The following is a 57,671-nucleotide window of genomic DNA, read 5'->3' as shown; positions in this document are numbered from 1 at the left end:
AGCAAGGCTCAGGCCTGTCGCATTAGGCGGCACTGTCAGTGCAGCGATGATCTATGACGAAAAGCCGATCATCGACCATTTTCGCCGTATCGATGACCGCCGCTGTCTCGGACTGATGGAGCATCGTGATTTCGACAGGCCATTCTTCTTTCTGCTGACCCGCGAGTGACGCACATGCGTTTGCCCGCATAAGCGCCCAGTCGGCGTTGACAGATGTCAACCTGTCAACTTTTGGCCAACCGCACTCATGCCATGATCAGTTGTCATTATTTCCCGTACCGCCGATGGTGCTGGTCGTCGCCATCGAGACAGGGTCACTGGCAGGGAAGGTATCTTCCAGGGCATCGTTGAGATCACGGTCCCCCTCATCCCGCCGGGCTTGGTCGGCGTGGCGTGTACCTCCCTCAACAACCTCTTTCGTGCTGATTTCCTTCAGCAAAGATCTTGCTGCCTCAGGCGCATTTTCGCGTGTCAGAGACCGTCCTTCGCTTTGTTTCAGTTGTACGGAGACCACATCGCCACTATCGGAAACGAACTCGACATTATATCCGGACCGTCCGCCCTTTTCAGGATGCACCAAGGTGCCAATCAATTCCATTGTCTTCTCCTTTGTCCCACTGTCTTCTCTTCGTGTGTGACGCTCAGGTCGAAAACAGATGGGCAAGGGTTATTGTTCCTGAAAAAGCGATAGATCCTTGTCTGCAGAGGATGTTGATCGACGGTATCTTTATCCCCTTCTGCCTATTCCCAAGTCAGCGATGAAAATTTCACTAAATCACTGCTGCTTGGGGAACAGAAACAGCCGATTTCACGTTAGAGGGGTGGTCAATGGGAGATAGACGATGAAGCCGTCCGACAAAGAGTGGATCGAAAAGCGAGCCTATAGCCTTTGGGAAGAAGAGGGCAAGCCACACGGGAAAGACGATGCCCATTGGCAACAGGCCCATCGCGAATTTTACGAACTGTCGCAATCTGCGCAAAAGGCCAAGGCAGGCGCGCTCAACCGTGCGAGCCAAGCCGCCAAAACGCAAACTGCTAAGGCTCCAACGACCAAGACTCAGGCCGCCAAGACCAGACAAAGCCCAGAAGCTGAGATGGCCGATGTGCCACAAGATCCAAAGCCTGCCGCAGCCACGAAACGCAAGCGAAAGATAATCTGATGGCACCTGTTTTTTCAGACCGGCAGGACATGGCGACCGCTGCGGCTGGAATCCGCTGCCTTCCGCAACGCATGCAGAAAGGCAATGTCATCGATCAGAGTCTGCGCTCGCTCTCCGTCACCTCGGAGATTTTTCCACTCGTCAAAACGGGCGGTCTCGGCGACGTGACGGGCGCCCTGCCAAAGGCGCTCGCCAGCTTTGGTGTGGCCACCCGCACATTGATTCCAGGTTATAGCAATGTCCGTAGATTGATCAGAGACCAGCCGCCGCTGTTGGTTTTTGAAGACCTTCTTGGTGAATCCGCCGCGCTCTATGCCGCCAGCATCCACGGCCTCGACCTTTTCGTACTTGATGCGCCACAATTGTTCGACCGGCCGGGTGGCCCTTATGTCGACGAGAACGGCCTTGACCATCCTGACAATTGGAAACGATTTGCGGTCCTGTCTCTGGCAGCAGCCGAAATTGCCGCAGGTAGCTTGCCGGGCTGGGTTCCCGATGTCGTTCACACTCATGACTGGCAAACCGCTCTGACCTCGGTCTATTTGCGTCACATGGATTGCCCGACACCTGTTGTCTTGACCATTCACAATCTGGCATTCCAGGGCCAGTTCAACGCTGCCCTGCTGCCCTCCATCGGACTGCCGCCAAGCGTGATGTCGACGGACTGCATGGAGTATTATGGCGATATCAGCTACCTAAAGGGTGGACTGATGACGTCGAGCATGATCACCGCCGTCAGCCCGACCTATGCCCGAGAAATCCTTTCGCCCCGCTTTGGCATGGGCCTCGAAGGCGTTCTCAAGCAGCGTAAGGACAAGCTGCGCGGTATCGTCAATGGGATCGATCCGGAAATCTGGAACCCATCCACCGATCCGCATCTGTTCTCCCGCTTTGACCAGAAAACCATCGGCCTCAAGCGCTTGAACAAGGTGGACTTGCAAAACCAGTTCGGCCTGGACAATGATGATGGTCCGCTCTTTGCCGCCATTACCCGTATTACCTGGCAAAAAGGCATGGATATGCTGGCAGAAGCCGCCAGTGAAATCATCGACGGCGGCGGTAAGCTGATCGTGCTCGGGCAGGGGGATCGTGCGCTGGAACAGGCGCTGATCGATACCGCACAGCGTTTTCCCGGCCGCATGGCCGTCAAGATCGGCTATGACGAGGAAACCGCCCATCGCATTCACGGTGGCGCCGACTCCATCATTCAGCCGTCGCGTTTCGAACCCTGCGGCCTGACCCAGCTTTATGCCCTGCGCTATGGCTGCGTGCCGGTGGTGTCACGCACTGGCGGGCTGGCGGAAACCATTATCGATGCCAATGACGCGGCAATGTCTGCCAAGGCGGCAACCGGTTTCCAGTTTGACCAGATCACCACCGAGGGCCTGCGCCATGCGCTTCGCCGGGCATTGGACGCCTATGCCGTACCCCGCCATTGGCGCCGGTTACAGCTTCAGGCCATGCGGGCGCAATACAGCTGGGAGCGCAGCGCCGAACAATATGCCGCCCTTTATAATGCCGTCACCCATCGCCGTGCCCCAGGCCGCATCAAGCCGACTCGGAGCCTGCATTCATGACGGACGCAACGCCGGAAACCATGCGGGGGCGTATCAACGCCCACCGCGAATTGCTGATTTCCCTCCTGACGGCAAGCCTGCAAGGACCCGAGGCCCTCAAGGTTTTGATCCATAATCTGGAACAGGAAAGCCAGATCAGCGACGGCCAGGAAGACCCCGGCGCGGTTCCAAATCGGGCGCTTTCAGAAGCGGTTGCCAAGGCGCGAGAAACTCGCGACATTCTTCAGGCAGCCAAGGCCCGTGCGGCAGACACACGCACAGAACCGCTCTCCTGAAGCAGAAGAGCAGGGCTTCCGAATGACTAACTTTCCATCAAAAAATCGAATTGCCTTGTAAAACAGCGGATAAAAGCTTGCCGCTGAGCGCCAAGCTTTTATGGTTGGCGGGTGTTTATTGTCAAAGGTACCCCCATGACCGTTTCCCCCAATTCATCCGCCGCACTTTGGTCGATCATCGATACCAAGACGCCCGACTTTATCGCCTTGAGCGACCGGATCTGGGGCATGCCGGAAACCTGCTACATGGAAGAATCGTCCGTTGCCGAGCATGTCGCCATGCTGAAGGCCGAAGGATTTCGCGTCAGCGAAAAATTGGCCGGAATCCCAACAGCCGTGATGGGCGAAGCAGGGGAGGGCGGCCCCATCATTGCGTTTCTAGGCGAATATGACGCCCTGTCCGGGCTCAGCCAGGAAGCAGGCGTGGCTGAACATAAGCCGATTGCCGCAGGCGGTAACGGCCATGGCTGCGGCCACAACCTGCTCGGCTCCGCCGCTCTCCTGGCCGCCGCTGCCCTGAAAGACTGGTTGAAGGAAAAAGGCTTGCCCGGACGGGTGCGCTATTATGGTTGTCCGGCCGAAGAGGGCGGAGCCGCCAAGGCCTTTATGGTCAGGGCAGGGGCCTTCGAAGGTGTCGATATCGCCATCAGTTGGCATCCAAACTCCTTCGCTGGCGTGCAGCGCACCACCTCGCTTGCCAATTCCCGTGTCGATTTCACTTTCCGGGGCAGGGCAGCCCATGCCGGATCAAACCCCGATCTGGGGCGCAGCGCTCTCGATGCGGTGGAGCTGATGAGCGTCGGCGTCAATTATATGCGCGAACACATGCCATCCGATTGCCGCGTGCATGCCGCCATTCTGGATGCAGGCGGTATTTCACCCAATGTCGTCCAGGCCTATGCCAAGGTTCGCTATCTGATCCGCGCCCCGGAACTGCAAGGCATGAAGACCCTCGTGGAACGGGTCAAGAAAATTGGCGAGGGCGCGGCATTGATGACCGAGACCCGTCTGGAAACACAGGTGATCAGCGCCGTTTCCAACGTGCTGACCAATGGTCCACTGATGGCCGCCATGCAGGAAGCCTGGGAAGAACTCGGCCCACCACCTTTCGATGCGGCAGACCGGGCTTTTGCCGAAACGATCCGCGCCGTCTTGACGCCGGAGGAAAAGTCGGCGCCCTGGCGTTTTGAAGGCCTGCCGGAACGCGATATCCCGCTTGCCGATTTCATCTTACCCGCCCATGACCGCACGCCGCTGCTGACCGGGTCAACCGATGTCGGCGATGTCAGCTGGGTGGTGCCAACCGTGCAGGCCGATGGGCCGACCTGCGCCATCGGCACACCGTTCCACACCTGGCAATTGGTGACGCAGGGGAAAAGTCCGCTGGCGCACAAGGGCATGATCGCCGCGGCAAAGGTCATGGCTGCCACAGGCCGCGCCGCCTTCGAAAGCGAACAGTTACGCGAAGCGGCCCTTGCCGACCTCGTCGCCCGTCGCAAGGGCCAGCCCTATCAAAGCCCCTTGCCCGCCGATGCAGAACCGCCAATCGTGGAAATGGGTGGTCGTAAGTAAGAAGCCGTACCTATGGGTCTGCCTCCGTGACTCGTAAAGCTTGCTCGGATTTGTTCGGCTTGGCACCAAGCCAGCCGAACAAATTGATATTGTGTTGCTTGACCCAATTCACGTAACGTTATAACAAAACTACTCATCAATATAGTTTGAAAACGGACTTGTGCGGAACTGCAACCCATGTCAGTGATAGATTCAAATGGTGCTGTGGCCTTGCAAAGAAGGCTGCGGCTGAAAAGGGAATACGGTGAGGCTTACCCAAAAGGGACCGAAACCGTGGCTGCCCCCGCAACTGTGAGCGGCGAGTGGGCCTGCACGATGCCACTGGCGACAAGCCGGGAAGGCGCAGGCCAACAGCGACCCGCAAGCCAGGAGACCTGCCATTTAGATGTTCAACCGCAACGGACGGGGTGTTCCGATGGCAGCGATAAGACTACAGGTCCGCCGAGAGGCGTGGCCATCCGTTCCTTGTTCAGACGATCCAGCGCGAAGCGGGACACGTCTGCTTTCCAGTCTACTGATGCAGGCTCCTGCATGAGCTGTGATGGTCATGGCGCCTCTCTTGAGGTGAGGGGGCTCAGCTATGCGCCAACGGGCGCACGATCCCTGATAAGAAACGTGGATTTTACGCTCGACGCCGGTGAGCGTCTGGCGATTATCGGCCCGAATGGCGCTGGTAAGACATCTCTGCTGCGCTGCCTTTATCGAGCCGTGCGCCCCAGTGAGGGCAGGGTGCTGCTGGACGGGCAGGATGTATGGGCGATCGATCCGCGGACGGTTGCCCGCCGGATCGCCGTCGTGGTCCAGGAAATGCCGGCAGATTTCCCTTTTACCGTCGAAGATATCGTCATGATGGGCCGAATTCCCTGGCAAAAAAGCGCGTGGAAAAGGTCGCAGGGCACCGGAGACGACAAAGCCAGAGCGCTGCATGCCATGGATCATCTCCATGTTACCGATCTGGCGCGACGTGATTTTGCAACCTTGTCGGGCGGCGAAAAGCAACGCGTTCTCGTCGCCCGGGCGCTGGCGCAGGACCCGCAATTGCTCATTCTGGATGAGCCATCGAACCATCTCGATATTCGCAACCAGTTGGAAATTCTCGATCTGTTGCGTGGTCTCGGCATTACCATCGTCACCACGCTGCATGACATCAATCTTGCCGCAGGCTTTGCCACAAGAGCAATCATCCTGAAGGACGGACATATGATTGCCGAGGGCTGTCCGCGCGATGTGCTGACCGCAGACCATCTGTCCGCAGCCTTCACCGTTCAAACTCATGTCCACAGCCTGGATGGCGGCGCCACCCGCAATTTTTCCTTCGCGCTCAGTGCCTGATCCTAACCCATTGGACCATAAATGAAAAACGCTCTTCTCACTTTCGCGCTCTCAACCTTTCTTGCAGCAGTCAGCCTCACCGCAGCCGCAGCGGCGCCCGTTACCGTCAAGAGCTGTAACCGTGAGGTTACCTTTGATACAGCCCCGCAACGCGCCGTCTCCAATGACGTCAACCTGACCGAAATGATGCTGGCGCTGAAATTACAGGACCATATGGTCGGCTATACCGGTGTCTCCGGCTGGAAGACATTGGACGAGAAATTGCGCGAAGGTGTCAGCCAACTGCCGGAACTGTCACCGAAATATCCGAGCAAGGAAGTCCTGCTGAATGCTAATGCGGATTTCTATTTCGCCGGCTGGAACTATGGCATGAAGGTTGGCGGCGAGGTGACACCGGACACCCTCGGCCCATTGGGCATCAAAGTCTATGAACTGACCGAAAGCTGCATTCACATCATGGCCAAGGCCAAGCCAACCATGGACGATATGTTCATCGACCTCATCAACCTGGGCAGGATATTCCGGGTCGAAGACAGAGCAGAGGCATTGGTTGCGGGCTATCGCCAACAATTGGCGAAGATACAGGCCAAAATCAGCCTGACAGACAAGCCGGCAACCGTTTTTGTTTATGATTCCGGTGAACAAAAGCCATTCACATCGGGACGCTTCGGCATTCCGACCGCAATGATCGAGGCCGCTGGCGGCGTCAATATCATGGATGACGTGCAGAAAAGCTGGACGGAAGTGTCATGGGAACCGGTGATCGAGCGGAATCCGCAGGTGATCATCATCGTCAACTATGGCGAAGTAACCGCTCAACAGAAGATCGATTACATGAAGCATAACCCCGCCTTCCAGAATATCGACGCTGTGAAAAATGACCGCTTCGTTGTGCTTGACTATGTCGAGGCAACCCCGGGACCGCGCAATATCGATGCAATCGCCCGGCTGGCCCAAGCCTTTCATCCGCAAAGCCTGTAAGCCTTGACTTTCATTAGACATTTATATGTGCCGATCCTGCTGGTACTGACGATCATCATCGTCGTCAGTGCCGGTATTTCACTGGGTGCGGCTCCCATTCCTGTTGCCACCGTCTGGAAGATCCTTGCCAATCACTTGGTCCCGGGCAGTTTTCCGGTGGATTGGCCAGCGGGGCGGGTGAGCATCGTCTGGGACGTTCGATTTCCCCGCGTGCTACTCGGTGGACTTGTCGGGGCTGGGCTGGCGCTAACCGGGGCGGTGCTACAACCAGCGACCCGCAATCCACTCGCCGATCCGCATCTGCTCGGCGTCTCCTCCGGTGCAGCGTTTGGTGCAATCCTTGCTTTGCTGCATACCGGCATGGTCTTCGGACTGCTGACCGTGCCGCTTTTCGCATTTGGCGGGGCGCTACTCGCCACCGCCACGGTGGGACTGGTGGCGGGATTGACCCGCAGTCTTCAAGCCGACCGGCTGGTGCTATCGGGTGTGATTGTCGGATTTTTCTTTACCGGGCTCGGCAATCTCCTGGTCTTTCTCGGAGATCCCCGCGCCACCCAAACCGTGACCTTCTGGATGCTGGGTGGGCTTGGCCTTGCCCAATGGCAGCATCTGATTTATCCCGCCGCCGTGCTCGCCGGTGGACTTTGCTATCTCCTGCCCAATGCGCGTTTGCTGAATGCCTTGGCCATGGGCGATGAGACGGCGGCAACCCTGGGCGTGCCTGTCGCCAGGTTTCGCATGATTTTATTTGTGATCTCCGCACTCATCACCGGGACAATGGTCGCCTTTTCAGGTGCCATCGGCTTTGTCGGCCTGATGGTTCCCCATATGGTGCGAGCATTGGCGGGATCAGACAATGTCCGCGTCCTGCCGCTCTCGGCGCTGACGGGCGCATTGGTGCTGATCCTCGCCGATCTCGTGGCAAGACTTGCCGTTGCACCAGAGGACATGCCGATTGGCATCGTCACAGGTCTCGCCGGATGCCTTGCCTTTCTCTGGATCATGCGCAAGGCCAAACCCGCCGCATAGACGGTTAGACTACGCAGACAGAGCCTTGGACAATTGGTGTATATGCGCCGCGCCAATGCCGCAGCAACCGCCAATCATCGTTGCACCCGCGTCAGCCCAATCGCAGGCAAAGCGGCAATAGGCATCGTCGGTCAGGTCGGCACGGGTCTCATGCAAGCCTTCATTCGCTGCGGCCTCACCCTGCTCACCTTCAAAAGCATTGGCATAGACACCGATGTCCAAGGAAACACCTTTTTGCCTGAATGTCGCTGCCGCCACATCCACCGCCGCCTTCATCACTTCCGGCTTGCTGCAATTGAACAGCAGCGCCGATGCGCCAGAGCCAGCTGCCCAAAGAGCCGCATCCTGAACCAATTCGCCGGAGCGAAGCTTCGGCTGGCCTCCAGCGTCCTGTCTCGCTTCATCGGCCAGTGTAAACGAAATCCAGAAGGGCTTGCCTGTTGCGGCAACCGCTTTTTGAACAGCTTCGCCTTCGGCAATCAGGCTGAGAGTTTCTCCAAGCCACACATCGACGAAGGGCGCAAGGTTGGCAACCAGCACATCCAGATATCCATCAACTCTTGATGGATCGAAATTCTGCGGCTCATAGGAACCGAAGATCGGTGGCAAAGACCCGGCCACGAGCACCTTTCGACCTGCAGCATCCGCCGCCTGCCGCGCCAACTCACCCGACAGAGCAATCAGAGACGGGCCTTCGCTCTGGAACCGTTCTTCGCCAATGTGAAACGGTACCAATGCATAAGAGTTGGTCGTCACCACATCTGCGCCCGCCGCAATGAATTCCGCATGCACCTGGCGAACGATGTCAGGGGCATCGATCAGGGCGAGCGCCGACCATTCCGGCTGCTTCAACTCCGCACCGAGCCGAAGAAGTTCACGGCTCATGCCGCCGTCGAGAATACGAACCTTAGTCATGCATATAGTCCTGTTGGTTATCGCCGGATTGGAACCTGCGCCTCGACCACCCGAAAGCAACGGGCAATGATCGCGGTGAGAGCGAGATAGAAGAGGGTGACGACGATCAGCGGCTCATAGACAAGCAGCGTATCCTGGCGCACCTTGTAGGCGACTGCATAGAGATCCATGACCGTCACGGTAAAGGCGAGGGGAGTGGCCTTCAACTGCATGACCACTTCCCCGGCAATGGTGGGGAGAGCGATACGGATAGCACGCGGCAGCCAGACCCGCCGAATGAGCGTGAAGCGTCCCATGCCGAAAGCACGGCCAGCTTCAAGTTCGCCCTTAGGTACGGCCAGCAAGGCTCCGCGCAAAACTTCGGCCTCATAAGCCGCGTAATTGAGCGTGAAACTGACCACCGCAAAGAAAAATCCCTCCCGCAGCAGCGGCCAGATCAGACTTTGACGAATACCCGGGACCATCGGCAGCAATGATCCGACGCCGTAATAAAGCAGCCAGAGCTGAATCAATAGCGGCGTGCCGCGAAAAAACGTCGAATAGCCGCGCGCAAGGACCCGCGCCACCGGTCCGCCGCTGACCTGCGCAAAGGCGAGGCCAATGGCCATTACAAATCCGAGGACGACCGAAATCACCAGCAATGCAAGGGTTTGCCATGCTCCGGCGAGCAGCAACGGCCAGTAATTGCCTATCCAGGAGAAATCCATCACATCTCCTAGGACAACATTGGCTGACCGCGCCGCACTTGGCGCTCGATCAGCTTGAAGAACAGGTTGGAAACGAGAGTGATGGCGAGATAGAGCAGGGCGGCAGCCAGGAAAAACAGGAAGTAATGCTTGGTGCTCGCCCCTGCCAGCCGGGTCGCAAGTGCCAGTTCCTGATAGCCGACAACGGCAACCAGCGCGCTATCCTTGGTGACAGCCATCCACAAATTGGCAAGGCCGGGCAGGGCGTTGGGCAGCAGCGCCGGCAAAGTAACCCTACGAAACCGCAGGAGCGGCGACATGCCGAAGGCTTTTGCCGCCTCACTTTGACCAATCGGGATCGCCAGAATAGCCCCCCTGAGCACTTCGGTCATATAAGCACCCTGGACGACGCCCAGAACCGCAATCGCGGCAATCAACCCATTGACCTCGACCACTGGCATGCCAAATGCTTGCAACAGCCGGTTAAGTCCATCGGTGCCTGCATAATAAAGACCGACAATCAGGATCAGTTCCGGCACGGCGCGCACCGCTGTCGTGTAGACGTCGAGCAATCCGAGCAGCAGGCGGTTACCGGACAGCTTGCCCAAAGCGCCGCCAATCCCAATCGCCAACCCGATCAGAAAAGCGCCCGCCGAAATGATAAGCGTTGCCCCGGCACCCCATAGCAGCGTTCCGCCCCATCCAGGTGGATAGGGGGAAAGCAGATCGAATATGCCGGGGGAAACATTCATTTACGTAAGCTACCGTTTACTTACCATAGATGTTGAAATCGAAATATTTCTTGGTGATCTCATCATATTTGCCGCTGGCCCGGACAGCGGCCAGCGCCGCATTCAACTTTGCCTTCAAAGCGGTATCGTCCTTGCGCAAACCGCCACCCACGCCTGAACCAAGCACGGCGGCATCATCGGCGACATCGCCCATATTGGCGCAGCAATCCTTGCCTGCATCACTCTTGACGAAAGTGTCGAGCACGATGGAATCACCGAAGACGTAATCGATCCGTCCTGCGGCTAGGTCCTGAAAGGCTTCATCCAGCGTCTGGTAGGTCTTTTCCGAGGCCACCTTGGCAAAATACTTTTTGTAATATTCAGACTGAATGGTCGACACCTGAATACCGATGGTCTTGCCCTTGACGTCATCGGCGCTGGCGCCCGGCTTCATATCCTTCATACCAATCAGTCGGCTGGGGGTATTGTAATATTTATCTGTGAAATCTATCACCTTTTTGCGCTCATCGGTAATCGACATGGAAGACCAGATCACGTCGAACTTCTTGGCGCCCAAAGCCGGGATCAGTCCATCCCAGGACAGTTCGACGATAGAGCATTTCTCTTTCATCTCAGCGCAAACAGCATCCATCAGGTCGATTTCCCACCCCTGCCATTTGCCGCTCGCATCCTTGGCGAAGAAGGGCGGATAGGATTCGTTCATAACACCAAACCGCACATCGGCCTCGGCGGAAAAAGCGGAAAAGGCAAAGGCAGCGCCTGCCAAAAGCAGCGGGAAGAATTTCATAAAAGGCTTTCTCCTGGTTGAATTTTAAATTCTCAAAGATCCGGTCAGACGCCGATCCCCCCGGTAAATTCTCGACACCGGTCGCTGAACGGATTGCCGAAGACTTGTTCAGGCGGCCCCTGTTCCTCAACCTGTCCTTGATGCAGAAACATGACATGGCTGGAAACATCGCGGGCAAAGCGCATTTCATGCGTGACGAGCAGCATGGTGCGGCCTTCCTCGGCCAGATCCCGAATGACCTTCAATACTTCACCGACCAATTCCGGATCGAGCGCCGATGTTGGCTCATCGAACAACATGACGGCAGGTTCCACGCAGAGTGCCCGTGCAATAGCGGCACGTTGTTGCTGCCCACCGGACAGGAAAGCCGGATAAGCATCGCGCTTGTCATAAAGGCCGACCTTATGCAGCAACGCTTCGGCCCGTTCGATAGCCTCCGCGCGCTTGACGCCCATCACATGCACCGGCGCTTCGATCACGTTTTCCAACACAGTCCGATGCGCCCAGAGATTGAAGTTTTGAAACACCATCCCAAGTCCGGTCCGCAGCCGCTCGACCTGACGCCAGCTGACGGGCTTTGGCTCACCACGCCGCCCCAGCTTGATGGCAACCTCTTCACCATTGACGACGATACGCCCTCGATCCGGCATTTCTAGGAAGTTGATGCAGCGCAGAAACGTACTTTTTCCAGACCCCTAAGACCCGATGATCGAAATGACGTCACCTTTCGCCGCGCACAGCGATACACCCTTCAGAACCGCGTGTGCGCCGAAGCTCTTGTGGATGTCTTCCACCTCAAGGGCGAAACCGCCACTATCTGTCATACAGGATCCAGTCTTCAAATTATCTGTCACAATAATGGCTTATCCGCGCAGTTTATGCGCGCAATTTCGGACCAGATTGCATAATTACCGCAGAAAATCCTTGCACAAAGCGGATAGTCCCTGGAAAAAGAGTGTGAAACGCACCTTTGGAGGATCAGCTATATGGACCATTTGGATCGGTTCGATCGCCAGATCATCGATATCATTCAGAGAAATTGTCAGCTGAAGGCCGAGATCATTGCCGAACAGATCGGGCTTTCTCTATCGGCGGTACAAAGACGTCTGAAACGGCTGCGGGAAGAGGGGATCGTCAAAAGTGAAGTCGCTGTGGTCGACCGCAAGATGACCGGCCATCCCATGGTATTTATCGTCGGCATGGAGATTGAGCGCGACAATTACGATGCGCTCGCCCGCTTTCGCACATGGTCGGAACGGCAGGATCATATTCAGCAGGTTTATTATGTCACTGGCCAGGTCGATTTGATCGCAATCGTCACCGCCCGTGACGTTGAGCATTACGACGATATCGCTGCCCTTATCATGGCCGAAAACCCGCAAATACGCCGAATGCATAACAATGTCGTGCTGCGGGATATCAAGCTCGGGCTCTTCGTACCAATGGCGAAATAGAGACGATCTACTTCTCCACCAGCAGAACCGCTAAAACGCCCAGGTCAGCAGGTTTCCAGCGGCGGTGACGAGATAATAGGTCACGACACCGGCACCAGCGGCAAAGAAGAGTGAAAAAATCACCACAAGGCCATCGCGTTCCGCAAGAGCGATAGCGATCAGGATAATTGCAAGCGCCGGAGCGGTATTGCCAAAGGGAATTGGCAGGGAGATCAACACCGCCAACACGAGAATTGGCAGTGCCAGGATCATTCGCGCCGTCTTGCCCGTGAGAAACGGGAGGCGCCCGGCGATCAGCCAGCTCTCGAGTTTTAGCACCCAGGGCCGTCCAAGCCGCACCATTGTCTCCACGACCTTGAGCGACACGGTTCGCCGCGCAATAAAACCCGGAAGCCAGATCCGGTCCGCACCATACAACATTTGCACAGCAACGAATGCCAGGCAGGTGCCGAAAACCATGCCAAAAGGACCGGGCAGGGGAACCAAGGTCGGCAGGCAAAGCACCAGCAAGGTGAAGGCTATCCCAATGCGCCCCCGCCGACCGATCAGTTCACCGATGGAAATACCACCACGCAAACGAGCAGTTTCCAGCACCTCCAACAGGAAGCCGGAGCCCCGCACAATGTCGTCACTTGCGGCAGGACTCTGCTGTCGAGATATCATCATCATCTTAATCCGTACAACCGCTATCCCGCAGCGCTTGCTGATGCGACGAGCGCAGCACAAGGTGAATATCGGCTGTGCTGATTGCCACGTCAGCCGTTGCGAAATCTGCTTGAATTTTTTCAACAAGATCGATATCACCAGGCAATCGATGATCCTCCACATGCAGGGCCTGTGCGTAAAGCACCAAATCCTGGCCGCGCAGTCCCAAACGTTCGCCGGCCCAGAATCCAGTCAGAACGTTCCGACGGGCACGGATTGTAAAGGTGGTATCGTCCTTTGGGCACCAGTCCGGCCCTGAAACGCTCTGAACCATCGTATGTCCTCTGTCGTGAAGTTTTGTCATAACCTGTCCCTGTTCAAATCGTCTATACATCCCCGCCGGTCTCAGATCCAAGTAGTGAGAGGGCGGTCCGACACTCGGGAGAAATTTCCGAGACAACCGCAACCGGCGTAGTCCAGCCAAAAGAAATCCGTAAGCCAGAGGCAACAGCCCAGCTTGGATCATCAAGTGCCTGTTGTAATAATTTCGGAGCTGACTCTCGCACGCATGTTTGCGTCTGTTCTATTGTATTTGCCGATGCACTCATCGACGCCAGGCGACTGCGAAGATCTGCCTCTATCGGATCGATCAGAAAAAAGCTGATCAGGGTCGCAAAGATTTCCGTAAACACAGCCCTGCTCCTAGCGCACGATATTCAAAAGCTTAGGGGCGGGGATACGGTAACGGCAGTCACGGCCGGAGCGGTACGACATGTTCATCGCCATCGATGACAAGCAATTGGACTGGAAAAAAGGGCGCGAACCACCTGGCAGAACCAAGACCATGGCTACAATCCTATGCCGGCGCATGTGTCGAAAACGGTCCGACATCGCAGAAGCGCCGGCGGCTGCTGCCAGAGGGGCCCGGACCACGGGTTGGCTTGAAGATGGCGCTGTAAATAGACTGTTTCAAGGCATGCGTTCGACAATTTCATGGAATTTTTAATTCGGAAAATGGACAGTTATCCAAGCCCAATATCGTGCAAAGCGTATTTTCAGAAGAAAAAGACAGCACCTCGCGATTCCTGTTATTGCGGTTATGCGATACAAGACGAAATAAACCATCCGGAGAAAAGCCGAGGGCCAATCGCATGACTGAGAACAGCTACTTCACCAATTACGGGGGCCTGCCGCCCCAGACGCAGTTGCTTTCGGGCAAGGCTGTTTTCAAAACCGCCTATGCCGTCATTCCCAAAGGCGTGATGAGCGACATCGTCACCAGTCTACTGCCCCATTGGGAAAAAACCCGCGCCTGGATCATCGCCAGACCGATGACAGGATTTTCGGAAACTTTTTCGCAATATGTAATGGAAGTCCAACCCGGAGGAGGCAGCACGCGACCGGAACCAGATGGCAATGCGCAAACTGCCATCTTTGTTGTAGAAGGTGCGTTCACGCTTACACTTGATTCAACTGAGCATTATCTTCGTGCTGGGTCTTTCGCTTTTCTGCCGGCCGGTTCGACATGGACAGTTCTCAACACCAGCGATGCGCCGACAAAATTCCACTGGGTTCGCAAGACATTCCAGCCGGTAGACGGATTGGAGCCGCCACCGGCAATCTTCACCCACGAAGACGAGCATGAGATTGCCATGATGCCAAACACCGGTGGCGCCTGGGGGACCACCCGGTTCATCGATCCAAATGATATCCGCTATGACTTCCACCTGAATATCGTCAGCTTTCAACCCGGTGGCATCATTCCATTCATGGAAACTCATGTGATGGAACACGGCCTCTATGTGCTGGAAGGCAAAGCCGTTTATCGACTGAACGACGACTGGGTCGAGGTGGAGGCCGGTGACTTCATGTGGTTGCGCGCCTTCTGCCCACAAGCCTGCTACGCCGGCGGTCCCGGCAGGTTCCGCTATCTGCTTTACAAGGATGTCAACAGACACGCTCGTTTGTGGCCTTGAGCCAGCTCAGTTCATCGGCGGGAAAATCGAAATGCGAGGGGTGGATATCCCTTCGCATTTCACAGATGAACCCACCCCCATTGCTGGTTCCAGCCAGAATGCAACGCTTGCCGAAAATCTACATCTTCATATGCTCATAGCCAACACGTGCTGACGGAACACTTCCTTCGGCGTCCAGAAGTTCAGGCACTTTCTCGGCGTGTCGTTGAGACGTTCGCACAGGGCGCGGATATCCTGGTCGGTGACATTCAGCACAATGGTTTCCGAGGGCAGATAGCGTCGGACACGTTTATTGGTGTTCTCGACAGTGCCTTTTTGCCAGGGTGCCTGGGGGTCGCAGAACCATGCCGCTGTTCCCATGCCAGTCTGGAGTTCGCGCCATGACGTGAACTCCAGTCCTCTGTCGAATGTCAGGCTTTGCCGAGCGTTGACGGGCAGGGGAGCCAGATGATGGATCAGTTGTTTCATGATTGGCTTCGAACGCCGGTCATTGTTGCGAAACAGCACTGTATAACGGCTCTTTCGTTCAACAACGGTCGCTATGTTGGCGGAGCCGTGCTCCTTTCTGAAGATCATCAAATCCGCTTCCTGATAGATCGTCTCATGGCTAAGCCTTGTCTACGCACCACTCGACAGCCTGATCCGTCCTGAAATCTGCTCCGGCGACCAACCTTCTTGCAAACGCTCAATAACCGCAGCACACAAATGAGGATCGCGCAACAGCTTGCGATACTGACGTCTGCGAGTTGCGGCCAAGCGGTGCGCCGTCACATGCCAGTAGCCTTCAGCAATCGGGACCTCTTGGTCATGCCAGAAATTGCGCCGCAACTCCCGGCAGATCGTGGAGCGATCACGTCCAAGCCTGCGCGCAATCTCGGCCTGGTTGATCTTACTCTCATTCATCTGCGCAATGATGCGCCGTTCATCCAAAATCAACTGAACAAAGGAACGGGCCATTCCATCCTTCTAAAGTTATGGCCATTATTGTCTTCGTTGCATTTGAAAATGGAATCTACCCCCATTATAATCATTAAAATTGATAATCAACATTATGGAACTAATTGAATGTCATGATGCGAACTGCAATCAAATTTGCATTGTAACAAGAAGCGGCAGATGATCGGACGCCCTCCGAGCCAAAGGTGTGTCGATAACCCGTGCGTCAAGGATGTTCAATCCACCAGATGTCAGAACATGGTCCAGCCGCAGGAATGGAAACCGAGATGGAAATGTCGGCTTCGACCGACTGAGGTTCTCGGACTCGAGACTGGCTTTCGTGGCATCGGCCAATCTTGCCGTCAGGAGTTTGAAAGCTTTTGAGTTCGGGACTGCATTCAAGTCGGCTGCGACCACAATGGGAGCACCTGCTTCCAGCAAGGGTCCAAGCCATTCCACACCTAAAAGCGCCCTTGCCTGCTCTGCTCGCTCACCCGCCCTTAAGCCGAAATGTGTCACGCAGACGTTAACCGAAATATCTCCGATCAATACCTCCACCAACAGGGCGCCTCTTTGCTCACCGCGTGATGGCAACATGCCCTGCTGGACGATCCGGGTCGGGAACCTGGTCAAAAGTGCATCGCCATATCGTTCCTCGGCAACATTCAATGCGGAATGAAAATGTGATTGCATGGTGAGATAGCCTGCGATCACGTCCGCTTGATCAATTCCTGAGGTTCGGTTTCGCCCAACGTCCACTTCTTGAAGGCAGACAATATCTGCTTTGGTGGCTGCAATCACTTCGGCAATCCTGGCTGGATCGAGCCTTCTATCTGTGCCGATACAGCTATGAATATTGTAGGTAAGGAGACGAAATATGGAGCTCATTTTCAGGGAACACCTTAGGCAGGAAATCGTTCCCTGTATGAAGAGCAACCTCGGAACCGATTTGATGCAAAAGAAGATTTTGTTGAATGGTATTTTTCTAGCCGCAACTGCAATAGCCCTTTGGCTGAGTTATCGGGCTCTGAGCAAATTCTCCCTCAACGATATCGAAATGTCATTATCTGCCATCCCATGGACAGGTTTTGCTCTGTCATTATTCTTCTGCGCCGTCTCCTATCTTTGTTTGACTGGCTTCGACTATCTTGGCATCCTCTATGCCGGTTCTCGTTTGTCCTGGCGAAAAGCCGCGGTCGCGTCTTTTGTCAGCCTCTCCATTGGACATAATGTCGGCTTGGCGGCGCTGTCCAGCGGTGCGGTCCGCTATCGGTATTACCGGCGCTGGGGCCTGAAAAACGAGGAAGTCGCCAAAATCATTCTCTTTTGCGGCGCAACCGTCGGAATCGGCCTGATAGGATTGGCTGGCATTTGCCTTGCCTTGTTTCCGCAAAGCGCGGCCAAGCTCGGTGGCATGGGGAGCTTCGCCGCCCGGCTGATTGGTTTTGCTTGTCTGGCTGCAATTGTTATCTATCTCGTCGCCTCAGCCTGGCTGCGCGGTGAAATACGAATATACAAATGGCGCTTCTCACTGCCAACCTTGCCTATCGCCCTTGCCCAGGTCGCTGTCGGCATCGCCAATTTCACTGCCGTTGCCGCTTGTCTGTTTTGGTTGGCAAGATCGTCCGCAGGTTTTTTCGAAACGACAACCGCCTATGTCATGGCCAACCTCTCGGCGCTGGTTGCCCATGTTCCTGGTGGACTCGGCGTAATGGAAGCGACGATCTCGTTCATCATGGGCAAAGACGCATCGATCGGCGCGCTCATTGCGTTTCGCGTTGTGTATTTTTTCATCCCGCTAGCAATCGGCATCCCGGTCTTTGCTATCAGTGAATGGTATTATTCGCGCCACCAAGCCCGGGATAATTCCTCGTCAAATGAGACGGTAAAAGCAGCAACTCTTTGACGATGTCATAGGCAGCATTCAAAACAATAAGACCCCAGCATAGAAAAAGCCCTTGTGACTTTATCAATCACAAGGGCTTTCTGTCAGCTCCAGAATATAGTTCAACTGTTGTTGGCAGACATCCGTCGCTGCGGCCCATCGGACCGGCTCAGCCCCGCCTTCGACATTGCCATGCGCCTGATTTTTTTTATCATTGAAAATGGAATAGATACCAACTGCAAAGGCCACCAGGGTGCTTTGGGGTCAACAAGTCCTGTTGCAAAATGCAAGCTTGTCTTGCCATGCTCGTCACCCACCGGAAAAGATCGCAGCCCACGCGCTCCAACGTTCACCCTATCCAAGGCCCTCACCAATGATCCGGCCTCGTCCTGGGCCTTTGCCAAATCAGTGCTTGGCAGACCAAGATGCTCACCAAGCAGGCCGTTTCGCATGTCGGTCAAGATCTGTCGTTCTTTGTCGTTATGCATTTCGATGGCGACATCAAGTTCCGTATCAAGGCCAACCGACCTCTGGTTCAGATTCGACGACCCAACGCGAATGAAAACATCATCGACGATAATCAACTTGGCATGGACCAGAACTTCCTCGCAATTATCATCGCGGCTCTCATCTGGGACAACGGGATAGAAAGCACGAAAGCGACCAAACCGATCAGCTTGTCTAAGCTTGCGGATCATTCGGTCTCGATTTTCCCCGAGTACTTTTCTCTCGAGAAATCCATGCGAATTCAGCGTCGAAATCAATACGACCTCAGGGCCATCCGGCTCACTCAATCGAGACGCCAAAAGATCGGCGACATCTTTCGATGCAAAATATTGGCTTTCTATATATATGAGCCTCTCTGCCCGCGACAGGCAGTCAAGGGTCAGTTGTAACGTCTCCCGAACGGATGTGCTTCTGCGAATTGCCGGTTCAGTCCGCGCAAAAGCAACGTCACAATTGCTAAACACGTAGCGTGCAACTGGCGGAAAAGAATGAAAATAGCAGCGTGGGCGCACCAGATCCTCACCAGTCGCCTGCCACCACCGACGCCTGGCGATTTCAGCCGCGACTTCTGCCGCTTCACCATCAACCGCCATTTGCACATCGTGAACCGGCTCATACCGTTCGCCTTTCGGCGTGCGTCGTAAAGGTTCATCTGCCCGGTGTTCGGACGTATCCCACCGCTTGGCCGTAAGATCGATGCCGCCAACAAACGCCAGCGCATCATCGATCACCACCATTTTCTGATGATGAGACCCTCGAACGGCATGCCGCGTATCAAGCCGCAAGTCGATCCTCGGATGCGAATTCAGCTCGGTTTTCCCAAGCATGCGCAGGGATTTTCCAGAATAGATAGGACCCATCGCCCAGACAAGAATGTGAATAGAGAGACGGCTATTGTTTTCGACAAGCGAGATAAGGAACTCACCTAATGTGGGAGAACTCTGATCTTCTGGTATAAGCTGGATATCAGGGTTAAAGTCCCAACCGATGATGAATATCTGCTCCTGAGCACGAGATAGAGAATCCGCAAGTGCGCGAAAATATTGCGCACCATCGATCAGAAATCCCGCTTTAGATGCAACACCCGTCTTCCAGGCATTATGACCTACTCTGATCACCTGATCCGATCCAATGCGGTGATGGCTGCTGGCCTTCTCTAAACCCTGCATATTTCTGTATCCCAGCCGGATGACCGCGTACCCGAATTACGCTCCAATTGCCTGCTGCATAGTTACGGCCGTTGTCACGGTCGGAGTTGTCTACTTACGCTTCAGGACCATAAGGTTTTGCGCCATAGACTAACGCATTGCGGTGATATTTGTTCCGCCTCGATGGCCGAAATTCCAGGGTCAGTGGAGAAGCCGAAGAAACCCGATCTTCAAAGGATGCGACGTAAACAAAGTTCCTGTCGCATCAGACAACTCAGATTTCTTCGACGCCATCAAGCTTTACGATTTGCCCTGCGGCAGGTTTTTCTCAAGCGCTTGAAGCATGGGATAAACGCTAAACTGCCCTTGCTCAGCCTTATCGGTCAACGTCCGGAGATAACCACCTGCGGAACGAATTGCTTCGGCTCGCTCAAGCATAACTGCGACGGTAATTGCAGCGGCCTGTTCACCCATGGTTTGTTTAGCCTTCAACCATGCATCAGGGGAGATGCCCAGCATCGTCCGCACAGTGTCAGCTGCCCTGATCAAATCGTTCCATTCGGAAATCCCATCTTTGACGTAGTCGTTGATTTGCGGGCAAAGCGTTTTCAACCTTTTCAGGCTTACAGCCAATCTGCGCTGATCGAGGGGAGGTGATGCCGACTCCGCTGTATTATGTTCATAGCCGTTTTTATCAAATTGTAGTTTTGATTTTGAATTCTGTTGATGGCGCTCATATTGACGTTCATTGCCGCTCATTTCTTCTTCAGAAAGGCTTGAAAGATAATCGTTTTCCACCTGTGACAGCAGTTCACGCAGCTCTTGCGCCAATGTTTGCATATCGCTGCTGAATTTCATTCTTATGCGTGTTTTGCAAAAAGTCTGGTAGCGAAGCAAATAACTTTCCCATTTCCCTGCTCGCCCCTCTTCAAGCGCGAGAGTAATTATTTTGGAAATGTCACGGGATAGAACGGTAACTTCCCCTCGCAAGGCCCGGAAACGCTTGGCTTCAGCACGCGCGCTTTCGGCTGCGCTGTAGATTTCGTCTGCTTTCAGCACAAACGGTGCTAGATCGAAGCCGAATGCATCTTCGACTTCTCCAGTTTCGTCTCTGCGGCAATAACGCTTGCCATTGGCGCTATCGCGCCGAAATATCATGCCTGCGTCGACAAGGCAGGCCAGGTGCCTGCGTATGGTCGCTGGCGCCATTCCTCTTGCGCGAAAAGCCAGCTCCCGGTTGGATGGAAAGACGATAACCGGTTCCCGGCCATCCAGTTCGCGCTCGGTGGTGAAACTGACAAGCGCTTCAAGCAGGCAAATCGTCCGGTCACCCAGACCATAGACAGCACGCGCCTCCGTTAAGGCGCGAAGCAACTGCCATTTGTCAGCGCGACCAGAAGAGTTTGTGCCTTCGCTTTGCCGCAGTTCCGCTTGGCGTTCGCCAATGCGTGCTTGTCGCGCTAGGACGCGACCAGACATCCGTCCGCCGCCAAAGGGCGTTGTTGCAGCTCGTTCCATAATGTCGCGTCCCCTCTACAAGGAGACAAGCAGGCCCAAATGACAAACACTGAAACTCAATCAACCCGCCAGGACGGTGAACGATCCCAGGAATAGAATGGCTTTAAGTCCATTCCTTTTTCCGGCAATCCATCAATCGACCGCGCAATTCCTAACTTGGAACACAAGTCCGGAAACGATTTCGCAGCAGGTTAACGTGATACGGCATCTGATTGATAAAACACAGGAATGCCGTTGGCGCATGAACTCATCGCTTGGTATCTGAATGATCCAAGACAAGTGAACTCACCAAAGTATCGACAACGAACGGGCGTATAAGCAAAATTGACCGTTTCCTGCGCTAGGCGCCACGTAAGGCCAATCTTATCTCTTATAGAAACCCACACGTCTCCAATCTGAAATCCGAGGAATTCAGCATATTACGCAACGGTCGATCTATTGCATAACTCCCTAAATCGGACCCGACCTAAAGAGAAATTGTGCAGCAGATCTAAAGATAACAACGTCTTATGCGCATTTGATAAAACGCACGACGCCGTAAGCACCGCCGCATTGTGGTCGATACCATTCCATCATTTTGTCTAAGCACCATTATGACCTGGCGCTGCGGCCAGCGCCGTAAAATCAAGACGCAAAAGATACATCATGACCCACGAATATGCGGTCATGTCTTGACTTTTATGGCCAGAAGTGATTCTCTTGCATTGCTACATAGAAGAGGGCTTCCGAAATGGTGACGTTTTGGGGCCTTTTTTCTTGTCTCGTATTGCTTCCTTCTCGTTGCACTTTACGGCGTCTTGCGTTCGATAAAACACAACGCGCCATAACTCGTTGTAATCTCTGCGTAGTGTCCTCTTAAAATCCCTTGGGATTAAGCGGCATGCAATAGTCCTGCAAAATGCAGGTCTACAGCATCCAGCAAGAGCCGGATGCAAACCCATTTCAGTCGTGTTCGCCGTCCAAATAAGCCGCATAAGCAGCCGCCAGACGCGTTTCGAACTGATCGACAAACCCCGGATTGGCTTCCGCAAGAAATTCAATCTTCAGCCGCCGCCCCTGTCGTCCGATACGGGCGAAGACACGGCCGTCTGGACCCCTGACATCCTCCGGTTCCGGACGCTCCACAGGAGCCTTGCCGGACAGCGTATCGAATAGTTTTTGAAACCGTTCATCTGTGGCGGCGATCCGAAATCCGTCTGTCGACACCAATCCAGCCGCTTTCCCCTGTCCCTGCTCGCTCGAAAGCAATTGGCCAAGTGCCATCCACCTCTCGCGCCCCGCCTTCGGCGCTGGGCCGACTGCACGGGCAAAGCGCTCAGGCACGCTTTCTGCGACCTGAATAAGCCGCGACAACTCACTTTTTTGCACCGAAAGCGCCTCGCCGATGACTTTTCGATCAAACCCACGATCGGCCAATGCCTTGGCAAACAAGGCACGCTCGATGAAAGTGAGATTGCGTCGCTCGGCATTTTCCTTGCCTTGCGCCAGCACAAGCTCGTCGTCGCTCAAAGGCCGGATAAGCGCCTTGACGGCAATGCCAAGACGCTTGGCCGCACTTAAACGTCGGTGACCATAGGCAACCTGATAGCGGTCGGCGTCAACAGGATGCCGACGCACGAGGATCGGAACCTGCTGGCCACTCTCGCGTATGCTGGCAACCAGCGCAACGAAATCTGGATCGTCTCGTTCCTCATCACTCAAACGATCTGAAACGAAGGACGCATCGATCTTATCCGTCGCAAGGGAAATGACCCTTTCGCCCTCGTCAATCGCCTGTCGCAAAGCACGTGCTTCTTCCGCCTCTCTGGTGATAGAGGACAAGGTCAATCCCATTGCCTTTATCGCCCCGGAGGCTGCACGCGCCACGGGCGCTGCGGGGGGCTGTTCTTCAACAGTGTCTGCGCTACGCGGTTCGCCGGGCACCGTTGGTTGCGGAACAGAGGGTTCCGCAGTATCTGGACGTGCCCCCGATCCTGGATCGGAAAACAGCGCGCGCAACTCGCTTTTTCGGTTTTTTCCAATCATTCTTTGCGTCCCCACGCCGTGTGGATCAACTGTTCGATTTCGGCATTTACCGATTCCAGCGCTTCAATCGCCCGGTCGTAAGTGCCTCGGCTGAAATTTTCGCGGCCGACTTCGTAAAGCGTCTGTTTGGTCAATCCGGCATCGGAAATCGCCGTGGATTTGACCATCGGGGAGGTCAGCACTCGTTCCCCGAACAACGACCGCAGAAAACCGACAATTTGCGCCTGAGGACCATCATTCGGCTCAAACCGGGTGACGAGATAGCGCAGAAAGTCGAAATTCAGTGTGCCGCCTGCTTCGCGCACGACACCGAGAAGATCGGATGTCATGAACAGGAACTGGCTCATGGATGCCACGTCCAGCATCTGTGGATGCACGGTGACAATCACCGATGTCGATGCGCAAAGCGCCGACAAGGTCAGATATCCAAGCTGCGGCGGGCAGTCGATGACCACGACATCATAGTCATCCGCCACACTGTGCAAGGCATTCTGCACTCGGGCAAAAAACAGGCTCTTGGCATCGCCCGTCTTTCGTTCCGCCAAGGCACGCGGCGTCACATGCTCAAATTCCTGCAACTCCAGATTTCCGGGCAGCAAATCGAGATTGTGAAAATAGGTCTTGCGGATGATCTCCCGCAACGGCCTGACTTCATCATCATAGCGGATGGCGCCATAAATCGTGTCATTGCCGACCAGATCGAGTTCCGGCTGATAACCGAACAATGCGGACAGCGATGCCTGCGGATCGAGATCGACCGCCAGAACCCGGTGTCCGGTCATGGCCAGATATTGCGCAAGATGAACGGCCGAGGTGGTTTTACCGGAGCCACCCTTGAAATTTGTCACCGAAATGATCTGCAAATGCTCGCCACGTTCGGCATCACGCCATTTCACATAGGAACGGGCCTTGGAAACATTGCCTTTTATCATCGCCTGCTCGGCCAGGTAATGGCGCAGCGCGTCAATATCAGAGAGCGAATAGTAGCGGCGCCCCCCTGCCCCAACGACCGGAGCAGGACCTTCACCGGCAAGCGACAATTGCCGCAAATAGCCGTCCGAGACCCCTACGAGACGTGCCGCCTCTCCAGATGTGAACGTCCGCAGGGTTTTGCGCGACGCTGGCGCAAACAACCGCTCCCGCATGGCCTTCAGCTGGGCTGAAAGGGCGCGCGCGTCTTCGGCAATGGTCTCATCGGCGGGGCGCAAATTCGTCTCCTGTTGTTCAGTCGCCGTGCTGGACGCAACCGCCATGATCATTCTCCCGATAAAGCGCCTGCCTTAGCTTCGAACGCTTCGACCATTCCACGCTTGCATACGCCTAAACTTTCGTTACCGCGCAAACTGACTGATTCTCTTCTGGAATGATATACGCACCAGCGGAAAACTAACAGCATACACAGCTTGTTACGGCAACAGCAGACATATCGAACGTTTCATCGTAAATGTGCCGCATGCAGCGAGTCGCGTCAAGTCAGCGCCGGAAGCTGATAAAAAGCTTCAGCCGATCAAATCGTCCAGAGATTAAAGTTATGTGATAACAGTTACTTAGGTCAACGATTTCACGTTGTGCGGGAGTGAGAGTCCATCTACCGCATTTTCCTTCAGGTCGACACCTGAGAGTTTCAACCTTAAGGCCTCCTTCACCAGCCAGGAAATCTTTTCCGCCGCCGATTCGTAAGACAATCCGTCGTCATGAATATTGGAAATGCAGTTGCGCTCACTATCCCGACGTCCTTTACGCGGCGCGAACGTAATATAGGCGCCAAGACTATCGGGAACGCTAAGCCCGGGCCGCTCTCCAATCAGGACAATAGCCACTTGCGCGCCGAAAGCCGCCGCGGCTTCATCACCAAAAGCGACACGAGCTTGTTTTCCAAGCACGACCGGCGCAACTGAGAAACCGCCGAGCCGGCGCACCGCCGCCTGATAAACGGGAACGGCATGGCGCTCAACCGCCGCTGCTGAAAGGCCATCGGCGATGATGAAGGCGATTTCGTAGGTCTTGCCCGGTGCCGGAAGGTCATGGCGATCCGGCATCCGTCCAAGGTCGGGGCGGGTGAGGTAGGTCGCTCGATCTTTTGCCAGTGAGTGGACCAGCACAGTTTCAATCGGAGCAAGCGCGGCGGCGAGTTTTTCGAAATCCACCTCCCCATGCACGGCATCCCGCGCCTTGGCATGGGCCAATTGAAACTCGAGCACGGCCTGCGTTGGCATCGCATCGCCTGCCCGGCCAAGTCCGATGCGCGCCCGAGTGGCGCTGCGAAACCTTGCAAAGGGGTCAAAATCGACGGGATTGCTCATGCCGATGCCTTGTAAGACAGAAGGTTGCGGGAAAAGGCGTTGGACTGGGGCAATGGTGCCAATCGGCCGGACCGATCGATCATCCCCATCCGCTTCAGCCACGCTTCGAACTCCGGCGCGGGCGGACGGTTAAACTGGTGACGAAGACCGACAATATCGTGATAGGATAGGCTTTGATAATTGAGCATGACATCGTCTGCACCCGGCACGGCAATCAGGAAATTCACACCAGCAACCGTCAAGAGCACCATCAGGTTGTCCATGTCATCCTGATCAGCTTCGGCATGGTTGGTATAACAGACATCGACGCCCATCGGCACACCCAGCAATTTACCGCAGAAATGATCTTCCAGACCGGCGCGGATAATCTGCTTGGCATCGTAAAGATATTCCGGCCCAATGAAGCCAACGACCGTATTGACCAGCAGCGGCTTGACTTCCCGCGCCACGGCATAGGCACGCACTTCAAGCGTCTGTTCATCGACGCCGTGATGGGCATCAGCCGACAACGCGCTGCCCTGGCCGGTCTCCAGATACATGACATTGTCGCCAACGGTGCCCCGTTTCAACGACAATGCTGCCTCGCGTCCCTCACGTAAAACCGCGAGATCGACACCAAACCCCTGATTGGCGGCCTGTGTCCCTGCCACGGACTGAAAGACGAGATCGAGCGGGGCACCTGCCTCGATCGCCTGGATCGAGGTTGTTACATGCGTCAGGACACAGGACTGTGTCGGTATTTCGAAGCGCTCCCTGAGTTTGTCGAACAGATGCATCAACCTTGTACAGGCTTCGAGATTATCACTGGCCGGATTGATGCCGATCACCGCATCACCAACGCCATAGAGCAAGCCGTCCAAGGTCGAGCCAGCTACCCCTTCAGGATCGTCGGTCGGATGGTTGGGCTGCAAGCGGCTGGAAAGTCGGCCAGAAAGCCCGATTGTCGAGCGAAACGCGGTGATAACGCTGCATTTCGCCGCAACCGTAATCAGATCATGATTGCGCATCAGCTTGGAAACAGCCGCGACCATTTCCGGTGTCAGACCGGGGGCAAGCGCCGCCAGAACCTCGCTCGTTGCCTCATAAGACAGCAGCCAGTCGCGAAATTGACCAACAGTCATATGGGAGACAGGCGCAAACGCCGCAACGTCATGGCTATCGACGATCAGCCGGGTAACCTCATCGATCTCATAGGGAATGAGCATATCCTGAAGAAAAGTCTTCAACGGAAGATCGGCAAGCACATAGCGGGCCGCGACCCGGCGCTCATTGCTGCTTGCGGCAATCCCGGCCAATTGATCCCCGGACTTCGGTGGGGAAGCACAGGCCATCAGGCTTTTCAGATCGTCAAATACATGGCGTTGCCGCCCAAGGATGATCGAATAAGATGCCATCACCGTTCTCCTTGCCGGACGAAGCGTGCAAATGCTCGATACGCCTGCCCATGCCAATCCGACCCCATGATTATCATGCGCCGACCGTACGACCTACTGTAAATACCAGAAAGCAAAGCGCATGCCATATGACCAGAAGACCGTTTGGGTTCAATATCCGGTCATTTCAAGATAACCGGCACCAGCGTGGCTGCCCGAAAAGCGGATCGGGCCTTCCCAATAGGGGAACGCCAGGGGCATCCAGCTTTGCGCGTTTACGGGCGTGGTCCGGATCGACATGGCTTTTTCGGGCAGTTCCAGTTGCCACTCCACTGGCATGGTGCGACCCGCGACCTGCGTTTGTTTTAATACCGTCAGCTTGAGCGCGCCGGGCCGCATTGGCTCCGGCACACCCTGCGGCGTGATCCAGGTGGAGACCGTATAATCGTCACCCTTGCCGCGCAGATGATAGCCCATCAGTTTTGCACCGTTCTCGAAATGGAGGGAGAACCAATCCCAGCCTTTCTGGTCGGCGGAGAGCGGTTGGGAGGACCATTCCCGATCCAGCCAAGCCTTACCAGTCACGGCGACAGGACCGGTCGGCAGGTTCAAGATACCATTCACCGCATAGAAGGGCTGGGAATAATAATAGCTCGCCTGCCCTTCCGCTGATTTCACCGAGTAGCCATGCTCTCCCTGCGCCACTAGGGGTCCGGTGGCCTGCAAGGAGAGATCGTAGGAAAAATCGGCACCCTTGGCCTTCATGGTCAAGGAGGACAGCGCATCGCCAGTGTTTCCGGCCGGTGCTCCTGCCATGAGTGACCAATCATCGATCCAGGCGGAAAACGGCGAAAGCGCCACGCCCGCCTGACCTATTCCTCCACGCGCAAATTTTTCCGCAGCGTAATGATGGTCTGTTGTGGTCAAGGCCGCATGCCCCATCCAGATTTGTGGACTGTTCCAGCCCTCTGCCTCGCCTGGTTTCAATGCCGAGCGAAACAGCGTCCATTGCACCCCGTAATCGCGCCCATCCGGTCCGGTCAGATTGGCCGTCACATACCACCATTCGATCCGGTAATTCGGGTGCGGGCCATGATCCATTGGAAACGCAAGCGGTTGGCCTGGCTGCGGCAAGGCAAAACCATCGCCAGCCTTGGCACCAAGACCGGCAAAGCCCTGAGCGAAAACCGGATGACCGCCAAGCAGCAGCACCAGAGCGAAAACCAACAACCGACTGATATTAGCGTTCATTGGCAAAGACTTTCAATAAATCCGATGGCTTCAATCGGGCAATACCGGCAAGTGGGATCAGTGCCGAGAGCAGCGAGGCCAACAGTGCAAACCCTCCCAGCCATAGCCACTGGACGGGAAACACATGCATTGGCAAGCGCCAGCCGAATGCCTCGACATTGACCACCGCCAACAGAACCCAGGCCAGACCAAGTCCTACCGGCAGCGCGGCAACGAGTGTAAAGCCCGCAAGGATAAGGGTGCGGGCAAGCTCCAACCCGGTTATCGCGCGACGGGTCAGACCCATTGCCCAGACGGGGGCGATCTGCGGCAGCCGCATGCCTGATAGAGTCATAAGGCTGGCAAACATCGCAAGCCCCGCCACCCCCAGCGTCAACACGTTGAGGGCGGCTGTAACAGCGAAGGTCTTTTCGAAAATGGCCAGTGATCGCGCCTTGATCACCGCCTGATCCACGATGTTATCGGGCGGCAAGCCGAATTCGGTCATCAAAGCCTCACGCAACGCCCCAGTCTGGTCTGGCCGCACCCGCAGCCCGAACCGCAAGCGCGAGAGATCGGAAAAACGGCTGACCAATTCCGATTGAGCGACGATCACATCCTCATTGGGATTACCGTAATCGGAATAGACACCGAGAATACGGGGCTTCCAGCCACCGGGCAGCGTTATCTCATCACCCACCGCCAAGCCCTCGCGGCGCATCATCTGTTCATTGATCAAGGCCCCCTCACCCCTCGCTAACCTGTCCCAGACATCCGGCGTGGCGGCAAGCATCGGCCAGTGATCACGGTAGGTGGCATCATCGACCACACCATGAATAACCACGGCTTTGTCGCCGACCTCCCCCTGGGCATTCCAGATCGGCAGCACCGCCTTCACCCGAGGGGCAAGCCAGGACTGCAAACGCCCGGCCTCGTCATCGTTGCGCGCCGTCACATATAGCTCAGCGGCCAATCTTTGATCCAGCCAGCCGACAAAGGTCAGACGAAAGCTGGACACCATGGTTCCAACCCCTACATTGGCCGACAGAGCCAGAAGAAGCGCCATCAAGGCCAGGGAAAGGCTGGGCAATTGCTGGCGGGTATCGGCCCAGAACCATTTCCAAACCGGTCGTTTTGCCAGCGACTGCATCAACCGCAGGACGGGTACCAGAATGACCGGCAGGGCCAGAGCCGAGGCCAGTAAAAGCGCTCCCAGTGTAGCAAAACCCGCCACCAGGCCATTGCCGAATTTCATCAAAATCAGCGTTACCGCAAATAGCACTGACGAAGCCAGCGCCTGGAGAAACCAGGCCCGTTCCGATGCCATGGCCCAGGCGCGTGGCTGGGCCGGGGCCAGCAGCGGCATACGCCAGACCTGCCAGAGACTTTGCCCTGCGGACGCAAGCGTGCCGACCACCGCAATCCCGATCCCTGTCGCCCACCATTGAGGCCGAAAAGTCAGCGTTCCCGGCACATCGGCGCCATAAAGGCCCCTAAGGGTCAGCGCCACATCCGGCAGCAAGACAGAGGCAACGACATAGCCAAGCGCCACGCCCGCGACTCCCGCAGCCAATGCAAAGACAAATAGCTCCAGGAAAAGCAGGAGCATCAATGCGCTGGCCGAGAGACCAAGAGATCGAAGCGTTCGAAAGGTCGGCCGTCTCTGTTCGAAAGCAAGCCGCACAGCCGCATAGACAATGAACAGTCCGACAACGAAGGACAGCAGTCCGAAGGCCGTCAGGTTGAGATGAAAACTGTCCGTTAATCGCGCAAGATCCCCTTCGCCATCGGGGGATTTCAGGCGCAGATCAGGCGCCAATGCCGCCAGTTGCTGTTGCGAAATCGGCTGTTCCGGCGAGACAATCAGCCGCGTCAACCCATCGCTTTGTGCCAGCAAGGCTTGCGCCCTGCCGATATCGGTAAACCCGGTTGCAAAAGGAATATCCTTGACGATATCAAGTGGCGGCAACTCTTGCCCCCGAAGAGCATCGGCAGTGGCTTGCGAAACCGCGATCTGCCCCGGCGGAAGCAGGAAGCGATTGATATTGCCATCGCCGCGCAAATCGACAGGCTGGGCCACCGACGGAATTGTCAGGGGATCTATGCCGATCAACCGCAGGCGAAACGTGCCAAGTCGCACCTCCCCTTCAAGAACCGGGGAAACCAGCAGCCCCGCTCGACGCAGCGCGACATAGGTCGAGATGGGGATGGGCCTGCCATCCTTGCTTTGGATATCCGACAAGCGGTTTTGCCCAAGCATGGCGGCGGCCCGCGCATAAGAGGCCCGCGCTTCGGCATTGATCGCCTGCACACCCGACCAAAGTGCTGTCGCTAGCGACAGACCGAGGAGCAGCATAGCCAATTGAAGCGGCTTGCGCCGCCAATGCGACAACAACGCCAGAAAAGCCGTGCGCAGCATCAGGCCACCCGCCCGGCACGCAAATGCAAGTTTTCATCCAGCATGGCAGCCAATCGGGGCGAATGCGTTACCATCAACAGGGCAGCACCGGTCTCCCGCACCAGGGATAACATCAATCCCATGACCGCATTGCCTGTCTCTTCATCGAGATTTCCGGTCGGCTCATCGGCCAGAACCAGTTTTGGCCGAACCGCAAGCGTCCGACCAATGGCGACGCGCTGTTGCTGGCCGCCGGAGAGCTGCTCGGGATAGCGCGACAGAAGCGCCGCAAGCCCCAGGCGTTCCGTCAATTCCTGTTGCCATTGGCTATCGTAACGCTCACCCAGCCGGGCGTGAAACGCCAGATTGGCCCGCACATCCAGCGACGGGATCAGATTGAACTGCTGAAAAATCAACCCGACGGTGCCACGCCGCAACCGGGCGCGACCTTTATCATCGAGCGCGTCGATATCTTCGCCATCCACGCAAAGCTTCCCGGCATCGGCGCTGTCCAGCCCGCCTGCCAGATGAAGCAATGTGCTTTTTCCGCTGCCGGATTCCCCGGTCAACGCTATGGTTCGCCCCGCTGCCAAGGTCAGGCTGACACCTTTGAGAACCTCCAGAGGACCTTCCGATGTGCGGTATGTTTTTCTCACGGCATCCAGTACCAGCACCATCAGTTTATCCAGTTGTTTGCAGGCTCATGACCGCGACAGCATTATCCCTCTGCCGGATATGGCGCTAGAGGACCGTGGGGAAAGGCTTGCTTAGAAATTTAGACCCCGCCAAACCGAAGCGCCATGGATGATCGACCGCCTTGGTAATACCAATGCGAGGACCGATCGCCACGCTTGGGCGGGTTTTGGCAGGCACGAGCTGAAATGGCGGTTGGGCGAGAGGCAAGCCATCGTGTTGAACGGTGATGCCCAAGGCCTGTGCCAGACGGCCAGGCCCAGCGCATAAAAAACGCGGCGCCACATCGCCACGCCGCGCCTGCATGAAATCCACACCCTGGCTTGGCGCGAGCGCCCGGATCAGAACCGCACTGCCGGACCGACAAACGATATTCAAACACCAGTGAATACCATAGGAACGATAGACATAGACATGTCCGGCTGGGCCAAACATCGTTTTATTGCGCGGCGTAGCCCCCCGAAAACTATGGGATGCCGGATCATCGCGCTCATAGGCCTCGGTTTCGACGATCATGCCGCCGACACCGTCTACGAAAAGCTCAGCGCCGATCAGGGCGTGGGCGATATCGACAGCACTGCTGTTGAACTCAATCATGACCTGCTATCGAACTTTTCCACCCGTGACGCTGCTGAATGTCGGTCAGACGAATTCCACACCGATTTCCGTGATTTTCCGCCACCGGACGACACAATGGACCTTGCGCCCGCCATCCATCAGCAAATCGAATTCATCGGGAACATTTACAAAATTATCGCCCGCTAGCTTCGCGCCATCGGAGGAAATATTCTTGACGGTGCAGCTAAAGCTCGAAAATCCATTTTTCAAGATAATGCGTGCCGCTTGTAAGGTACGCACACGATGGTCTCTACGCTTATTCTCCATTCTAAACCCCCGCCGATCCCAGATCCAGACCATCCAGCAGTTATTACAATTTCATATAATGCCGATCACATCCAACCGGTCCAGCAAGACTTTATTATCTCAGCAAAGTCGTAAATATTTCATCCATCTGCATGGCCATTGCTTTTGGGCTGACTTGATCCAGAAAATGATCCATGGCGCGGCGGGCGCGCAGCCAATCATTTTTACCATGGGTGCTTCGCGCCCGTTGCAAAACATCGATAATCTCGTCCTCCCCTTCTCCTTGGACAAGATAGGGATAATCCTCACCCAGAAATGCGATGGCATCGTCCTGAGCCGCATTCACCAGCACATTCGCACCGCAGGCCGCCGCGATCACACCTTTGGTAAAAGGTTTATAACACCTCGCCAACGTCTCCGTCTGGGGTGCGCGAATGCAGTAATGTAAACTGTAATCACCCATACGCGTAATGGTCTGGCGCATAGAATCGCTGAAAGCCGCGTCGTGAAAATCGACTGATTTTTCAATTTGAGGCGTCCTGACGGTATTTTTCAGAAAGCCGAAATAACCGGCGCGGTAATCGGCACGGTGCTGGTTGCCCATGGCATAGATACGTTCATCGGCACCATGCAGCAGCAGTCCAACCTGCCCTTTCGCACCAGGCGTGTTTGTCAGCCTGGCGCGCATTGCATCACGCGCCATATGTGAACTGGCGAGATGCATATCGACATGATTGAAAACCATCTTATCCAGGGGCGTATCGACATAGTCGAAACATATGCCCCGGCTTCGGCCATGCAGAATTTCCAGCGCCGATGCGCCAATGGAAAGCGCCGCCCGCTTGGTAAACACATAAATTGCATCTTTAGGCTGAAGGCTCGCCCAGAGCATTTGCAATCCAGGTATTCGCTTGTTCGGCAGGGGCGCCATTTCAAACCGGTATTTGTCGCCGAGATAGGGCCTCGTCAACCGGGACAGTTGAAATGACCGCATGGTCGTACTGCCGAACTTAACCGAGGACCGACGATAGACGAACCTCACTGGATAGAGCATTTCAAAAACCCGCCGCACTACTATGATCTGTCAGGCGGTGGAATCGCTGCCCAGGACAGACTATTCTCTCCAATGCCAAATTCAAGATCTACGACTCGCATCCTTGCCTGACTAGCACCTGAACCATTCAGCGCTGACTTGAACCTGACAACTCGACCATAAAAAGGCCAAAAGGGCGTTAAAGCCCCAAGGCATCTTTCAATGCCAGACCGTCCCGCACCCGCAAATCCAGATCCGCTTCGATATGATCGATGTGATGCAGCATCAGCGCACTTGCACGCTTGGCGTCCCGCTGCGCAAGAGCCTCAAGTATCTGTTCATGCTCGTTGTGACCGCAACTAGAGGCCCCGGAACCACCATACAGCGCGATGACCAACGATGATCTGGCCACCAGTTCATCCATAAATTTTTGCAGGATGGCATTGCCGGCAACTTTTGCCAGCATCAGATGGAAATCGCCCGAGGCCTTTATTTCGGCGCGCCGCGCCGCAGGCCCGCGCTGGTGCAGATGGCGTTGTTCATCTTCCAACTGGGCACGAAAAGCCACCAGGTCGTCCTCCGTCAGCCGCTCGACAGCTGCCAGAACGATACCGGGTTCGATCATTCGGCGGCAGGCAAACACCTGCACTGCTTCTTCGGGGCTCGGATTGGATACAAAAGCACCCCTATTTCGTTCCGTCTTTATCAGCCCTTCGAATGCAAGCATTTGCAGAGCACTGCGCACAACGGTGCGACTGACATCGAACAGAAGTCCCACTTCGGCCTCGGAAAGCTTGGTTCCAGGCGTTAAACGCCGGTCGATAATCGCATTTCGCAGGGATTCCCGGATGGTGAATGCACGGTCTTCCAAGTTTGAATCGTGAAAACTGATTTTTTCGTCAAGCTTCATAGCGTCACCCGTGCTGATGCATCTCTTTCTACATCGAACTGGCAGGCTCCGAAAGTCACTGATTGCTGACAGACGCAAAATCTATTGCGTACAATTTGACCAGCGAATGCAAACAATCGCACGTTTTTTGCGCAACAGCGTTCAATACCCCGGAGATTTCATGGGCATTCCGGCAGATGCCGACAGGATTATCCAAGTTTTCCAGGGGCAAAGAGCATCTGGCACGCAAGATGCTTGTAAGAAAGCGGTCATCAAGGGATCGCAGCATGAAACAAGCCGCCGCCATCGATATTGCCGCCGTTACCAAGGTTTACGGTCATACGACAGCCGTCCATAGCATCAGCCTGAAAATTCCGGCCGGAACCTATTGCTGCCTGCTCGGCCCTTCCGGTTGCGGCAAGACATCGACGTTACGGATGATTGCCGGACACGAGACCGTCACGACAGGCGATATCCTGCTGGGCAACACCAACATCACCGATCTCGCGCCCGCTGCGCGTGGCACGGCGATGATGTTCCAATCCTATGCGTTGTTTCCGCATCTCGACCTGACTGAAAATGTCGCCTTCAGCCTGAAAATGAAGGGTATCGACAAAGCCACCCGCCGCGCCAAGGCGATGGAGATGCTGCAACTGATGCAACTGGAGGCCTATGCGGACCGCCGCCCTGCCCAGCTTTCCGGTGGACAGCAGCAGCGTGTGGCGCTGGCACGCGCCTTGATTACCGATCCGGAAGCCCTTCTTCTGGACGAGCCACTGTCTGCACTCGATCCATTTTTGAAAATCCGCATGCGGGCCGAACTGAAGAAACTCCAGACCTCGCTTGGCATCACCTTCGTGCATGTGACCCATAGCCAGGAAGAGGCCATGGCGCTCGCCGACTTGATCGTCATCATGAACGATGGCCGCATTGAACAGGCTGCCGATCCCCGCACCGTATTCGAGCGCCCGGCTTCAGCCTTCGTCGCTCGTTTCATGGGCGATCACAATGTCATTTCAGGCCGCGTCACCAGCGTTTCCGACGAGATCGCCATGGTATCAGTGGCAGCTGGCGCGGATTTCGCGGCTTCCGGCAAAGCAGTCGTCGGCGAGCCCGCCGACATAGCCGTGCGCACCGACCATGTACGGATCGGCCAGAGCCAGGTCCCGGGCCTCGGCTTCACCGGCTCTGTCACCAATGTCGAATATCGCGGTTCCACCGTGAAGCTGATGCTGAGCGGTGCGGGCATCGAAGACTTTACCGCCATCCTGACCGATTCCGCCTTCCACGCGCATCCGGTTAAGGTAGGCGAAGCCATTGCCGTTTGCTGGGAGGCCGATGACGCCATCGTTCTCGGCAAACCGGCGCAGAAATAATCAACCAATAACCAGAGGAGAACTTCCATGACTGATACCAAAAAGCCAAAGTCCGGCGTGACCCGCCGTTCGCTTTTGAAGACAGGGGCAGCCGCAGCGGGTCTTGCCGCCGGTTCCGGCGCCATCACTGGCTTTCCAACCATCTGGGCGCAGACCAAGATCACCCTTCGTCAATTCGGCACCGGCGTTTCAAACATCAATGCCATCGCCGAAAAGTGCAAGGCCGACCTCGGCATCACCCTGGAAATGACCGCCACGGATTCCGACGCCGCCGCCCAACGCGCCGTCACGCAGCCGAACTCCTATGACATTGCCGACGTCGAATACTGGATCGCCAAGAAGGTCTTCCCATCAGGCGTCTTGCAGCCAATGGAAGTCAAGAAGCTCAAATATTACGACAAGATCGTACCGCTGTTCATCAACGGCAAGCTGAAGCCGGATAGCGTCATCGCCCAGGGTACAGCGCCGCACACCGTCGGCTTCGTCGAAAAGCCCGGCGCGAAAACCTTCGCCAAGGCTCCGACCGAATGGATGACGATGGTACCGACCATCTACAACGCCGACACGCTCGGCATTCGCCCCGATCTCGTTGGCCGCGACATCACCAGCTGGGCCGATATCATGGACCCAGCGTTCAAGGGCAAGACCTCGATCCTCAACATTCCATCGATCGGCATCATGGATGCCGCGATGATCATGGAAGCGATGGGCAATATCAAATATGCCGACAAGGGCAACATGACCAAGGCCGAGATCGACAAGACCATTGATTTCCTGATCAAGGCCAAGCAGAGCGGCCAGTTCCGCGCCTTCTGGAAGAGCTTTGATGAAAGCGTCAACCTGATGGCTTCGGGCGAGGTCGTCATCCAGTCCATGTGGTCGCCAGCCGTAGCCGCTGTCCGCTCCAAGGGCATCGCCTGCAAATATCAGCCGTTGAAGGAAGGCTACCGCGCCTGGGGCGGCGGACTGGGTCTTGCTGCGCATCTGAAGGGCGCCCAGCTCGATGCGGCCTATGAATACATCAATTGGTACACATCCGGCTGGGTCGGCGGCTACCTGAACCGCCAGGGCTATTATTCCGCCTGCATGGAGACCGCCAAAAACTTCATGTCCGCTGATGAATGGGGTTACTGGATCGAAGGCAAGCCAGCCCAGGGCGACATCATGTCCCCCGAAGGCAAGGTGATGGAAAAAGCCGGTGCCGTACGCGACGGCGGTGCCTTCGAAGAACGCATGGGCAAGGTTGCCTGCTGGAACTCCGTCATGGACGAGGACCGCTACATGGTTCGCCGCTGGAACGAGTTTATCGCCGCCTGATCATATCATAGAAAACAGTCTTTCCCGTTCGCGGGGAAGACTACAGCAGCCCGAAGACGACAGGGAGACAAGCCATGGCAACAGTGAGGTTTATAGGCGTCGGCGAGCCGAAGCCACGGCGCGATATCCGCGTACCTGCCTGGCTGACGGCCTATCTTCAAGCCGCCCCCCTGGCGCTTATCCTCGGCGGCTTCCTGCTATTGCCGATCCTGATGATCGTCATTGTCAGCTTTTGGGATTATGACTTCGCCCAGATGTATCCCGGTTTTGTAACCTTCAATTATACAGAAACGCTTGGTTCCTGGGTCACCTGGAAAACCTATCTGAACACGCTGAAATTCGCAGGCATTGTCTGGCTTTTGACGCTGTTCATCGGCTTCTGGGTCGCTTATTTCCTGGCCTTCCACATCCGCAGTGCCGCCATGCAGAGCGTGCTTTTCCTGATCTGCACCGTACCGTTTCTGACATCGAACATCATCCGGATGATCTCCTGGATTCCGGTTCTGGGCCGCAATGGATTGGTCAACCAGGCGCTGGTCGGGACCGGCATCATTCCCCAGCCACTGGAGTGGTTGCTTTATTCAGACTTTGCCGTGGTGCTGGCCATGGTACATCTCTACACCCTGTTCATGGTCACGCCGATCTTCAATACGCTGATGCGGATCGACAAAGCGCTGGTCGAAGCCGCAAGGGATGCGGGCGCTTCCAGCCTGCAAATCCTCACCAATGTCATTCTGCCGCTCGCCAAGCCTGGCATGGCTATCGGCACGATTTTCGTCGTCACTTTGACCATGGCCGATTTTTCCACCGTACAGGTGATGTCTGGCGGCCAGAGCGCCTCGGTGGCGCTGATCATGAAGAACCAGATGTCACTGCTGCAATATCCAGCCGCCGCCGCCAATGCTGTGGTGTTGCTGATCCTCGTTCTGCTGATGGTCGCCGGGATCTTGCGCATCGTCGATATCCGCAAGGAGCTGTGAGCCATGATCAGGGAAAAACGCAGCCGAGAATTCTATCTGCTCGCCATATTTTTTGCGCTCTTCGTGCTGTTTCTCTATGGCCCGCTCTCAGCGATCCTGATCCTGTCGTTCCAGGGAGAAAATGGTGGGCTGACCTTTCCGCTCAATGGCGTCTCACTGCATTGGTTTGCCAATCTGTTCGAAACCCAGGCCGTCGGCGATTTTGGCGGCGCCATCAAACGCTCGATCACCCTCGGGTTGATGGTGATGGTCGTCACCGTACTGGTGTCGCTGCTGGCAGGCCTGGCATTTCGCCGCAAGTTCTATGGCGCGACAGTGTTGTTCTACCTGGCCATTGCCAGCCTGGTCGTGCCGTCCATCATCATTTCGCTCGGCATCGGGGTCGTCTTCCAGCAATTGGGCTTCCAGCCAAACTGGTACAGTTCCGCCTTCGGGGCGCATTTGACCTGGACCCTGCCCTTTGGTGTGTTGATCATGTTCGCTGTCTTCAACCGCTTTTCACCTGCCTATGAAGAGGCAGCCCGCGATCTTGGCGCATCCTCCTGGCAAACTTTTCGCTACGTGTTGCTGCCGATGATCGCGCCCAGCCTGATCGGTGTCGGCCTGTTTGGCTTCTCGCTCTCCTATGACGAATTCGCCCGAACGCTGATGACATCAGGCAGCTTCAACACCCTGCCACTGGAAATCTACGGCATGACGACCAATGTCACCACACCGGTTCTCTATGCGCTGGGTACGGTGACAACGGTATTTTCCTTCCTGATCATTGCCCTGACGATTTTCCTCATTCGCCGGGTCAGCCGGCCTCGTGGCCATGCCTGAGCGGGCAACCCTCGATCGGATTTTCATGCGCATTCTGCTTATCAACCCCAATACAACTGCAAGCATGACAGCGACGGCTGCGGACGCCGCCCGCCGCGTTGCACATGCAGGAACCGAAATCCTGCCGCGCACCTCGCAGATGGGGCCAGTTTCCATCGAGGGCTATTATGACGAGGCGCTGGCTGTTCCCGGCCTGCTGATGGAACTCGCCGACGGGGAAAAACAGGGCGCGGATGCCGCCATTATCGCCTGTTTCGATGATACAGGTCTTGATGCTGCTCGTGCATTGGCCGGTATTCCCGTCATCGGTATTTGCGAGGCAGCGATTGCGACGGTCAGCTTCATTGCCCGGAAGTTCAGTGTTGTAACGACCATGCAACGGTCTCGATTACCCATCGAACACCTCGTTCGCCGTTATGGCGCATCCGACCGCTGCAAAGTACGCGCCGCCGATATTTCGGTACTCTCGCTGGAAGATCCATCATCGAACGCAAGGGAGCGGCTACGAGCGGAGATTGCCAGAGCGCTGGCGCAAGACGATGCGGAAGCCATCATTCTTGGATGTGCCGGTATGGCCGATCTGACGGAGGCCTTGAGCAAGGAATTCGGCGTTCCGGTCATCGATGGCGTTGCTTGCGCTGTCAAGCAGGCGGAGGCCCTGGTTTCCCTCGGACTGCGGACGGCTAAAAACAACGCCTATGCCGCCCCCGTGAACAAGCCCTATCTCGGTTTGCTTAAAGCGTTCGAGCCGGCTGTTTTATCGGCAGACAAAGCTGCCGAGAATCAGCAGACAGGTCATTGAAAAAGCGTGCATTTAAAGAGTTCCGCAATGAGGATGGAAGTTGACCAAGAGACTTGCGGCGCAACATGGCTGCCGCTTCCTTGCGATCCACCGCCTTGGAGAAGAGATAGCCCTGCCCCTCCTCGCATCCCAGCCGCAAAAGCAAATCACGCTGCTCCTCTGTTTCGATACCCTCCGCGATGACACGGAAATTCAAACGGTCGGAAATCGACAATAGCCCACCGACGATGACCGATGCTGGCTCTTCCTCCAGCAACCGGGCAATAAAAGAGCGATCGATTTTGATGATATCCAGCGGAACGGTCAGAAGATGCGTTAAGGATGCAAAACCGGTGCCGAAATCGTCAAGAGCCACAAGCATGCCCGCCTGGCGCAACTGCTTGATCTGGTCCACGACATTGCGCTCGCGATTTCCCAGATAAATCGATTCCGTCAATTCAACGACAATGCGATCTACCCCAACACCAACTTTGTCCATTGCGCCGATAATCCGCTCTGTCAGGGAGCCGTCCAGAAAATCGCCTGCCGATACGTTCAAACCGATACGACCGAATTCAAGTCCGCTGTCCAGCCAATCGCGCGCATCTCGCGCCACATTTTCTAACACACAAGCCGTCAGCGCCCGAGCCAGATGAACGTCGCTGGTAGCTTCATGAAAATGCGAGGCGGAAATGATATCGCCGTTACGGCTGGCAAGCCGACTAAGAGCCTCAAACCCGACAACAGAACCGGAGGCAAGATCAACGACGGGCTGATAATAGGTCTCGATCCGCTGTTCCCGCAATGCTTCGCTCACTTGCTGGAAAGAGCGAAACCGCCGGGCTATTTTCGAAACTGAGCCGACCGAATATTCAACAAACTGACCGCGACAGCGCTCCTTGGCTTCATAAAGCGCGAAATCGGCATTCTGTCGAACATCGTCAACGCTCTGCCCCTGACGCGCGACAGCGCCGCCTATGGTTCCGGCTGGATAAACAGTCTGGCCGGCGCAAATGCAAGGCTCCTTCAGCACCGCCAGAACATGAGCCGCATGGTAGCCGAGATCCACACAATCAACCCCACGAACGATCAGGGCAAACTCGTCCCCGCCGAGCCGGAATGCGGTGTCGCAATCGGTCATTGCTTTCAACCGCAAGCCAACGGTGCGGATCAGATCATCGCCGGCCTGGTGCCCAAATGTATCGTTCACCTGCTTGAGATTATCGAGATCCACCAGCAACAATCCCCATGGATTGCGTCCCACGTCTTCATTCATCACCGCTTCATTGAAACCAGTGCGATTTGGCAATCCCGTCAGCACATCGGTATAGGCAAGCCGCCTACGCTCTTTCAGCCGCAACTCGCGCTCCAAACCGATGGCGCAAAGATGCACACAGGCGGAAACAATGCCTTCCTCGATTTCGCTCGGACCGCGTTTTTGGCGGAAATAGAAGGCAAACGTACCCAATACCCGGCCATCGGAGATAATCGGCGTCGACCAGCACGCCAAAAAACCCAGTGGTAAAGCAAGGCCCTTGAACGCAGCCCAGAACGGATCGTTCTCAATATCGGTCACCAGGACCGGACGACCGCGAAACGCCGCCGTGCCGCAAGAGCCGACACCTTCGCCGCAGGCCAAGCCATTGATCGCCTGGGAATAATGCTCGGGAATGGACGGTCCGGCAAGATGATGAAGACGTCCCATGTCATCCAGTGTCAAAACAGAACAGACGATGTCATCAATCATCGTCTCAACAGAACCACAGAGGAAATCGACGGTCTCAGCCAAGGGGTCGCCTCTGGCGATCTTTTCCAGAATCCTGTTTTGCAGCTTGATCAACATGTTTCCCCATTCCCTTTCACTGACCTAACTTAACCAATAGGAATTAAGGGGCAGTTACAAATATTCGAACTTTCTTTAATACATGATGTAGCGCAGAAACGCGGGCTGGAAAGCGTGCCTCCCGGCTCCGTTCTAACGATGATTTACAAATTGAAAAAAAATCCGTTCCATTTTGCGGGTCGGAAGACCTAGTCTGCGCGCTCAATCGCGGCACGACTTAACGGCAAATGCGTCCCCGCAAAGAACCGTTCTAGGCGGGCGTAAGTAAATCCCGCCTAGAAAAAGACTATAGGCTTAAAGCGCGCCGATCACAGGGTTTGCGAGCAGGCCAACGCCAGGAATATCAACCTCAAACACATCGCCCGCCTTCATATACAAGGGCGGGTCGCGTCTTTCACCGACGCCACCAGGCGTTCCGGTGACGATCACATCGCCCGCCGACAACGGTGTGAAGGCAGAAAGATAGGCTATCAGCGCCGGAATGGGGAAGATCAGATCGGCCAGCGTCGCCTGCTGAACCACCTGACCGTTCAGGCGCCCGGTGATGGAAAGCTGCGTATAATCCTCCACCTCGTCCGGTGTCACCAGAGCCGGACCGAAAGCGCCCGTGGCCGGGAAATTCTTGCCCGGCGCAAATTGTGAACTATGGCGCTGCCAGTCACGCACCGAACCGTCATGATAGCAGGAATAACCGGCAATATGCTGCATGGCATCTTCCTCGGCGATATCGCGTCCACCGCGCCCGATCACCACAGCGAGCTCCGCTTCGAAATCGAGGCACTCGGATTGGCTCGGCTTGATCATCGGCTGGCCATGGCCAATCTGGCTATCGGCAAAGCGAATGAAGACGGTTGGATGGCCAACTTCAGGCCGCTTGGTCTCTTCCCGATGAGCGACATAATTGACACCGATGCACAGGATCTTGCTGGGATCAGGAATGACCGGCAGCAAGGTAACATCGGAAAATGCCAGCTCCGGTTTACGGTCACCGGCATAGTCGGCGGCAATTTCCAGGAGATCGTCCAGGATCGCCTGTTTCAGGGTCAGGCAATCATAGCTGAGACGACCGGTAAGATCGACGATGCCACCGCGCCGAATCCGGCCCGGCCAAGTCGGGTAAAACTGACGAATTTCATGAGGATGTCTCCGATCTGCATGCTGAAATAACGATACGGCTGGTTCTCATCCAAACAAGCCACCATCACCGCATGTCTAACAAGCCGGCAAACACAAACCAAGCGCGTAAAATCACCCGCACTTCACGTTGGCGTGGACGCGGCAGGAAAGATGATGCTGCACCGATCCTGAAAGTCGTGAAAATACGTTTTCAAATCAAGCTGATCCGGGCCGACATGGATCTCACCCGGCATTGGTACTGTCATGCCTGTCAACAGCGCGGCCCCTTCCGCCGTCCCGGTCGGCGTTCCGCCTTCAGCCACCACAACCTCACGCCCGGTACAGGCAGCAAGAGCACGGAGGTAGAGCCGGTTTTTGGCAAACGGCCCTTCGACGAGAACAGGACCGGTTGAGCCGATCAACGATAGCGACGATGCCGTCATTATCGCCGTATAAAGGCTCGCCGCTGCATAAAGCTGTGCCGCGCCTTCCGGCACCACCGTCCACCCACCGTTTCGGGTCGGATAAGGACCAGAACCATCGACCACGCTTGGCAGCCGCATGACATCACCACTGATCACCTGCTCTGCCGCCCGCTCGATCTCAACCTCATCCGGGACATCCAATCCCTGGACGAGTATTTCGAATTCCCGTCCGCCCATATAGCGGCACGAGGGTACGGCCTGACCATGCGCATCGACATTGGCCAAGGTATCACGAACCGGATCGAGAAGCGCGGCCGTGCTGCCGACGGCAAATCCGATGATCCAGGTGCCAGTAGACACGACAGTGAAAGGTTTTTCACGTCTTAAGAGATGCGGCAGCAGCGAGGCATTGCTATCATGAATGCCGCAATAGACGGGAATAGGGCGTGAGAGCCCTATCTGTTCGGCCACAGATTGCGTGACATCCCCCAAAGCGTCGAAAGCGGAACGCAAGGGAGCGAGATTGGGACCAAGCTCCAATCGCTCAACCAGGCTTGAATAACAACCCTGCTGCGGCCGCCATAAATCCGTATGACATCCCAACGAGGTCGCCTCATTCGCCGCCACGCCGGTCAGTCTGAAAGCCCAATATTGCGGATAGGTGACAATGGTCGCAACCCCGGAAAAAAGCGCGGGAAAGGCCGTTTTCTGGTAGTGCAACTGGGCACCGAGATTGAGACCGCCCGGCAGGCGCGGTGAAAATGTTTCATCAAAACTCGGCCGCAAGGCATCATAGGCAAGAGTGATCGTTTCGGGATAGCGGTATTCGTAATCCAGCACCGGCATTGCCAGCTCACCATCGCCGTCAAGCAAAGCAGCACTTGCGCCATGGGTGGTGATCGAAATCGCATCGAATCCTGGTCCTGCGGCGAAGGCTTTCAAGGCGTCCAGGATGAAGGACCACAGCTTGTCCGTATCGAAATGCGGATAAGGCCCCTCCCCGACACCTGTATTTGGCATACGCCGACAGCCAAGTTCCAAGCCCGTCGACGCCTGCAAGACGACGACCTTGGCATTGGTCTTGCCAATATCGATGACGACGACGGTTTCGGATATTCTGCTCATGGCATGTAAAATACCGGCACGAGATCGACAGCGACCGGCGATCCATCCGGATTGGTGGCCATGATATCACCCATATGCGCCCACCAGCGCTGCATGACCGGGTGCTCCGGCAGCGCGGCCATGCCATGGCTTTTGCGCCGGGTCAGTAGGCCGAAGAGCGTGTTTGTTTCCCGGTCGAGGTGGATGGAATAATCACTGACGCCAGCCTCATGCAACAGAGCCGCCAGTTCCGGCCAGATCGCATCATGCCTCTTTTTATATTCGGCCTCCATGCCTGGATGGAGCTGCATCTTGAAGGCATATTTTTCTGTCTCTGCCATGCTCATGTCCTCATATCCCGCATCCGTCGCGCCAAAATCGGCAAGGCGATGGTGATGATCAGCAACAGACCGATGAAAATCGACATAACGATACCCGGCACGTTCAACAGCCCGAGCCCGAATGTCACCAGACCCATCACGAAGGCGGCAATCACCACTCCGCCAATCGTGCCAGCCCCACCGACAATCGACACACCTCCCAGCACAACCATGGTGACGGCTTCCAATTCCCATCCTTGGGCAATGGATGGCCGTGTCGAACCCAGTCGGGACGTCAGGCAAACGGCAGCAATGCCGCTCATCAATCCGGTCAACAAAAACAGGATGAATTTGACCCGATCAACGGGAATGCCTGAAAACCTGGCTGCCAGCGGATTATTGCCGATCACATAGACCTGTCGTCCAAAATTGGTGGCATGCAGCAGCACCGCAAACAGCGCTGCCAGCACAAAGAAGAGGACGAATTCGAAGGAAAACACCCAGGCCACATAGCCCTGGCCGAAATAGGCGAAGCTTTCCGGGTATTTTCCATAGGCTTGATCGCCAAGCACGATATAGGAAATGCCGCGAAACAGGCTCATCGTGCCAATGGTGACAACGATGGAGGGCAGTTTTAGCCCGGCGACCAGCACGCCGTTGAACACCCCGCATAAAAGCCCAACGCCGATACCGATCATCACCAAGCCCGGCGTGCCCACACCCAACTGAGCTGCCGCGCCCATGGCCGTCGAGGCCAGAGCAATGATCGCAGCGACCGAAAGATCGATCTCACCGGCAATCACCAGCAACGCCATGGCAAAGGCGATCATCGCCTTTTCAGTGAAATTGAAGGTGGCGTCCGACAGGTTCCAGGCATCCAGAAAATAGGGAGAAGCCAGCGCGTTGGCGATGAAAATCACGACTGCGACACCCAACAACAATACTTCCCAGCTGGCCAGCAGGCGGCGTATCGGGGTGCCGAGCTTGTCGGGAATACGGCGTTTGACCGGGGTTTGTTCAACAGGTGCCATTGTCATGCCGTAACCTCCTGAACCGTGCTGCCCGCGGCCCTGTCCCGCAGGATAATCCGGCCCTTTCTGCGTTCGGCCCGGGCGTTGAACACCACGGCCAAAACAATCACCACACCGGATATTGCCATCTGTGCGAAGGGCGAAATGCCGATCACAGGCAATGCATTCTTGATAACGCCCAAAAACAAAGCCCCCAGCACGGTGCCAGCGACCGAGCCAATGCCACCGGCAATCGAAATGCCGCCGATAACGCAAGCCGCCACGCTGTCCAACTCAAAACCGCTGGCAATATCCACATAGGCAACCGCGTAGCGCGACACCCAGAGATAGCCGCAGAGGCCAGCAAGTCCGCCTGACAAAACGAAGGCCAGAAATCGCGTCCAACCGATGTCGATGCCAGCATAAACCGCAGCCGTCGCATTCCCACCGGCGGCATAGGTGGCGCGACCAAATGTGGTGCGCCCCAGCACAACAGCCATGGCAATGACCACGATCACTGCAATCCATGCCAGGACCGGAAGCCCCATGAGGACAATGCGCGGCAGGTTGAGGAAATCCGGCGTCATCTGATGGGCGTTCACCCAAGCCCCGCCAGACAACACGAAAGCCATGCCGCGATAGATCGTCAGCGTACCCAACGTCACGACGATGGGCGGGATCTGCAATAGCCAGACGAGATAGCCATTAATCGCGCCGAGTGCAGCCCCAACCAGCACCGCCGCTGCAATCAGCAGCACCAGCGGCAGGCCCGGAAAACTCGAATCCAACATCGCCACCGCCATGCCGGAAAAGGCGAGATTGGCGGCAACCGATAGATCGATCGATTTGGTAAGGATCACAGTCATCTGCGCCAGCGCCAGAATGATCAGGATCGACGTATCGTTAAAGATCGTCGCCAGATTGCCTGGCGAGGCAAAACCGTCTGCACGGGTGGAGAACCCGGCAATCAGCAACAGGGTGATGACACCCAATGCGATCTCGCGGTGTTTCAGCAGGCTTTTCATTGTCACACCTCACGCATTGCCGGTTGCCGCGCGCACCAGAACTTCCGGTGTCAGCGCCTCCCGCTCAAAAATTCCAGCCTGCAATCCCTCCCGCATCACCATCACCCGGTCGGACATGCCGAGGATCTCCGGCAGTTCGGAGGAAATCATGATGATCGACAGGCCCTCTGCCGCGAGTTCGGAGATAAAGCCATGCACCGCCGCCTTGGAACCGATATCGATCCCCTTGGTCGGCTCATCGAGAATGATGACTTTCGGCTTGGTCGCCAGCCATTTACCAATCACCACTTTCTGTTGGTTGCCGCCCGACAGCGTACCAACCGGCACGGACAGAGCCGCCGCCCGCAGGTCCAACCGCTCGGCATAGTGGCGCGCCAGGGAAAACTCATTGATGGCATTGAGAAAACCGCGCGCCGAAACACGCGCCAAAGAAGGTAGGGACATATTCTGGTAAATCGGCATTTGCAGCGCCAACCCATGGCGACCGCGCTCTTCCGGCACATAGACGATGCCAGCGGCAATGGCATCCGCAGGCGAGCGGATATCGACCACCTTGCCCTCCAGCGTCACCGATCCTGAGGTTGGGCGGGTAATGCCAAACAGCGACTGGCACAGTTCGGAGCGACCTGCACCGATCAACCCGTAAACCCCAAGGATCTCGCCTTTGTGCAATTGAAATGAAATGTCCCGAAACTCGGTTTCGTGGCAATAGTTTGAGATGGAAAGCACCGCCGCGCCGATGGAAACGTCAATCTTTGGAAAAGCATCATGCACATCCCGGCCAACCATCAGCCGCACGATCTCATCCTGCGGCGTCTGTTGCAACTGACCAGAACCGACCATTTTTCCATCGCGGAACACCGCGTAATTCTCGGCGATTTCATAGACTTCATCGAATTTGTGACTGATGAACAGGATCGCTTTGCCATCCCGCTTCAGCCCTTCAACGATGCGAAACAGATCATCGATTTCCTTGCGCGACAGGGCCGCCGTCGGCTCGTCCATGATAACGATCCGCGCTTCAACCGAAAGCGCCCGCGCAATCGCCACCAGATGCCGCTGGGCAATCGAGAGATCCTTCAATTTGATGGTTGGATCGATCTTGCTTTCCAGCCGATCCATCAGCGCTCTGGCTTTGGCGTTGATGCCGTTCCAGTCGATTAAACCGAAGCGGGTTTTTGGCGCATGGCCGAGAAAGATGTTTTCAGCCACACTCAGTTCGTCAAACAGCACGGTTTCCTGATGAATGGCCGTCACGCCCGCATCGATGGCAGCTTGAGCATTGGCAAATGTCACCGGCGAACCATCGATGACGATCTCCCCCTCATTGGGCCGGTAAATGCCCGTCAGGATCTTGACCAGCGTCGATTTACCGGCGCCATTTTCGCCGATCAATGCCGTGACCTCGCCGGGATAAAGGGCGATATTCACGCCATCCAACGCCTTCACACCCGGAAAGATCTGCGAAATGCCGCGCATCTCCAGTATCGGGGCGCGATCACCGAGCGGTACGGCATCAAGCTTTGTGGTTTGGACACTCATCATCGATTGCACCAGATCAGGCCAGAGAGGCCAGGAACGGATAAGGGTTCCCGGCGGCAGATACCGCCGGGTTCGATTGCCTCAGACCTCACTGTATAAAGTGGCTGGATCAGAAGATTTTCGAGAACTGATCGATGTTCTTGGCATCATAGACGAAGGGATCGGCCATCGCCGCTTCGCCATTGTCGCCGATCTTGATCTTGCCCATTCGTCCGGCCGGAACCTCGCTGCCGGGCTTGCCGGTCGCGTCATCTTTCACCAGATGATAGGCGATCTGGGTGGCCGAATAGCCGAGATCGATGGGGTTCCAGATCGCGAATTCCTTGGTGGCACCGGACTTGATCGCGCCAGCCATTTCCGATGGCAGGCCAAGACCGGTCACATAGACCTGACCGATCTTCCCAGCGTCCTTCACGGCCTGCGAGGCCGCCAAGACGCCGACCGTGGTCGGAGCAACAATCACCTTCACATTCGGATGGGATGTCAGAATGCCATTGGCTTCACGGTAGCTTTTATCCGCAAGGTCATCACCATAGACTGTGGTGGTGAGGTTAAGGCCGGGGAAATCCTTCAACTGCTTCTTCATCTCGGCAATCCAGATATTCTGGTTGGTCGAGGTCGTGGTGGCCGAGAGAATGGCGAAATCGCCTTTGCCATCAGCCAGATGGTCGGCGGCCAGTTTCAGGCACATCTTGCCGATCAACTCGTTCGAAGACGGGTTGAGATGCATGATACGGCCAGCAGGCGCCACGCCGGAATCCCAGGAAATCACCTTGATGCCGCGCTGCGCGGCTTTCTTCAGGGCCGGAACCACGGCATCCGGGTCATTGGCGGAAATGGCGATGGCATCGACTCCCTGGGCGATCAGGGAATTGATCACCTCGATCTGGCCTTCAGCAGTCGTCGTGGTCGGACCGGTATAGATGATCTTGACGCCACCCAGTTCCTTGGCCGCCTCTTCCGCGCCCTTGTTGGCCGCCTCGAAGAAACCGTTGCCGAGCGATTTCACCACGATGGCGATCTTCATATCGGCGGCATGCGCCATGCCCGCTGTCGTCACGAAGGCAATTGCCGCCGCCCCGAACAATCGTCTTGAAATTTTCATGTCTTTATCCTCCCAGATGTTGAACCCGTTAGCCCCAACCGGCGTATCGCTTCCTCAAGCGACCGAAGGGGCATCCTCCCTGTCGGCCGAGGTCGAAGCCCGGACCGTCAAAAGCTTTATTCCAGCCGCCTCGACCATATGGGCTGCCTCTTCAGGCACGCCGTCATCGGTGATGATGGTTGAGACCGCATCCAGCCCGCATAAAATCATGCTGGAACGCCGCGTGAATTTCGTCGAATCGACCATGACGATCAGCTCGTCGGCCTGGCGCATCAGCCGTTGCTCACTCTGGATCACCAGCGCATCCGGCTCCATCACGCCCAGCGCCGAAATGCCCTGCGCGCCGATGAACATCCGGCGGGCATAGAAATTACGGATCGCATCATTTTCGAAAGGCGACAGGATCAGGCTTTGATCCCGGTAGATCGCCCCACCCGGCACGTTGATCGTACATTTCGAATGCTTGACCAGATGCTCGGCGATTGCAAAGGAATTGGTCATCACCTGCAAGCGACGCGCTGACATGAAATGCACCATCTGAAAGGTGGTGGTTCCACCATTGATGATGATCGAATCGCCTTCCTCGCAGAGCTCAACAGCAGCGCGCGCAATTGCGCGTTTCTTATCGATATTGACCGATTCCGACACCCTGAACGGTCGGGCAGCCAGATTGCCCTGCTGTGGAGGATGTACTGCTTCTGCCCCACCCCGGACCCGACGTAACTTCCCCTGCACATGCAGGGATGCGATGTCGCGCCGGATGGTTGCTTCGGACGCATCCGTCAATTCGGCAATATCCTGCACCGTCACCACAGGTTTTTCCTGGATGGCGCTGAGTATAATGCGATGGCGTTCGCGTTCGTGCATGGGGTCCTCCTTGGCGTGTTTTAGGCTTAACAGATTGAAGATGTCAATCACAAACGATCAAAATAGATTATATTGCGATGCACAATGAACATTTATGATCGTTTATGATTGACACGAGCGATAAATTTGCGCGATACCCATAACAGGATGGAGCGTTCGCCGATATGGCGGGCCTTAAAATCACATTTTGGGAGGACTTCCATGACGGGCCAAACCGCAGCGGGCCAACCCCGCCTTCTCGACAATCGCTGGGATGATGTCTACGCCGAAACGCTGGATGAGGCAGGCAAGCTGCTCTACCGGTCCAACCTGCTTGGCGCCGACAAGCGCATTACCAATTATGGCGGCGGCAACACCTCGGCCAAGGTCATGGAAACAGATCCGCTCACCGGCCAGACGGTCAAGGTTTTGTGGGTCAAAGGGTCCGGCGGCGATGTCGGCACCATCAAACTCGACGGTTTCGCAACGCTCTACCAGGAAAAGCTAGAGGCGCTGAAAGGTATTTACCAGGGCGTTGACGATGAAGACCGCATGGTCGGTTTCCTTCCTCATTGCACATTCAACCTCAATCCGCGCGCGGCATCCATCGATACGCCGCTGCATGGTTTCGTGCCGTTCACCAATGTCGATCATATGCATCCGGATGCGATCATCGCCATTGCCGCGTCGAAGAACTCGAAAGACCTGACAAAGGTGATCTTTGGCGACGAGATCGGCTGGCTGCCCTGGCGCCGTCCTGGCTTTCAGCTTGGGCTCGATCTGGAAGCCTTCGTCAAGGCCAATCCGCAGGCCAAGGGCGTCGTGCTGGAAAGCCATGGCCTGTTCACCTGGGATAATGACGCCAAGGCCTGCTACGAGCTGACGCTTGATATCATCAACAAAGCCATCCAGTGGTTTGCACGAGAAACCGAAGGCAAGGTGATTTTTGGCGGCGCCGCCACGCAAAGCCTGCCTTCAGCCGAACGTCGCGCCATTGCCGCCAGGCTGATGCCGGAAATTCGCGGACGGATCGGCAAGGCGGAGCGCAAGCTTGGTCATTTCGACGATCAGGATGCCGTGCTGGAATTCGTCAACTCCAATCATCTCCAGCCACTTGGCGCGCTGGGCACCTCCTGCCCCGACCATTTCCTGCGCACCAAGATCCGGCCGCTGATCGTTGATTTTGATCCAAGCCAGCCGGATGTGGATGCAGTACTTGCCGGTCTCAATGCGGCGCTTGAGGCCTATCGTGCCGATTACAAAAGATATTACGAGAGCTGCAAACACGATAATTCCCCAAAAATCCGTGATCCCAATCCGGTAATCTTCCTCATTCCGGGCGTTGGCATGCTGTCTTTCGCCAAGGACAAGGCAACGGCGCGGATCGCCGGTGAATTCTACGTCAACGCCATCAATGTCATGCGTGGCGCATCGACCGTTTCGCAGTATCAGGGCCTGCCGGAGCAGGAAGCCTTCGATATCGAATATTGGCTGCTGGAAGAAGCAAAGCTGCAACGCATGCCCAAGCCGAAAAGCCTGGCCGGAAAGGTCGCTTTCGTCACCGGCGGCGCGGGCGGCATTGGCAGGGCTACGGCAGAGCGACTGGTTGCCGAAGGTGCTTGCGTCGTTCTGGCTGACATCGACGCCGCAGCACTTTCCGACACGACAGGTGATTTCACCAAGCGCCATGGCGGTGATGCCGTACGCTCGGTTCAACTGGATGTCACCCGCGAAGATGCCGTGATCAGCGCCTTTGCGGAGGCCTGTGTCGAGTTCGGCGGGGTGGATATTCTGGTCTCGAATGCCGGTATTGCATCATCCGCCCCTGTCGAAGACACCACGCTTGCCATGTGGAACAAGAATATAGACATTCTCGCCACCGGTTACTTCCTGGTGTCGCGGGAAGCCTTCCGGCTTTTCCGCCGGCAGGCATTGGGCGGAAATGTGGTATTTGTCGCCTCGAAAAATGGTCTTGCCTCATCGCCCAATGCCTCGGCCTATTGCACGGCCAAGGCAGCAGAAATTCATCTTGCCCGGTGCCTGGCGCTGGAAGGCGCCGATGCCGGAATCCGCGTCAACACCGTCAACCCGGATGCCGTGCTGCGCGGCTCAAAAATCTGGAACGGTGAATGGCGAGAACAGCGCGCGGCATCCTCCAAGATCGAGGTGGACGATCTTGAGGAACATTATCGCAAGCGCTCGATGCTGAAGCTGAACGTGTTTCCTGAAGATATTGCCGAAGCCATCTACTTCCTGGCTTCGGATGCGTCGGCAAAATCGACCGGCAATATCATCAATGTCGATGCGGGCAACGCCCAGAGCTTTACGCGCTAAACCTCTGGTAAAAGAGAATGCATCTTCGGGAGGAAAGCATGACAGATATGAACATCACTGCGGACGCCGTTGCCGCAGACAATGACAAGCGGGCGAGCGCGCTGACGTCAGACTATAGCGCGCTTGGCGAAAAACTGGCGCGCAGCAATATCGACATCGACGCCATCACCAAATCCGTTTCCGAGTTTTTCGTTGCGGTCCCCTCCTGGGGCGTGGGCACCGGCGGCACACGCTTTGCCCGCTTTCCCGGACTGGGCGAACCGCGCCACATCTTCGACAAGCTCGACGACTGCGGCGTCATCCAACAATTGACTCGCGCCACACCGAAAGTCTCGCTGCATATCCCCTGGGACAAGGCCGATCCGAAAGAACTGACGGCCAAGGCCGCCACCCTGGGCCTTGGCTTCGACGCCATGAATTCCAACACGTTCTCGGATGCCACCGATCAGGCCCATTCCTACAAGTACGGGTCGCTCAGCCATGTCGATGCCTCAACCCGGCAACAGGCCATCGAGCACAATATCGAATGTATCGAACTTGGCGATCAACTCGGCTCGAAAGCCCTGACCGTCTGGGTCGGCGACGGTTCCAACTTCCCCGGCCAGAGCAACTTTACCAAGTCATTCGAGCGCTACCTCGCCTCAATGGCCGAGATCTACAAAAAGCTGCCGGATGATTGGCGGCTGTTTTCCGAACACAAGATGTATGAACCGGCCTTCTATTCCACCATCGTTCAGGACTGGGGGACCAACTACCTGATTGCCCAGACGCTCGGACCAAAGGCGCAGTGCCTGGTCGATCTCGGCCACCACGCGCCCAATACCAATATTGAAATGATCGTGGCGCGGCTGATCCAGTTCGGCAAATTGGGCGGTTTCCACTTCAACGATTCGAAATATGGCGATGACGATCTGGACGCCGGTTCGATCGAACCTTACCGCTTGTTTCTGGTCTTCAACGAGCTTGTCGATGCACAGTATCGCGGCGTCGATGGTTTCCACCCGGCCCATATGATCGACCAGTCGCATAATGTGACCGATCCGATTGAAAGCCTGATTGCCAGCGCCAACGAAATCCGCCGGGCCTATGCCCAGGCCTTGCTGGTGGACCGCGCCGCACTGGAGGGCTATCAGAACGACAATGATGCGCTGATGGCCACCGAAACGTTGAAACGCGCCTATCGCACCGACGTAGAGCCGATCATGGCAAAGGCCCGGCTTGACGCTGGCGGCGCAATCGACCCAGTCGCGGCCTATCGTGCCTCCGGCTACCGCGCAAAAGTCGCGGCGCAACGGCCAGCGGTCAAAGGCGGCTCTGGCGGCATCGTATAAGGACATAGAGGCACCGCATAACGGCATTGTCAAAGTTGCAGGCTCACAACGGTTCTTTGCGTCCCGTGAATTTTGAAGCTATGCATCAAGGGGCCGGGGCGGCAATTTTGTCGCGCCCGGTCTTTTCTGTCGGAGCCCTGCGTGTCCAACATTTCTACCGCATCCAGCCATCAGTCGCATCAATGCTGCCTCTGCCATAAAACCGTTCCGGCAAGGCATTTGCATGCCGTCAACTCGATGCGATCTTCGTTGATAGAATTGATCGAGGCGCAATGCGGCCCCTTGGCCGCCGATGCCCGGATCTGTGACGACGACTTGTCTGCACTGCGTCGCCAGCGGGTGGAAAAACTGCTTCAGGAAGAACGCGGCGAGCTTTCGGACCTTGACCGACGCGTGATCGCCGATCTTGGCCGCGATGTTTCCACGGTTCAGACCGCTGCGGCGGAGAACGAAAGGCCGCTTCGGTTTGGGGATCGCGCCTCGGACGCCGTCGCCTCTTTTGGCGGTTCGTGGCGATTCATCATCATCTTTTCCATCATCCTCGTCACCTGGATGGCAATCAACTCTATCGGGCTATTTCTTCGGCCTTTCGATCCCTATCCCTATATCCTCCTGAATTTGCTACTGTCCTGTGTCGCGGCAATGCAGGCGCCGATCATTATGATGAGCCAGAAGCGCCAGGAAGAAAAGGATCGGCAGCGGGCAGAAAATGATTACATGATCAACCTGCGCGCCGAACTGGAAATCCGCCAATTGCATGAAAAGATCGACCACCAGATGGCCCATCAATGGGCACGTCTGGCTGAGTTGCAGCAGATACAGATCGACCTGCTCGAGGGACGGATTTATAAAAAAGATATATGAGGCTCCATTTTATTAGATTTATTTAATATTAAGGTAAGAAACTGGTTCTACATTGTTTCTCACAGGGAATGGATCTTCCTCCGGCGTCCCCTCTGCCATTCTGAGATCCATTCGCCCAACCTGTGGCCGCCCGAAGGAGTCCCCTCGACTTCGGGAATTGATTTAGCGCCGCGCCTCAAAACGCGGCGCTTTTTTTTGCCCAACTTTGTTGTTCCGCTATGGAATCGGGCGATAGATCATCGTATCAAAGCGCTCAGTCTTTCTGGTCAATCGGCTTAAACGTTTTCGGATCGAAATAAGCTTCGACGGCGTTGCCGCTGGAATCGACAGCGTGGGCCTCATAGCACCCGTCGCCGCTCCTGATGGAGCGAACATTCCAGCCCTCTCCTTCAAGCTTTCTCTGCAAATTCTCTCGGGGTTGCCATTCTTTCAGCGGCACCGCACATTTTTCCCCGGCCAGAATCGGGCCTGCCAGCACCAGAGTGATAGACAAGGCAATCAGCACAATCTTCATATCGACCCTTCTGTCTACCAACCCATCAACTGCTTCGGGGAACGGTCGCCGCACCCAGACAACGAACGTAGAAACACCGTTTATCGACGCGACTGCCCTTTATCCGCAGTTGCGCTGACACCAAGCTGAAAGATCCGCCGTGTGCGGCCTTTCAAGATTTTTCTGAAATTTCGACCCGCTTAAGCTAGTGGTTTGATTCCAACACTTGGTGCCCACGCTTGACGGCTGCGATGATGTCGTCAGGGTCTGCTTTCCAGATGAACGGCTTCGGCTCTTCGTTGTGCTCTTTGATAAAGCGGTTGATGGCTGCCTGAAGATCAACGACCGAATGAAAGACACCGTTCTTCAGCCGTCGACGGGTGAGCTTTGCGAAGAACCCCTCGACGGCGTTCAACCAGGAACATGATGTCGGAACGAAGTGGAAGGTCCAGCGTGGATGCCGTGCCAACCAGGCCCGGACTTTGGGCTGTTTGTGTGTGGCGTAGTTGTCCAGGATGACGTGAACCGCCTTATCCTTCGGCAACTGAGCCTCAATCGTGTTGAGAAAGCGGATAAACTCCTGATGCCGGTGGCGCTGCATGTTGCGGCCGATGACGGAGCCGTCGAGAACATTCAGGGCAGCGAAAAGTGTGGTGGTGCCGTGGCGCTTGTAATCATGGGTCATTGTGCCGGCGCGCCCTTTCTTCATGGGAAGACCCGGCTGCGTCCTATCCAGCGCCTGGATCTGACTTTTCTCATCGACGGAAAGCACAATCGCATGGGCAGGCGGCGAGACGTAGAGACCGACCACATCGTGAAGCTTCTCGGCGAAAGCCTTGTCGTTCGATAGTTTAAAGCTGCGCCACCGATGGGGTGCGAGACCATGCTCATGCCAGATCTTGACGACTGAGGACGCCGCAATCCCCACAGCCTTTGCCATCGCGCGAACCGTCCAGTGAGTGGCTTCCTGCGTGGGCGGCTCCTGCGTCAGAGCAACAACCCGGTCGACAAGGTCAACCTCAAGCGGCGCAGTGCCGGGCGGCCGGCTCTTGTCGCGCAAAAGGCCGTCTACGCCTTCCGTCATGAAGCGCTCCTGCCATCGCCAGACGCAGGTCTTCGACTTAGCCGTCGCCTCCATGATCGCGACCGTTCCCAGCCCCTCGTCGGTCATCAAGATGATCTTCGCCCGCCACACATGCTTTTGCGGCGAGCTGCCTGCCGAAACGATTGCGTTCAGCCGAACCCGGTCGGCAGCGGAAACCTCAAATGTGACACCTGTGCGCATGCAGGACCGTCGCATATTCATGCAGAAATTGGAATCCAAAATCGGACTCTTTTGTCTCGATCAAACCACTAGGTGTCATAAAGAACGTCAAAAGCTTTGTATTTCGGGCGTCTTGCGCCTTGCCGTTCTGATCGGAGATATGCATGCGGGTATTGCTGGTAGAGGATGACGCTGTTCTGGGTCAGGCCATTCGCGATCATGTCGGGGCGGCCGGGCATGCCGTGGACTGGATGAAGGGGCTACAGGACGCCGAGGCCTGTACCAGAACCGTTGCCTATGGCCTGATCCTGCTTGACCTGCGTTTGCCTGACGGCAACGGCATCGACTTCCTGAAACGGTTGCGTGAACACGGCGACGTGACCCCGATCATCATCCTCACCGCTCATGACCAGATCTCGGATCGGATTGAGGGCCTCAACTCTGGCGCTGACGATTATCTGGTCAAGCCATTCAATCTCGATGAGTTGACGGCACGCATATTGGCGGTCGCGCGCCGTTACGCAGCAAAACCAAATCCAATCATTCGCATCGGCACATTGGAAATCAATCCTGCCGAGCGGCGTATTGCCGATGGTGCCGAAGCCATTAGTCTTTCCAGCCGGGAATGGGCGGTGCTTGATGCGCTTTTGGCACGGCCCGGTGCCGTGGTCTCCAAATCCCGCATTGAGGAAGCCCTCTATGCGTTCGGATCGGAAATCGAAAGCAATACGGTGGAAGTCTATGTCAGCCGGTTGCGCAAGAAGATCGGTAAGGATCGCTTGCTAACCGTCCGCGGCGTTGGCTATAGCATTGCGGGGGCGGCATGACCAAGCCGAGCATGACCCGCAAACTTCTCCTATGGCTTTCCGGCGCGATTACCGTGCTTTGGCTGGTAGCAGCAACCTGTGGCGCCATCGTCATGCAGGCCGAGTTCGGCGAGATTTTCGACAGCGCCCTGCAGGAAACCGGCGACAGGCTTTTGCCATTGGTCGTCGATGACATCATGCAGCGCGATCCGCTGAAGAGCCCCTTGCAAATCCTCAGCACCGTCGATCCTCATTCCGATGGATATCTGATCTATCAGGTGAGAGACGCAAGTGGACGGGTGCTGATGCATTCCCATACCGAGGCCGCAGCCCCGCTGCCCGCGCCGCTGACGCCCGGTTTCTGGCAAAACGACACATACCGGATCTATACGACCACAGCCGTCAGCGACACGATCATCGTTCAGGTGGCCGACTCGATGAAACACCGACATATCTCGGCTCTTGCGGCGGGTCTTGCCATGTTGCTGCCGGTGATTGCGCTGGTCCCGCTCAGCGTTTTAGCCGCCTGGCTGATCATCCGCCGTTCGCTGCGTCCGGTCGAACAATTTCGGCAGGAAATCAGCGAAAAGGACCACGGAAACCTAGCGGAAATTGATCTGAGCCCACTGCCCAAGGAATTGCAGCCCATAGGACGTTCCGTCAATCTTCTGCTCACCCGATTGCGGGCCGCTTTGGATGCCGAGCGCGAATTTACCGCCAATAGTGCCCACGAATTGCGCACCCCCATTGCCGGCGCCCTGGCGCAAACGCAATTAATGCTGGCCCAGTTGCAGGAGCCGGAAGCCCGCGCCAGAGCGAGTCAGGTGGAAACTTCGCTGCAAAAGCTTGCCAGCCTCGCGGAAAAACTGTTGCAATTGTCTCGAGCAGAAGCGGGTATTGGCTCAACCGGGCAGCCTGTCGATCTTGTACCCGTGCTCGATCTTGTCGTGGAGGATTTCCAGCGCGCCACGGGAAATGCAATTGTTTATCGCCACCCGCCAACCGCAACCCTGCCACGCGCCGT

53 protein-coding genes, 2 pseudogenes and 1 riboswitch (2 of these 56 running past the window's edge) are annotated in these 57,671 nt (G+C 56.1%); of the genes and pseudogenes, 21 read left to right on the top strand and 34 right to left on the bottom strand.

Annotated features, from left to right (window positions below):
• A protein-coding gene (locus tag ASB66_RS01025; protein WP_158544196.1) for a DUF4334 domain-containing protein crosses the window boundary here: on the top strand, window positions 1–169 show its 3' end. 383 nt of this gene lie to the left of the window's left edge; 169 of the gene's 552 nt are visible here — the last part of the coding sequence; the start codon falls outside the window, past its left edge; it ends in the stop codon at window positions 167–169.
• A gap of 87 nt (window positions 170–256) precedes the next feature.
• Here the strand turns inward: ASB66_RS01025 and ASB66_RS01020 are convergent, their stop codons facing one another.
• Window positions 257–598, bottom strand: a complete 342-nt coding sequence (locus tag ASB66_RS01020; protein ID WP_060716273.1) for a hypothetical protein — start codon at window positions 596–598, stop codon at window positions 257–259.
• Window positions 599–842: 244 nt separating this feature from the next.
• Here ASB66_RS01020 and ASB66_RS01015 point away from each other — a divergent pair, with 244 nt between their 5' ends.
• The 7 genes from ASB66_RS01015 (at window position 843) to ASB66_RS00985 (ending at window position 7,926) form a co-directional block, all read left to right on the top strand.
• Window positions 843–1,160, top strand: coding sequence for a DUF2934 domain-containing protein (locus ASB66_RS01015; RefSeq protein ID WP_060716274.1), 318 nt, complete (start codon window positions 843–845; stop codon window positions 1,158–1,160).
• Between the two features lie 101 nt (window positions 1,161–1,261).
• Window positions 1,262–2,737, top strand: a complete 1,476-nt coding sequence (glgA, locus tag ASB66_RS01010) for a glycogen synthase GlgA (RefSeq protein ID WP_060716328.1) — start codon at window positions 1,262–1,264, stop codon at window positions 2,735–2,737.
• On the top strand, window positions 2,734–3,012 hold the full coding sequence (locus ASB66_RS01005; protein ID WP_060716275.1) for a hypothetical protein: 279 nt from the start codon (window positions 2,734–2,736) through the stop codon (window positions 3,010–3,012). Before glgA ends, ASB66_RS01005 begins: the two co-directional genes overlap by 4 nt.
• A gap of 135 nt (window positions 3,013–3,147) precedes the next feature.
• A complete protein-coding gene (locus ASB66_RS01000; protein ID WP_114386163.1) occupies window positions 3,148–4,584 on the top strand; it encodes an amidohydrolase in 1,437 nt (478 codons plus the stop codon).
• A 180-nt stretch (window positions 4,585–4,764) separates the two neighbouring features.
• A riboswitch (cobalamin riboswitch) is annotated at window positions 4,765–4,980 on the top strand.
• Between the two features lie 219 nt (window positions 4,981–5,199).
• A complete protein-coding gene (locus ASB66_RS00995) occupies window positions 5,200–5,916 on the top strand; it encodes an ABC transporter ATP-binding protein (RefSeq protein WP_234613839.1) in 717 nt (238 codons plus the stop codon).
• Between the two features lie 21 nt (window positions 5,917–5,937).
• Window positions 5,938–6,897 carry an ABC transporter substrate-binding protein gene (locus ASB66_RS00990; protein ID WP_060716277.1) on the top strand — a complete coding sequence of 320 codons (960 nt, stop codon included), beginning with the start codon at window positions 5,938–5,940 and terminating at the stop codon, window positions 6,895–6,897.
• Between the two features lie 27 nt (window positions 6,898–6,924).
• Entirely contained in the window at window positions 6,925–7,926 is a 1,002-nt protein-coding gene (locus ASB66_RS00985) for a FecCD family ABC transporter permease (protein WP_234613837.1), read from the top strand.
• A 9-nt stretch (window positions 7,927–7,935) separates the two neighbouring features.
• Here ASB66_RS00985 and ASB66_RS00980 read toward each other — a convergent pair whose 3' ends face one another.
• The 5 genes and pseudogenes from ASB66_RS00980 to ASB66_RS00960 form a co-directional block, all read right to left on the bottom strand.
• On the bottom strand, window positions 7,936–8,841 hold the full coding sequence (locus tag ASB66_RS00980; RefSeq protein WP_060716278.1) for a homocysteine S-methyltransferase family protein: 906 nt from the start codon (window positions 8,839–8,841) through the stop codon (window positions 7,936–7,938).
• A 17-nt stretch (window positions 8,842–8,858) separates the two neighbouring features.
• On the bottom strand, window positions 8,859–9,548 hold the full coding sequence (locus ASB66_RS00975) for an ABC transporter permease (protein ID WP_060716279.1): 690 nt from the start codon (window positions 9,546–9,548) through the stop codon (window positions 8,859–8,861).
• A gap of 8 nt (window positions 9,549–9,556) precedes the next feature.
• A complete protein-coding gene (locus tag ASB66_RS00970) occupies window positions 9,557–10,279 on the bottom strand; it encodes an ABC transporter permease (RefSeq protein WP_060716280.1) in 723 nt (240 codons plus the stop codon).
• 16 nt (window positions 10,280–10,295) lie between these two features.
• Window positions 10,296–11,066 (bottom strand): transporter substrate-binding domain-containing protein, encoded by a 771-nt coding sequence (locus ASB66_RS00965; protein WP_060716281.1) that lies wholly within the window; start codon window positions 11,064–11,066, stop codon window positions 10,296–10,298.
• 44 nt (window positions 11,067–11,110) lie between these two features.
• Window positions 11,111–11,890, bottom strand: a pseudogene (locus ASB66_RS00960) (ABC transporter ATP-binding protein).
• Window positions 11,891–12,052: 162 nt separating this feature from the next.
• Here ASB66_RS00960 and ASB66_RS00955 point away from each other — a divergent pair.
• Window positions 12,053–12,520, top strand: a complete 468-nt coding sequence (locus ASB66_RS00955) for an Lrp/AsnC family transcriptional regulator (RefSeq protein ID WP_114386161.1) — start codon at window positions 12,053–12,055, stop codon at window positions 12,518–12,520.
• Between the two features lie 30 nt (window positions 12,521–12,550).
• Here the strand turns inward: ASB66_RS00955 and ASB66_RS00950 are convergent, their stop codons facing one another.
• The gene (locus tag ASB66_RS00950) at window positions 12,551–13,186 is read right to left on the bottom strand and encodes an exopolysaccharide biosynthesis protein (RefSeq protein WP_158544195.1); all 636 of its coding nucleotides are present in this window, start codon (window positions 13,184–13,186) and stop codon (window positions 12,551–12,553) included.
• A gap of 4 nt (window positions 13,187–13,190) precedes the next feature.
• The gene (locus ASB66_RS26160) at window positions 13,191–13,499 is read right to left on the bottom strand and encodes an ATPase inhibitor subunit zeta (RefSeq protein WP_060716284.1); all 309 of its coding nucleotides are present in this window, start codon (window positions 13,497–13,499) and stop codon (window positions 13,191–13,193) included.
• 817 nt (window positions 13,500–14,316) lie between these two features.
• Here ASB66_RS26160 and ASB66_RS00935 point away from each other — a divergent pair.
• Window positions 14,317–15,141 (top strand): bifunctional allantoicase/(S)-ureidoglycine aminohydrolase, encoded by an 825-nt coding sequence (locus tag ASB66_RS00935; RefSeq protein ID WP_060716286.1) that lies wholly within the window; start codon window positions 14,317–14,319, stop codon window positions 15,139–15,141.
• 126 nt (window positions 15,142–15,267) lie between these two features.
• Here the strand turns inward: ASB66_RS00935 and ASB66_RS00930 are convergent.
• Window positions 15,268–16,098: pseudogene (locus ASB66_RS00930) on the bottom strand (IS30 family transposase).
• Between the two features lie 129 nt (window positions 16,099–16,227).
• Window positions 16,228–16,965: an endonuclease/exonuclease/phosphatase family protein gene (locus ASB66_RS00925; RefSeq protein WP_060716287.1), complete on the bottom strand. Its 738-nt coding sequence runs from the start codon at window positions 16,963–16,965 to the stop codon at window positions 16,228–16,230.
• On the opposite strand from ASB66_RS00925, the gene ASB66_RS00920 reads away from it, so the two are divergent.
• On the top strand, window positions 16,955–17,983 hold the full coding sequence (locus tag ASB66_RS00920) for a putative bifunctional lysylphosphatidylglycerol flippase/synthetase (RefSeq protein ID WP_234613835.1): 1,029 nt from the start codon (window positions 16,955–16,957) through the stop codon (window positions 17,981–17,983). The genes ASB66_RS00925 and ASB66_RS00920 overlap by 11 nt on opposite strands.
• A 101-nt stretch (window positions 17,984–18,084) precedes the next feature.
• Here ASB66_RS00920 and ASB66_RS00915 read toward each other — a convergent pair whose 3' ends face one another.
• From ASB66_RS00915 to ASB66_RS00855, 13 genes are all read right to left on the bottom strand, one after another.
• Complete coding sequence (locus ASB66_RS00915) at window positions 18,085–19,638, bottom strand: phospholipase D-like domain-containing protein (protein WP_081088881.1); 1,554 nt, start codon at window positions 19,636–19,638, stop codon at window positions 18,085–18,087.
• Between the two features lie 279 nt (window positions 19,639–19,917).
• Window positions 19,918–21,135, bottom strand: coding sequence for a plasmid replication protein RepC (gene repC / locus ASB66_RS00910; RefSeq protein ID WP_060716289.1), 1,218 nt, complete (start codon window positions 21,133–21,135; stop codon window positions 19,918–19,920).
• 942 nt (window positions 21,136–22,077) lie between these two features.
• Window positions 22,078–23,160, bottom strand: coding sequence for a plasmid partitioning protein RepB (gene repB, locus ASB66_RS00905; protein WP_060716290.1), 1,083 nt, complete (start codon window positions 23,158–23,160; stop codon window positions 22,078–22,080).
• The gene (gene repA, locus ASB66_RS00900; protein ID WP_060716291.1) at window positions 23,157–24,419 is read right to left on the bottom strand and encodes a plasmid partitioning protein RepA; all 1,263 of its coding nucleotides are present in this window, start codon (window positions 24,417–24,419) and stop codon (window positions 23,157–23,159) included. The genes repB and repA overlap by 4 nt, the downstream gene beginning before the upstream one ends.
• Before the next feature lie 288 nt (window positions 24,420–24,707).
• Window positions 24,708–25,463, bottom strand: a complete 756-nt coding sequence (gene eutC, locus ASB66_RS00895) for an ethanolamine ammonia-lyase subunit EutC (protein WP_060716292.1) — start codon at window positions 25,461–25,463, stop codon at window positions 24,708–24,710.
• Window positions 25,460–26,857: an ethanolamine ammonia-lyase subunit EutB gene (locus ASB66_RS00890; RefSeq protein WP_060716293.1), complete on the bottom strand. Its 1,398-nt coding sequence runs from the start codon at window positions 26,855–26,857 to the stop codon at window positions 25,460–25,462. Before ASB66_RS00890 ends, eutC begins: the two co-directional genes overlap by 4 nt.
• Before the next feature lie 150 nt (window positions 26,858–27,007).
• Window positions 27,008–28,087: a lipocalin-like domain-containing protein gene (locus ASB66_RS00885; RefSeq protein WP_060716294.1), complete on the bottom strand. Its 1,080-nt coding sequence runs from the start codon at window positions 28,085–28,087 to the stop codon at window positions 27,008–27,010.
• Window positions 28,077–30,485 (bottom strand): ABC transporter permease, encoded by a 2,409-nt coding sequence (locus ASB66_RS00880; protein WP_114386157.1) that lies wholly within the window; start codon window positions 30,483–30,485, stop codon window positions 28,077–28,079. Before ASB66_RS00880 ends, ASB66_RS00885 begins: the two co-directional genes overlap by 11 nt.
• On the bottom strand, window positions 30,485–31,141 hold the full coding sequence (locus ASB66_RS00875; protein WP_060716295.1) for an ABC transporter ATP-binding protein: 657 nt from the start codon (window positions 31,139–31,141) through the stop codon (window positions 30,485–30,487). The genes ASB66_RS00880 and ASB66_RS00875 overlap by 1 nt, the downstream gene beginning before the upstream one ends.
• Before the next feature lie 64 nt (window positions 31,142–31,205).
• The gene (locus tag ASB66_RS00870) at window positions 31,206–31,754 is read right to left on the bottom strand and encodes a DNA-3-methyladenine glycosylase (protein ID WP_060716296.1); all 549 of its coding nucleotides are present in this window, start codon (window positions 31,752–31,754) and stop codon (window positions 31,206–31,208) included.
• Window positions 31,755–31,799: 45 nt separating this feature from the next.
• The gene (locus ASB66_RS00865) at window positions 31,800–32,042 is read right to left on the bottom strand and encodes a PilZ domain-containing protein (protein ID WP_156592465.1); all 243 of its coding nucleotides are present in this window, start codon (window positions 32,040–32,042) and stop codon (window positions 31,800–31,802) included.
• Between the two features lie 94 nt (window positions 32,043–32,136).
• Window positions 32,137–33,093 carry a hypothetical protein gene (locus tag ASB66_RS00860; RefSeq protein WP_147273997.1) on the bottom strand — a complete coding sequence of 319 codons (957 nt, stop codon included), beginning with the start codon at window positions 33,091–33,093 and terminating at the stop codon, window positions 32,137–32,139.
• Window positions 33,094–33,253: 160 nt separating this feature from the next.
• Complete coding sequence (locus ASB66_RS00855) at window positions 33,254–33,964, bottom strand: GntR family transcriptional regulator (protein ID WP_060716299.1); 711 nt, start codon at window positions 33,962–33,964, stop codon at window positions 33,254–33,256.
• A 266-nt stretch (window positions 33,965–34,230) separates the two neighbouring features.
• Here ASB66_RS00855 and ASB66_RS00850 point away from each other — a divergent pair, with 266 nt between their 5' ends.
• The 5 genes from ASB66_RS00850 to ASB66_RS00830 all read left to right on the top strand — a co-directional run bounded on the left by ASB66_RS00850 (window position 34,231) and on the right by ASB66_RS00830 (window position 39,240).
• A complete protein-coding gene (locus tag ASB66_RS00850; protein ID WP_060716300.1) occupies window positions 34,231–35,319 on the top strand; it encodes an ABC transporter ATP-binding protein in 1,089 nt (362 codons plus the stop codon).
• Between the two features lie 27 nt (window positions 35,320–35,346).
• Window positions 35,347–36,636, top strand: coding sequence for an ABC transporter substrate-binding protein (locus ASB66_RS00845; protein ID WP_060716301.1), 1,290 nt, complete (start codon window positions 35,347–35,349; stop codon window positions 36,634–36,636).
• A gap of 74 nt (window positions 36,637–36,710) precedes the next feature.
• A complete protein-coding gene (locus ASB66_RS00840; protein WP_060716302.1) occupies window positions 36,711–37,616 on the top strand; it encodes an ABC transporter permease in 906 nt (301 codons plus the stop codon).
• Window positions 37,617–37,619: 3 nt separating this feature from the next.
• Complete coding sequence (locus ASB66_RS00835) at window positions 37,620–38,438, top strand: ABC transporter permease (RefSeq protein WP_060716303.1); 819 nt, start codon at window positions 37,620–37,622, stop codon at window positions 38,436–38,438.
• 25 nt (window positions 38,439–38,463) lie between these two features.
• The gene (locus ASB66_RS00830; RefSeq protein WP_060716333.1) at window positions 38,464–39,240 is read left to right on the top strand and encodes an aspartate/glutamate racemase family protein; all 777 of its coding nucleotides are present in this window, start codon (window positions 38,464–38,466) and stop codon (window positions 39,238–39,240) included.
• Here ASB66_RS00830 and ASB66_RS00825 read toward each other — a convergent pair.
• The 9 genes from ASB66_RS00825 to ASB66_RS00785 form a co-directional block, all read right to left on the bottom strand.
• Window positions 39,173–41,062, bottom strand: coding sequence for a bifunctional diguanylate cyclase/phosphodiesterase (locus ASB66_RS00825; protein WP_060716304.1), 1,890 nt, complete (start codon window positions 41,060–41,062; stop codon window positions 39,173–39,175). The two genes, ASB66_RS00830 and ASB66_RS00825, sit on opposite strands and share 68 nt — an antisense overlap.
• 294 nt (window positions 41,063–41,356) lie before the next feature.
• On the bottom strand, window positions 41,357–42,013 hold the full coding sequence (locus tag ASB66_RS00820) for a fumarylacetoacetate hydrolase family protein (RefSeq protein ID WP_411910100.1): 657 nt from the start codon (window positions 42,011–42,013) through the stop codon (window positions 41,357–41,359).
• Between the two features lie 308 nt (window positions 42,014–42,321).
• A complete protein-coding gene (locus ASB66_RS00815; RefSeq protein WP_060716305.1) occupies window positions 42,322–43,728 on the bottom strand; it encodes an FGGY-family carbohydrate kinase in 1,407 nt (468 codons plus the stop codon).
• Complete coding sequence (gene rhaM / locus ASB66_RS00810; RefSeq protein ID WP_060716306.1) at window positions 43,725–44,048, bottom strand: L-rhamnose mutarotase; 324 nt, start codon at window positions 44,046–44,048, stop codon at window positions 43,725–43,727. The genes ASB66_RS00815 and rhaM overlap by 4 nt, the downstream gene beginning before the upstream one ends.
• Window positions 44,049–44,050: 2 nt before the next feature.
• Window positions 44,051–45,058 carry an ABC transporter permease gene (locus ASB66_RS00805; RefSeq protein ID WP_060716307.1) on the bottom strand — a complete coding sequence of 336 codons (1,008 nt, stop codon included), beginning with the start codon at window positions 45,056–45,058 and terminating at the stop codon, window positions 44,051–44,053.
• 2 nt (window positions 45,059–45,060) lie between these two features.
• Window positions 45,061–46,062 carry an ABC transporter permease gene (locus tag ASB66_RS00800; protein WP_060716308.1) on the bottom strand — a complete coding sequence of 334 codons (1,002 nt, stop codon included), beginning with the start codon at window positions 46,060–46,062 and terminating at the stop codon, window positions 45,061–45,063.
• A gap of 9 nt (window positions 46,063–46,071) precedes the next feature.
• A complete protein-coding gene (locus tag ASB66_RS00795) occupies window positions 46,072–47,607 on the bottom strand; it encodes a sugar ABC transporter ATP-binding protein (protein WP_060716309.1) in 1,536 nt (511 codons plus the stop codon).
• Between the two features lie 106 nt (window positions 47,608–47,713).
• On the bottom strand, window positions 47,714–48,709 hold the full coding sequence (rhaS, locus tag ASB66_RS00790; protein ID WP_060716310.1) for a rhamnose ABC transporter substrate-binding protein: 996 nt from the start codon (window positions 48,707–48,709) through the stop codon (window positions 47,714–47,716).
• A 54-nt stretch (window positions 48,710–48,763) separates the two neighbouring features.
• The gene (locus tag ASB66_RS00785) at window positions 48,764–49,576 is read right to left on the bottom strand and encodes a DeoR/GlpR family DNA-binding transcription regulator (RefSeq protein WP_012654477.1); all 813 of its coding nucleotides are present in this window, start codon (window positions 49,574–49,576) and stop codon (window positions 48,764–48,766) included.
• A 201-nt stretch (window positions 49,577–49,777) separates the two neighbouring features.
• Here ASB66_RS00785 and ASB66_RS00780 point away from each other — a divergent pair, with 201 nt between their 5' ends.
• From ASB66_RS00780 to ASB66_RS00770, 3 genes are all read left to right on the top strand, one after another.
• A complete protein-coding gene (locus ASB66_RS00780) occupies window positions 49,778–51,889 on the top strand; it encodes a bifunctional rhamnulose-1-phosphate aldolase/short-chain dehydrogenase (protein ID WP_060716311.1) in 2,112 nt (703 codons plus the stop codon).
• Window positions 51,890–51,927: 38 nt separating this feature from the next.
• Window positions 51,928–53,220: an L-rhamnose catabolism isomerase gene (rhaI, locus tag ASB66_RS00775; RefSeq protein WP_060716312.1), complete on the top strand. Its 1,293-nt coding sequence runs from the start codon at window positions 51,928–51,930 to the stop codon at window positions 53,218–53,220.
• 141 nt (window positions 53,221–53,361) lie between these two features.
• Window positions 53,362–54,084: a DUF1003 domain-containing protein gene (locus ASB66_RS00770; protein WP_060716313.1), complete on the top strand. Its 723-nt coding sequence runs from the start codon at window positions 53,362–53,364 to the stop codon at window positions 54,082–54,084.
• A 253-nt stretch (window positions 54,085–54,337) separates the two neighbouring features.
• On the opposite strand, the gene ASB66_RS00765 is transcribed toward ASB66_RS00770, so the two are convergent.
• Both ASB66_RS00765 and ASB66_RS00760 read right to left on the bottom strand, forming a co-directional pair.
• The gene (locus ASB66_RS00765) at window positions 54,338–54,598 is read right to left on the bottom strand and encodes a PepSY domain-containing protein (protein WP_060716314.1); all 261 of its coding nucleotides are present in this window, start codon (window positions 54,596–54,598) and stop codon (window positions 54,338–54,340) included.
• A gap of 184 nt (window positions 54,599–54,782) precedes the next feature.
• Entirely contained in the window at window positions 54,783–55,862 is a 1,080-nt protein-coding gene (locus ASB66_RS00760; protein ID WP_060718543.1) for an IS630-like element IS870 family transposase, read from the bottom strand.
• A gap of 143 nt (window positions 55,863–56,005) precedes the next feature.
• Here ASB66_RS00760 and ASB66_RS00755 point away from each other — a divergent pair, with 143 nt between their 5' ends.
• Together ASB66_RS00755 and ASB66_RS00750 are read left to right on the top strand one after the other, a co-directional pair.
• On the top strand, window positions 56,006–56,668 hold the full coding sequence (locus tag ASB66_RS00755; protein WP_114386151.1) for a response regulator transcription factor: 663 nt from the start codon (window positions 56,006–56,008) through the stop codon (window positions 56,666–56,668).
• A protein-coding gene (locus ASB66_RS00750; RefSeq protein WP_060716046.1) for a sensor histidine kinase crosses the window boundary here: on the top strand, window positions 56,665–57,671 show its 5' portion. 316 nt of this gene lie beyond the right edge of the window; 1,007 of the gene's 1,323 nt are visible here — the first part of the coding sequence; it begins with the start codon at window positions 56,665–56,667; its stop codon lies beyond the right edge, outside the window. The genes ASB66_RS00755 and ASB66_RS00750 overlap by 4 nt, the downstream gene beginning before the upstream one ends.

Origin of the sequence: Gillisella vitis (assembly GCF_001541345.2) — a bacterium.
Lineage (GTDB): Bacteria > Pseudomonadota > Alphaproteobacteria > Rhizobiales > Rhizobiaceae > Allorhizobium > Allorhizobium vitis.
This window is presented reverse-complemented; position numbering and strand designations above follow the sequence as displayed.

Excerpts from the sequence above, each read along its gene's own strand:
- ASB66_RS01020 (WP_060716273.1), bottom strand. The coding sequence starts at position 598 with ATGGAATTGATTGGCACCTTGGTGCATCCTGAAAAGGGCGGACGGTCC.
- ASB66_RS01015 (WP_060716274.1), top strand. The coding sequence starts at position 843 with ATGAAGCCGTCCGACAAAGAGTGGATCGAAAAGCGAGCCTATAGCCTT.
- ASB66_RS01005 (WP_060716275.1), top strand. The coding sequence starts at position 2,734 with ATGACGGACGCAACGCCGGAAACCATGCGGGGGCGTATCAACGCCCAC.
- ASB66_RS01000 (WP_114386163.1), top strand. The coding sequence starts at position 3,148 with ATGACCGTTTCCCCCAATTCATCCGCCGCACTTTGGTCGATCATCGAT.
- ASB66_RS00990 (WP_060716277.1), top strand. The coding sequence starts at position 5,938 with ATGAAAAACGCTCTTCTCACTTTCGCGCTCTCAACCTTTCTTGCAGCA.
- ASB66_RS00980 (WP_060716278.1), bottom strand. The coding sequence starts at position 8,841 with ATGACTAAGGTTCGTATTCTCGACGGCGGCATGAGCCGTGAACTTCTT.
- ASB66_RS00975 (WP_060716279.1), bottom strand. The coding sequence starts at position 9,548 with ATGGATTTCTCCTGGATAGGCAATTACTGGCCGTTGCTGCTCGCCGGA.
- ASB66_RS00970 (WP_060716280.1), bottom strand. The coding sequence starts at position 10,279 with ATGAATGTTTCCCCCGGCATATTCGATCTGCTTTCCCCCTATCCACCT.
- ASB66_RS00965 (WP_060716281.1), bottom strand. The coding sequence starts at position 11,066 with ATGAAATTCTTCCCGCTGCTTTTGGCAGGCGCTGCCTTTGCCTTTTCC.
- ASB66_RS00955 (WP_114386161.1), top strand. The coding sequence starts at position 12,053 with ATGGACCATTTGGATCGGTTCGATCGCCAGATCATCGATATCATTCAG.
- ASB66_RS00950 (WP_158544195.1), bottom strand. The coding sequence starts at position 13,186 with ATGATGATATCTCGACAGCAGAGTCCTGCCGCAAGTGACGACATTGTG.
- ASB66_RS26160 (WP_060716284.1), bottom strand. The coding sequence starts at position 13,499 with ATGGTTCAGAGCGTTTCAGGGCCGGACTGGTGCCCAAAGGACGATACC.
- ASB66_RS00935 (WP_060716286.1), top strand. The coding sequence starts at position 14,317 with ATGACTGAGAACAGCTACTTCACCAATTACGGGGGCCTGCCGCCCCAG.
- ASB66_RS00920 (WP_234613835.1), top strand. The coding sequence starts at position 16,955 with ATGGAGCTCATTTTCAGGGAACACCTTAGGCAGGAAATCGTTCCCTGT.
- ASB66_RS00925 (WP_060716287.1), bottom strand. The coding sequence starts at position 16,965 with ATGAGCTCCATATTTCGTCTCCTTACCTACAATATTCATAGCTGTATC.
- ASB66_RS00915 (WP_081088881.1), bottom strand. The coding sequence starts at position 19,638 with ATGCAGGGTTTAGAGAAGGCCAGCAGCCATCACCGCATTGGATCGGAT.
- repC (WP_060716289.1), bottom strand. The coding sequence starts at position 21,135 with ATGGAACGAGCTGCAACAACGCCCTTTGGCGGCGGACGGATGTCTGGT.
- repB (WP_060716290.1), bottom strand. The coding sequence starts at position 23,160 with ATGATTGGAAAAAACCGAAAAAGCGAGTTGCGCGCGCTGTTTTCCGAT.
- repA (WP_060716291.1), bottom strand. The coding sequence starts at position 24,419 with ATGATCATGGCGGTTGCGTCCAGCACGGCGACTGAACAACAGGAGACG.
- eutC (WP_060716292.1), bottom strand. The coding sequence starts at position 25,463 with ATGAGCAATCCCGTCGATTTTGACCCCTTTGCAAGGTTTCGCAGCGCC.
- ASB66_RS00890 (WP_060716293.1), bottom strand. The coding sequence starts at position 26,857 with ATGGCATCTTATTCGATCATCCTTGGGCGGCAACGCCATGTATTTGAC.
- ASB66_RS00885 (WP_060716294.1), bottom strand. The coding sequence starts at position 28,087 with ATGAACGCTAATATCAGTCGGTTGTTGGTTTTCGCTCTGGTGCTGCTG.
- ASB66_RS00880 (WP_114386157.1), bottom strand. The coding sequence starts at position 30,485 with ATGCTGCGCACGGCTTTTCTGGCGTTGTTGTCGCATTGGCGGCGCAAG.
- ASB66_RS00875 (WP_060716295.1), bottom strand. The coding sequence starts at position 31,141 with ATGGTGCTGGTACTGGATGCCGTGAGAAAAACATACCGCACATCGGAA.
- ASB66_RS00870 (WP_060716296.1), bottom strand. The coding sequence starts at position 31,754 with ATGATTGAGTTCAACAGCAGTGCTGTCGATATCGCCCACGCCCTGATC.
- ASB66_RS00865 (WP_156592465.1), bottom strand. The coding sequence starts at position 32,042 with ATGGAGAATAAGCGTAGAGACCATCGTGTGCGTACCTTACAAGCGGCA.
- ASB66_RS00855 (WP_060716299.1), bottom strand. The coding sequence starts at position 33,964 with ATGAAGCTTGACGAAAAAATCAGTTTTCACGATTCAAACTTGGAAGAC.
- ASB66_RS00850 (WP_060716300.1), top strand. The coding sequence starts at position 34,231 with ATGAAACAAGCCGCCGCCATCGATATTGCCGCCGTTACCAAGGTTTAC.
- ASB66_RS00845 (WP_060716301.1), top strand. The coding sequence starts at position 35,347 with ATGACTGATACCAAAAAGCCAAAGTCCGGCGTGACCCGCCGTTCGCTT.
- ASB66_RS00840 (WP_060716302.1), top strand. The coding sequence starts at position 36,711 with ATGGCAACAGTGAGGTTTATAGGCGTCGGCGAGCCGAAGCCACGGCGC.
- ASB66_RS00835 (WP_060716303.1), top strand. The coding sequence starts at position 37,620 with ATGATCAGGGAAAAACGCAGCCGAGAATTCTATCTGCTCGCCATATTT.
- ASB66_RS00830 (WP_060716333.1), top strand. The coding sequence starts at position 38,464 with ATGCGCATTCTGCTTATCAACCCCAATACAACTGCAAGCATGACAGCG.
- ASB66_RS00825 (WP_060716304.1), bottom strand. The coding sequence starts at position 41,062 with ATGTTGATCAAGCTGCAAAACAGGATTCTGGAAAAGATCGCCAGAGGC.
- ASB66_RS00815 (WP_060716305.1), bottom strand. The coding sequence starts at position 43,728 with ATGAGCAGAATATCCGAAACCGTCGTCGTCATCGATATTGGCAAGACC.
- rhaM (WP_060716306.1), bottom strand. The coding sequence starts at position 44,048 with ATGGCAGAGACAGAAAAATATGCCTTCAAGATGCAGCTCCATCCAGGC.
- ASB66_RS00805 (WP_060716307.1), bottom strand. The coding sequence starts at position 45,058 with ATGGCACCTGTTGAACAAACCCCGGTCAAACGCCGTATTCCCGACAAG.
- ASB66_RS00800 (WP_060716308.1), bottom strand. The coding sequence starts at position 46,062 with ATGAAAAGCCTGCTGAAACACCGCGAGATCGCATTGGGTGTCATCACC.
- ASB66_RS00795 (WP_060716309.1), bottom strand. The coding sequence starts at position 47,607 with ATGATGAGTGTCCAAACCACAAAGCTTGATGCCGTACCGCTCGGTGAT.
- rhaS (WP_060716310.1), bottom strand. The coding sequence starts at position 48,709 with ATGAAAATTTCAAGACGATTGTTCGGGGCGGCGGCAATTGCCTTCGTG.
- ASB66_RS00785 (WP_012654477.1), bottom strand. The coding sequence starts at position 49,576 with ATGCACGAACGCGAACGCCATCGCATTATACTCAGCGCCATCCAGGAA.
- ASB66_RS00780 (WP_060716311.1), top strand. The coding sequence starts at position 49,778 with ATGACGGGCCAAACCGCAGCGGGCCAACCCCGCCTTCTCGACAATCGC.
- rhaI (WP_060716312.1), top strand. The coding sequence starts at position 51,928 with ATGACAGATATGAACATCACTGCGGACGCCGTTGCCGCAGACAATGAC.
- ASB66_RS00765 (WP_060716314.1), bottom strand. The coding sequence starts at position 54,598 with ATGAAGATTGTGCTGATTGCCTTGTCTATCACTCTGGTGCTGGCAGGC.
- ASB66_RS00760 (WP_060718543.1), bottom strand. The coding sequence starts at position 55,862 with ATGCGCACAGGTGTCACATTTGAGGTTTCCGCTGCCGACCGGGTTCGG.
- ASB66_RS00755 (WP_114386151.1), top strand. The coding sequence starts at position 56,006 with ATGCGGGTATTGCTGGTAGAGGATGACGCTGTTCTGGGTCAGGCCATT.